We start from the raw sequence: 55,722 nt of genomic DNA, 5'->3' as shown, positions 1-55,722 counted from the left end.
GTCACAGGCTTTCCGATTCCCGATGAGCACCAGCAGCGCCTGGCCGACGTCGTGGAGACGGCCCACAAGAGCATCCCCGAGTGGGACGTGGCGCAGGTCGACCTGACCACCGTCCAGCCCTCGCCGGAAGGCACGGCGGATCCCTCGCGTCAGTTATACGCACTGGTGCCGGAGATCTTGGCGGCCCGGCTCGCGGCACGCCCGCTGCGCCTACCCGGCGTCGGGCGCGACCTGTGGTTCCGGGTGGTCGACCGGGAGCAGGGGGCCGAATTGGTGTCGTGGCCACCGCAGGAATTCGTGACGAACCGTCGCACCTGGTTTTACTCAGCCGTCCTGACCATCACGGTGCAGACCGTGCCGTTCGTGCCGACGTACCGGGTGCATGTGTCGTCCGGGATTCGCCGGTGGATGACCTCCGGGACGGATCTGTCGCACAACCAGACGGCTCGGGTCCTCCTCGATGTTCCCCTTCCCTGGTCCGACCTCACCGAGAAGGGAACGTCTCGGCTGATCGCCAACCGCGTGGGGTGGAGCCGGGACCGGCGGCGCATCGACTGGCGGGACCACAGTGTGGCAGGTCTTCTGCCCGACCTTGACATCGTCCGGACCTATCCGAGGGCGGACGAGGTCGTCGCGCAGGCCCCGACCTGGATAAAAGGCCGGGGCGGGATCTCGGCTGGGATCGTGCACCAGAACCGGTACGGGACCCACGGGGTTGAGACCGGGCTGCTCTCCGGCGAGCGGTCACTCATCGACGGGTGGGTCGAGGAAGGGCTTCGGCCACTGTTCCGCCGGGCACCCGAACTGCACAGGGTCCGCGAGGCCAACAAGCCCACCCTGATCTCCAAGCCTGCCGCGAAGACCAATCCGGCCGGTCACGCCGAGGCGGTGCGGAAAGCCGTCGCCGCCCGCCGTGAGGCACTGAAGACAAGCCTCGCCGGCGAGCCCCTAGGTGTGGATCTCCTCTGGCAGTTCCCGGAGACCCGGCACGCGCTCCTGTCCGAACTCGCCGAGTTGCTAGGCTTTCCGACCGACGTTGCCAGCACTCAGCCGGACCAGGAGTGGCGGTTTGAGGGCCTACGGGTGTGCGTGCGTACCGCTGAGCTCGGGGCGCTCGGGGCGCCACTCGACGTCTCCCGGCGGGCGGGAGTGACGCGGTCCGGCGCCTTCGACGAGGCACTTCGCGCGCGCCGGGTCGCTGTCGCGGCGCGGCTGCGCCAACGGTCCGGGCCACCTGGGCTCGCCATCGTCGAGATCGGTGGGGAGCAGCGGTTCACCGCTCAGGACTCTGACCCCAAGTTCGCGGTCCGCTTGGGCCTTGCCGACACCGGCCGACTCAGCCAGTTCATCACCGTGCCGACCGACGCCACGGCTGACGTCAGCATGCGGGCGCGTGCCGCATGGCTGGACGGCCTGCGGCAGCTCGGCGCGACGACCATCCCCAGCCCTCGAGTCAGCGACGGGGTGCCGCAGGCCGTCCAGTACCTGGCGCTGTGGGTAGTGCGCCGACGCGCCAACGGGCCGACCAGGCGGGCGGGGCAGAAGCTGGTAGCGCTGCTGATCCGGCCGCACGACGACCACCACCGTGTCTGCGGGTGGGACGACTTAAGCCGGGAGTGGGTGCCTTACCCCGTGCTGCTGCTGCGACTCGCTCAGCGGGTGGAGTCGGTCGAAGTTCGGGACACGGAGAGCGACGAACACGCCAAGCCGCAGGCCCTCTCCCCGGACGAACAACGCGAGGACATCGAGCGGCAGATCCGTTCCGTCCTCTACCAGGCTCGCCACCGACCGACGCTACTGCTGGCGAACGCGGGCAACCTCCGCAGCGCCTGGCGGTGGCTCCGCAACCCCTCACTCACCGTCGACAGGATCGGCTTCGCCGCCGACGAACCACAACGGCTGGCCGCCTATGGTCCCGATCTCCGCTTCGTCCTTACCCGCGACGGCGCGGGACGGGAGGAGACGCCCCAGTGGTACGCGCCGGCGGCGGACGACGCGGTGGCTGGCCTGGCCAGCGGACTCTGGGCTGCGGAGGACGCGGCGGCCGGGAACCGGGTCTTCGTCAGCATCACCGACAAGCCGGCGAGCGCGGGAAAGGTTCACAAGGGGCTGATGAAGCTCGGCCCGCACCCATCATGGCCAAAGGGTCCGTCTGTGGTCGGGCGGAACCCCCAGTACCTCGAACTCGTCGTCCTCGGCTGCCTCTCAGAGAAGGTGCTGGCCGACGCTGGCGTCGTGGACGGCAAGCCGGACTCGCCCGCGTCCTGGGCGGCCCTCACCCACCAACTCCGCTTCCACGACGACTACCCGCCGCTAGCGCGGCCCCTTCCACTGCACCTGGCGAAGCTTGCCGAGGAGTACGTCCTACCGGTCATGCCCGAGGCGCTAAAGGACTGAGACTCACCGATCGCGACGCGACGCGGCACCTCCCTATACGGGAAGGTGCCGCGCCGCACCGCGTTCGAAGCGGCGGCGTGCCTCGCGGGCGGTCGTGGTCTTCCCGCTGCCGGGGCTCCCGCGAATGATCACTGGATCCTTTGATCAACTACTCGATACCTGGGAGCAAGATTCTTAAGAACGCTGCCGATAGGCGCGGAGCATCGTCTCAACGTAGATGGGGGCTAGCCCACGCAGCAATTCCTCGGGAAGCGCTCCGGCCAGCGCCGTGACTGCGAGATCGACGCCAGGGCTGCTTGGCCCGCCGAACTGCGCGACTAGGCGGTCGACGCCGGCGGCGACGCTGGCGCCACATATGGGGTTCATGGCGAGTTCGGCCAGACGGATGCCGACGGCGTCCGGCGGTGTGGGAGCCCGCATCAGCCGGATGACATCGGCGCAGTCCTTGGGCTTGACGCGATGCGCGCGACCGCGGTCGCCGTCAGTCAGCCGGTCTGCGATCTTGTGGCTCTTGGCGACCAGAAGAGCTGCGGGGCCCGCCACTCTGATCGTGGCTTGCCGGGTGTCGAGGTCTGGTTCGAGGCTGCCGACCGCCATCTGAGTGTTGTCGACGATGGTCGCTTCGAGTCCTGGCGTCCAGCGGGTGGCGTTCTTTCCGTGGTCGGGCAGCCGGGCGTCGCGTTTGCCTCGTCCGGGTGCGAGCGCTTCGGGAACGAGGAGGTCGACGGGGACGAACACGGTCTCTTTTTCGATCTTTGCGGGTGCCAGCCACGTGCCCGGTTCGATGCCGCCGTTGTCGGTCTTCACCTTGAGGGTGAAGCCTGCTTCGGTCATCGCTTCGGCGATGCGCGGGTCGGGGCCGAGCCTGGCCGGATCGATGCTCAGGTCAGCGTCGGCGGTGAACGGGGCGACGCTGACCTCCAGGTCCGCCTCGCCCGCCTGCAGGTAGATCGCCTGCGCGCCCACCAGTACAACGGCGGCGCGGTGCTCGCCAAGAGCGTCCAGGGCGTTGAGGAGGACGCGGCGGGCAGCCACGTACACGAGGGGATCGGGCGCGGTCACCCACCGACGCTACACCGGCTTGGGCAGATGGTCTTGGCGCCAGGCCGCGGGATCGCCCGACATCCAGTCCAGTAGTGCCTCGCCCTCCTCTGGGAGACGGCCGTTGCCCGCCAGGCAATCCAAGACGAGCTGCGATAGTCCAACGTGGAATGCACCGTCTTCGGCCATGCGTGAACGGGCCAGTTGAGATGCGTCGGCTGCGGTGAGCAGGATGACGTTGGCGCCCTGCTGTGTGGGCATGAGCTCAAACCGGGAGGCGGTCGCGGCGATGTCGGGGACGTAGAGGGCGAGCTGCGTCGGGGCGGCAATCTGCACGTACTCGTTTGCGGCATAGCTGCCGGTGATGACGGCCTGGTCATCGTTGCTGAGCCTCCGCAGCAGCGATGGGACGCCGGTTCGTGCGATATAGGTCTGGCTACGGTTGCTCTTGAGCAGGTTGTAGTGCTGCGCTCGGGCGCGCAGCAGTTCTCGCCAGTCGACGCGGGTGACAGCCTTGCTGCCCGGGTCGCGCTCGACCAGGCGGTCGTCGACGAGTGCGGCCAGAGTGCGCGAGACGTACGCGTTGCTGAGGCCACTGGCCGCAGCGAGATCCACGAGCCGATACGGCGGTGCGAAGTCGGTGAGCACGCGCACCAGAGCGTTGCTGCCGGGACCTTTGAGCCGGACGGGCGGCTTCGCCGGCGGGTTCGGATCCTGCTGAGCGCCATCGAGCCTGATGTGAATCGCTGGCCGCGGGATCCGGACTAGCACATTGCCGGTGAGGTCGATGTAGTTGATGTCCCGCTCGCGGAGCACTTCCCTTGAACGCGGGCTGAGCCAGGGCGCGACGACGATGATCGGTTCTCGGACGACCCGGCGCATGAGCCGATGGTTCCCGCCTAGCACACGGTCAACGTCGCGCGGGATGAAGCGCCTGAACGCCTGGACGATGAGCGTGCAGTGGTAGTTCGCCGCCTGGATCTCCCACATGGCGTCGTGTCCTGCGTCGCCGTCCTCGAAGGCCCGGCGGTTAACCTTCATGTCGTCGTCCGTGATCAGCTCGGTGAACTGGTCGAACGCGGCGGTCAGCAATTCCTGCTCAGTGGGGCCGTTCATGTGTCAAAGTTTGCCACAAATCTGGAATTTAGCAGCCATGGGCAAACGCCGGACTCCAGTTAAATCTTGCGGCAGCGCAACTCGGGTGAAACGGACAACTAGCGTGGCAAGGTCCTGCACCGGTCGGCGTTCAGGGTGCGACGGCGTGGTCGGGAGGCGGCGGCCCGCCAAGAGCGACGGCGGTTCTCCTGCGTCCGCAGCAAGAACGCGCCGCCCCCACACATCGTCTTTACCAGGACCCTGACCATTCGGGCCGCGGCGCTCAGCGATCGACGTATCGGCATCTTGCGGAGAGGAACCTCATGTCCGGTCACCGTCGCCCATGAGTGTCCCGTGACACCAACTGGAGCGACCTGGCCAGACTGGCCCCTACCCACTGCCTGAGCCTCGGCCGCCGACGAGAGTTGCATGGTTCTCGTTGGGCAAGTGTGCGGATGTCCGGAAGTCACGGGTGGCGAGCGTCGAGAGAAGTTCCCGTACCCGTAGGTCGGGCAACGTCGATGCAACAGGTGACTCCTTCAGAAGGGGACGCTCATGACGGCCTCAGGTGTGATCTTCAAACGGTGCGGGTGCCGCGACGACCAGCGGCGGCGATTGGAGCAGTCCTGCCCCCGACTGGGCGAACGTGGCCACGGCACCTGGTACTTCCACTGCTCGGCGACCAACCTCATCGGCCGCAAAGAACGGGTCCGTCGCGGCGGCTACCCCTCGCAGGTCGCCGCCCGCCGTGCCCGCGACGGATGGCTGACCACGACCGCTGCGGACCGGACGGCACAGGGCTGGACGGTCGAGCGGTGGCTGCGACACTGGCTCGACAACCGCACGAAGATCCGACCCACCACCCGCTTCCACTACACCCGCGACGTTGACACCGTTCTCATCCCGCAGCTCGGCCGCTACCGCCTGGGCGACCTCGACGCCCCGCTCCTGCGCACCGTGTTCGCCAAGATCGCGGCGACGAGAAACAGCAAGGGCCGCCCGCAGTCCGCCTCCGCGATGCACCACCTGCGCACCACCCTGCGCGCCGCCCTCAACCTCGCCGTCAAGGAAGGAATCCTCGACTGCAACCCGGCCCGACACATCGAGATCACCGGCTACCAGCAACCCCACGCCACCGTGTGGACCGACGCCCGCGTCGAGTCCTGGGAACAGACTGGCGCCCGGCCGGCCGTGGCGGTCTGGACCGCCGACCACCTCGCCGAGTTCCTCAGCGCCGTCAACGACGACCCCCTGTTCGCCCTCTGGTGGCTCGCCGGGCTACGCGGCCTGCGCCGTGGCGAGCTGTGCGGGCTGCGGTGGTACGACATCGATCTCGACCGTGGCATCCTGACCATCGAACGCAATCGCACCACCGCCGGCTACCAGATCGTCGAAGGCCAACCGAAGACCCCGGCCGGGCGGCGGTCGGTCGCCCTCGACAAACGCAGCGTGCAGATCCTGCGCGTGCACCGCCGCCACGAGCAAGACCGCAAGGCGGAGGCGGCAGAGAACGGCACGCCGCGGACCGACAGCGGATACGTGTTCACCCGCTCAGACGGCAAGCCGATCAACCCGAACTACGCCACTACCCGGTTCCGGATCCTCGTCCGCCGGGCCGGGTTGCCCCCGGTACGGCTGCACGACCTGCGCCACGGCGCCGCCTCGCTGGCCCACGAAGCCGGCGCCGACCTCAGAACGCTGCAGGACCTCCTCGGGCACTCCAGCATCGTGGTCACCGCCGACACCTACACCAGCGTCCTACCGCAGATCCAGCGCCGTTGCGCCGACGCCACCGCCCAACTGGTCCTCAACGCCGCCCGCCGCACCCGGAAGAAGATCAAAGCCAGCGCCCGCAAGAACCGGCCCGACCGCGGCCCCAGAACCGGCACCCCGGCGCCGACGAAACCGAAAACAGGTGCTCCGACCCCGGCGAAGTACCAGCTGGCTGTGAAGCCGCAGTTCACGACCCGGTCGACCCGCGACGACGCCGTTTTCGGGCCCGCACCCACGTCGCACCCACGTGACACCCACCGTCCACGCAGGCCAGACAGCAGAAAGGGCCCGAACCGCGTCTCCGCAGCCCAGGCCCCTCATGATCTTGTGCGCCCGAAGGGACTCGAACCCCTAACCTTCTGATCCGTAGTCAGATGCTCTATCCATTGAGCTACGGGCGCTCGTGCTCAGCCAGCCTACACGACCGACTTTCGCGCGGAGACTCCGGGATTCGAACCCGGGAGGGGCTTTAAAACCCCAACCGCATTAGCAGTGCGGCGCCATAGACCAGACTAGGCGAAGTCTCCCTGGTGACCCTGGGGACCACCGCGGACGAGGATACAGGTCGGCCCCCACCGGGGGCAAAGCGACTACCACCGGCCGCTCGGGCGCCGCGTGTCGCCATCGTGTGCGGCGTCACGTTCGCGACTACGCTTCATCGACATGGAGGAGCAGCCGCCGAGCGATCCACCCCGTCGCGCCGCCCGCGAGCAGGCACGTGGCCGGTCCCCCAGGGCCTCCTTCACGCCGCCGCCGGCCCCGCGCAGGGCGGCACCACCCGCCGACGATCCCGCGACCGGCGGCCGGACCCGATCGGCGAAGACCGCCCCCGCGGTGCTGTTCCAGCCGCCCACCGCCGACGACGAGACCCCGCCCCGCCGCCCGACCGGGTCGGCCTCCAGCGGTACGCCGGACGCCGGCACCGTCCCCGCCGACCAGACGGACCCCGACAAGCCCGTCGAGACCGGTGCGGCCGTCGATTCCGGGCCCGGACGGGATACGCCGAGGGCGCGCCGTGCCGCACCGGCCCGGAAGGCCACGCCCGCGAAGAATGCGCCGCCGACCGCGGAGGGACCTGCCACGGCAGCGCCGACCAAGCGAGCGGCGCCGGTCAAGGCGGCGCGGACCAAGGCAGTGCCGGCCAAGAAGTCAGCGCCGACGAGGAAACCCGCTGGCGACCTTCCACCGCCGCCACCAGTAGCGGCGACGGCGGAGGTGACGCCACCGGCCTCCGACGACAGGGCCACCCCGCTGAAGGCCGCTCCGCGAAAGGCCGCCCCCCGAAAGGCCGCCGCCCGTAACACGCCCGCCGCGACGGCCACGCCGTCGGCCGAGGTCGTGGAGTCGGCCGTCGTACGCCGTCCGGAGCTCTCACCCGAGGAGCCTGGGCCGGCGGTCGGGGCCACGTCGGGGCGTACCCGGGAACCGGGGTTGGTGGAGCTGCGGACCCGGCTGCTGGCCCACCCGGGCCTCGCGCCGGAGCTGCTCGCCCTGGCCGCCGTCGCCGGGGTCGGGCCGCGGGCGGCCGAGTGGGCGCGCGGGCTGCGGACGGCGTACCCGGATGCCGGCGCCGACGGGGTGGCCCGGCTGGCCACCCGGCGGTACGTGCGGGCGGCCGGCGCGGGCGGCGCCGCCGCGGCGGTGGCCGGCCTCTTCGCGCCGGTGGCCGAGCTGGCGGCGGTGCTGTGGACGCAGGCGGCGCTGGTGCTGCACCTGGCCGCGGCGTACGACGTCGACCCGACGCATCCCGACCGGGCGGTGGAGCTGCTGGTGCTCACCCAGGTGCACCCGGACGCGGCGAGCGCCCGCACGGCACTTGACCTGGCCTGGGCGGCCGACGGCCCGGCGGACCGGCCCTGGCCGGAGGCGGCCCGCCGGCTCGCCGCGCCGCTGGCCGGGCAGGCCGGAGGGTGGGCGATCCTGCGGCTGGCGTCCCGGCTGTTGCCCGGGGCCGCGGTGCTGGCCACGGCGGCCGGCGACGCGGCGGCGGCGCAACGGCTGGCGGCCCGGGCGACCGCCGCCTACCGGCCGGTCCCGGCCCGCCGACCCGTCGTCAGAGCCAGCTGAACCAGGACTTCGGCAGCAGCGAGTAGCCGACGAAGGCGACCACGTCGAGCACTGTGTGCGCCACGATCAGCGGCATCACCCGCTTGGTGCGCAGGTAGAACAGGCTGAACACGACGCCCATCACGGCGTTGCCGACGAACGCGCCGAAGCCCTGGTAGAGGTGGTACGAGCCGCGCAGCAGCGCGCTGGCCGCGATGATCGCGACGAGCCGCCAGCGCAGCTGGCGCAGCCGGGTGACCAGGTAGCCGACCACGATCACCTCCTCCAGCACCGCGTTCTGCACGGCGGCGAGGATCAGCACCGGCACCGCCCACCACAGGTCGGGCAGGCCGGCCGGCACCAGGGTGGCGTTCACCCCGAGCTGGGCGGCGACCCAGAACAGGGCCAGGCCGGGCAGGCCGATCAGCGCCGCCAGGCCCGCGCCGCGGGCCAGGTCCGACCCGGGCCGGCGCAGGTCGACACCGAGGGTACGGGCCGGATCACCCGGGTCCCGCGCCAGCAGGTGTACGGCGAGCAGCACCGGCAGCAGTGCGAACACGATGCCGAGCAGCTGGTACGTCAGGTCCAGCCAGGGCCGGGCGGACTGCGAGGTGTTCAGCGAGGCGGTCTGCTTCGACAGCGGCCCCTCGGCGGTCAGCTTCGCGATGATCGAGACCACGGCGTACACGGCCGACCGGCCGAGCGACAGGCCGAGCACCAGCAGGGTCTCGGTGCCGAGGACCCGGCGGGACACCGGGCGGGTGAGCTCGTCGACGGTCACCGCACCACTCTGCCGCACCGGTCGGGTCGACGGGAACGGTCGCACAGTCTGTGCGACCGGTGGGCACGCTGCGTGGACATTCTATCGGGGCCCGATCCGTCGCCTGGAGAAGGAGCACCCCGTGGACGATCTCGCACGCCTGCTGAAGGAGAGCTGGGCCCTGGTCGAGGAGGACCGGGAGCGGCTCAGCGGCCACTTCTACGCCCGGCTGTTCCTCCTCGACCCGGCCCTGCGGCAGCTGTTCCCGGTGCAGATGACCGGGCAGGGTGACCGGATCCTGGACGCGATCGTCACCGCCACCCAGGTCGTCGACGACCCGGAGAGCTTCGGGGAGTACCTGCGCTCGCTGGGCCGGGACCACCGCAAGTACCACGTCGAGGGGGCGCACTACGCGACCATGGGGGTGGCGCTGCTGGACGCGCTGCGCAGCACCGCCGGGGACGGCTGGAACCTGGAGTACGACCAGGCCTGGCGGGACGCGTACGCGGCGATCACCGCCACCATGCTGGCCGGGGCGGAGGCGGACGAGAACCCACCGTACTGGCACGCGGAGGTGCTCACCCACGAGCGGCACGGGCCGCACACCGCCGTGCTGACCGTCCGCGCGCTGCAGCACCCGCTGCCCTGGAAGGCCGGCCAGTACGTCAGCCTGGAGGTGCCCCGACACCACCCGCGGGTGTGGCGGACGTACTCGGTGGCGAACGCCCCGAACGACGACAACGTGCTGGAGTTCCACGTCCGTACGCCCGCCGGAGCGGGTTGGGTGTCCGGCGCGCTGGTCCGGCGGACCAGGCCGGGCGACCTGATCCGGGTGGCCGCGCCGATGGGCTCGATGACGGTGGACCACGACTCGGAGCGGGACATCCTCTGCGTGGCCGGCGGGGTGGGCCTGGCGCCGATCAAGGCGCTGGTGGAGGAGCTGACCACCTGGAACCGGACCCGCTGGGTGCACGTCTTCTACGGCGCCCGGCACGCCGACGACCTGTACGGGCTCGCCGGCCTGACCGAGCTGGTGGCCGCGCACCCGTGGCTGTCGGTCACTCCGACGTGCAGCGACGACCCGGACTTCGACGGCGAGCAGGGGAACGTCTCCGAGGTGGTCACCCGGTATGGCCCGTGGACCACGCACGACTGCTTCGTCTCGGGCTCGGCGCCGATGGTCCGGGCCACCCTGCGGGCGCTGGCCGAGGACGAGGTCCCGCCGGCGCACATCCGCTACGACACGTTCGGCAACCTGTAGAGCGTTCCTCCCCCCGACCGGGTCGCGTGCCCCTGCCCCCTGGGGCACGCGACCCGGTTCCCCGCCGCGAGCGACCCTTCCGGTCAGCCGGTCGGGTACTCCTCGACCGGCACCAGGGGCACCCCGGGCGGCATCAGGTCGGTGAGTCGCCGGCCCGCCAGGTGGTCGATCTCGTGGGCGACCAGCCGGGCCATCCCGTACGCGAACGAGGTGATGACCCGGCTGCCGTCGGAGTGGGCGTGTTCCACGTCGATCCGCAGCGGCCGGGACACCAGCCCGCGCCGGCCGGCCAGCGACAGGCAGCCCTCGTACTGCTCGTCGACCTCCACGCTGGCGTCGACGATCCGCGGGTTGAGCAGCACCACCGGCGGGGCGGACCGGTCGGCCGGCCGGATCACGGCGGCGGCGACGTCGAGCCCGAGCTGTGGCGCGGCGAGGCCGAGGCCGGCGTGGAACGGGCGCAGCTCGTCGACCCGGTCGAGCACCGCGGTCAGCCGGTCGGCCGCCTCCCGGGCGGTGGGCGCCTCGCGCGGCAGGTCGAGCGGCCGGGCGGGGCGGCCGGGCCGGGCGGGGTCGTCGGGCAGCACCCCGAGGGCGCGCAGCGGGTCGGTGGCCGGCGGCCGGGGCTGTTCGACGGGCTCCCGGCGGAACCGCCACTGCAGGCGATAGCGGGTGTTCAGCGGCGGGGCCTCGGTCGACCAGTCGAAGACCGCCCGGTCGTCGCGGTCGTGCCGGCGGACCGGCGTACGCAGCGGGCCCTCGTCGGCCGACAGCGAGGTCTCCACCCCCCACACCCGGGGTTCGAGCGCGGCCGGCAGGTCGAGCCGCACCGCCAGCCGTCGGGTGGGCAGCCGGACGGCCCGCTGGAACCAGGGCCCCCACTTCTCCGGCCCGACCTGGTAGGCGTACTCGACCTCGGCCCGCTCGCCGGGGTGCAGCGGGAACGGGCCGCCGTCGTTGGCGAACAGCAGCCAGATCTCCTTGTACGCGTCCCGGTCGTGCCGGACCCGCCAGTGCATCGCCTCCCGGTCGCCGCCGTCCTCGCGGAACGCCTGGAACCGCAGCTCGGCGATGGTGAGCGGATGTTCCCGGTGGTGCCGGTTGGACCGGCCCGGGTCGTCCGGCCAGCGGTCGACGGCGACCCGGACGAGGTAGCGGGTGACCGGCTCGGTGCCGGCGTTCCACAGCTGCCGGCGCACCACGCAGCGGTAGACGTCGTCGACCAGGGTGAGCACGGCGGTCTCCCGCTCGACCAGCAGGCCGGTGCCGGGCGGCAGCCACTGCCCGGTGGGCGCCGGTACGCGGGGGCCGGGCGCGGCGCGGCCCTGGCGGATCTGGTCGTACTCCCGGAAGCGCTGCCAGATGGCCCCGGCGGCGTCCAGCACCGCCTCGGCCCGGCGGGCGAAGTCCTCGGTGGGTCGGTGCCGGCGGCCCTCGACGTGGCTGACGTACGACGGGTCGAAGCCCATCAGCGCGGCGAGCTGCTTCTTGGAGAGCCCCCGTCCCGTCCGGTGCCGGGCGAGCTCGGCGGCGAAGGACTCTGCGGCCCGCTCCAGCGGGGAGGTGGTCATCGGTTTCCTCAGGGGCCGGGGGGACAAGTCTTCACGTTCCGCCGGATCGCCCGAAGCCAACTGCCGCCTTGCCGACACCTGTCTTGACAGCGCGCGTTTCCCCGGTCACCCCCCGGGTAGTACGCGGAGCCCGGGCCGGTCCGCCGCCGACGACGCCGGTGGAGTGACCCGGGCCTCTCGATCCGCCCTCGGCGGGACTTCCCCTGGGACGGCAACTCTGGTTAGGCTAGCCTTAGCTTCAGGACAGGGCGCCGACGAAGGGGATGGCCAGGTGACAGCGGTGCTGCCGAGGGACGACCTCGCGACCGCGCTCGCCCCGGTGACCGCGACCCTGCGGGCCATGTTCGGCACCGACGAGCTGCCCGGGCTGGCACCCGGCCTGGTGGTGGCCGACGAGGCCGGCTGGAGCTCGGCGACCGCGCTGGTCGACGGCAGCCGGCTGCCCGACTTCCTCCGCGCGGCCACCCGCCGCTGGGGCGGCACCCCGCACGCCTGCGCCGCGCTGGCCTGGAAGTCCTACAGCTACTGGACGGCCCTGCCGGTGGTGCTCGGCTGGGCGTCCGCCCGGCGGGTGCCACTGCTCGACCCGGCGGACGTGCTGATCCACTTCGAGGACCACCGCCAGCTGCTCACCATGGGCCTGCGCCGCGACACCCGGGTGGCGGTGCTGCCCGGCGACCCGCTGGCGCTCACCGGCGCGCCCGGGATCGTCGTCGTCGCCGACGAGACGGAGCTGCTCCGGGCACTGCGCGCCTCGCTGCGCGACGCCCACCTCGACCCGGTGATCGCGGCGATCCAGGCCGAGGTCCGGGTCGGCGCCCGTACGCTGCTCGGCTCGGTGGCCTCCGGCATCGCGCACGGCATCCTGCGCGCGGCGGACGTGCTGCCCGGTTCCTCCACGGTCGCCATCACCACGCTGCTCGACGCGCTCGACCTGACCGACCTGGTGGAGCTGGTGCCGGGCTCGACGGGCGAGCCGACTGTGCAGCGGCGCACCTGCTGTCTGGCCTTCACCCTGCCCCGGCCGAAGGTCTGCCAGGGCTGCTGCGTCCGCTGACGTCCGGTCAGCCGGTCAGCGGCCGCACGTCCCAGATCCACACCCCGCCGGCCTGTGTCGGCGCGATTCCCGTCAGCTCGGTCGCCACCCGGCGCAGCGCGTCCGCGTTGCGCTGCGGCGCGAGCACCACCACCCCGGCCCGCCAGTAGCGCAGGTCGTCGACGGCCGCGGCCCGGTCCTGGGGGGTGATCGGCGGGACCTGCCCGGTGCGCGCGACGCCCTTGAGGAGGCTGCTGGTCGGCCGGGGCGGCGCGGTGAAGAGCGCCACCCGCGGCTCGGGCGCCCGGGGGCGGGTGTCCGGCGCGAGGAAGTAGCCCCGGGCGATCGGCATCTCGGTGCGGGTCCGGGCGGCCCAACGCAGCGGCTCGGCGTAGTCGGTGTCGGGCAGCGGCAGGGCCACCACGCTGCGGCCGCCCGAGACGTACGGCCGCCAGGCCCCCGAGGTGACGAAGGCGGGCGTGGGCTCCAGCCGGGTCGCCGGCAGCGGGGTGGGCAGGTCCGGCACCAGGGCCATGGCCAGCGCGGTGACGGCGGCGAACCGGATCGACGACCGGGCGGCCGGATAGCGGCGGGCGACGCGCCGGGCCCGTTCCGCGCCGAGCGCGAGGAGCACGCCGACGATCGGGGTGATCGCCAGCGACCACCGGGTGGGCACCACCGAGTGCAGCAACGGCAACTTCTCCAGCAGTGCCCAGGGCGCGGGCACACCGGTGTCCCGGCCGTCGAACCGGACCTCCCGGCCCAGCGAGAGCACCGCGAAGAGCAGGCCGAGCACGGCCAGGCCACGGACCAGCGCGTCCCGCCGCAGCCACCAGACCAGCGCGGCGACCAGGATCACCAGCGGCCAGCCGAAGAACGAGTTCTCCTCGGTGGCGTTCTTGGCCAGCGGCTTGGCCGCCCGGGCGTCGCCGGCCAGCGACTCGCGGGAGAACGCGACGAACGCCGCCAGGTCCGTCCGGTAGCCGCGGATCAGCTGGGACAGGCCCTGGTAGGAGCCGGGCCCGAACAGCTGCACGTAGATCGGGTACGCCAGCAGCACGGCGGCGAGCGCGGCGGCGACGCCCAGCCCGGCGAGGAACGGCCGGGCGCCCCGGCGCAGTGCGGGCCGGCCGAGGGCGAGCGCGCCGACGACCACGGCCAGCCCGATCGCGGTCATCAGCAGGATCTCGAGGTTGAGGAAGGCCTGCCAGACGACCAGCAGGCCGAGCAGCAGCCCGTTGCGCAGCCAGCGGCCGGGCTCGGTCAGCCGCAGCGTCCGCCAGACGATCAGCGGGACCACGAACTGGGACACGATGTTGGGGTGGGCGTTCGCGTGCGAGACCATCGCCGGGCCGTACGCGCAGAAGGCCGCGCCCAGCCAGGCCGGCCCCCGGGAGCCGGTGACCACCCGGGAGAGCAGGAAATACCAGGCGGTCGCGGTGGCCGCCATTCCACCGGTGAGAAAGATGAGGAACGACCAGTGCGGGCCGAAAAGCACCGTGACCGGTGCCAGCGGGATTGAAATGGATAATACGGACGTGTTCGCCATGAGATTTACGCCGTCCGGCACATTCATCTGACCGGTGGTGAACGGATAGCACCATTGCGTCACCACTCGGGCACCGTGCGCCATCATCCATTCGAACTGCGACTGGTCCGACGTGTTGTCCCGCACCCCGTCACCCGGATGCAGCCAGAACCGCGCGGTCACCCAAAACGCGAGCGCCACGAAGCTGAGCACCGCGGCCAGGTCCCACCGCCACCCCGCCCGCCCGAGCGCCCGGGAAGCGGCACCGGCCCCGGCGTCTCCGCGACCCGCAGCACCGGGGCGCTCGACGTCGGGACGCTCGGCTCCGGAGCCCGAATCGGGAGTAGTCATGGCAATTCAGAGAGTAGCCACCCTAAGTCGCCGAGGTGACATGTTTCGGTGCACTGCCGTAATATCTCCCGGGTTCGCCGACCGCCGATCACGTGCCACCCCCGACCGCAATTCGGCCCCCACGGTGCTCCCCCGTTTTCCTGCACCTGGCGCGGATGACGCCGAATTCGGTCCCGGCGCTGGTCCAGCCACACCCTGAGGAATCGACGCATGGCAGAAATCACTGGGGACCAGCGCGTCCAGGCAGAGGTCCTGGAGGGCCTGGCCACCGCGGTCAACCACCGCAGGTGGTTCGTCGAGCTGGCGCTGCCCCACCTCGGTGACGACCCCATCGAGATCGGCAGCGGGCTGGGCGACTACGCGCTGGCGTGGTCGCGACACGTCCCCCGGTTCACCGCCACCGAGGCCGACCCCGACCGACTCGTGCTGCTCAAGGAGCGACTGGCCGACGAGCCGACCGTCGAGGTGCGCCAGATGCTGCTGCCGCACCCGGGGGGCGGCAACCACAGCGCGGCCGTGTCGTACAACGTGCTGGAGCACATCGAGGACCACGTCGGCGCGCTGCGCAGCATGCGCGACCTGGTCCGGCCCGGTGGCAAGGTGATCATCATCGTCCCGGCGTTCCAGTTCGCGATGGGCCCGGCGGACATCGCCACCGGCCACGTCCGCCGGTACACCCGGGCGTCGCTGACCGCCGCGATGACCGACGCGGGCCTCGAGGTCGAGACCATGCACTACGCCAACGCGCTCGGCCTGATCGGCTACTTCATGGCCACCAAGGTCTTCCGGCTGATGCCGAAGGAGGGCCCGATGGTCAAGGTGTACGACACCCTCGTGCTGCCCACCACCAAGGCCGTCGAGCAGCGCGTCCGCCCGCCCTTCGGCCAGTCCGTCTTCGCCGTGGCCCGCGTCCCGTCCTGACTCCTCGCGCGGCCCGCGGGCCGCGCTGTTGCACGGAAATAGTGGCCTCCCCGGTCGGTGAGGCCACTATTTCCGTGAATCAGGGAGATCAGCGCGCGGGGGTCACTCCTTGATCTGGTACGTCGGGCGGATGACCGCCCGGGCCAGGGTGTGGAAAGCCAGGTTGAAGCCGACGTACGCGGGGGTGGCGTCCCTGCCCACGTCGAGCCGTTCCACGTCCAGCGCGTGCACCGCGAATACGTACCGGTGCGGGCGGTCACCGGGCGGCGGGGCGGCACCGCCGTAGCCGGTGTCGCCGTAGTCGTTGCGGATGCTGAACGGGCCGCCGAGGTCGGCCTCGCGGACCCCGGTCGGCAGCTCGGTCACCGAGGCGGGCACGTCGACCAGCACCCAGTGCCAGAAGCCGCTGCCGGTCGGGGCGTCCGGGTCGAAGCAGGTCACCACGAAGCTCTTCGTCTCCGCGGGGAAGTCCGACCAGGCCAGCTGGGGGGAGATGTTCTCGCCGCCGGCGCTGCCGTGCGCGTGGCGCGCGTCCATCGGCTCGCCGTTGCGCACGTCGTCGCTGGCCAGGTTGAACGCCGACACGGTCGGCAGCAGCTCGTACGGGTCCGGGGCGATCGGTCGTTCCAGGCTCATCGGGGGTCCTTCCGGTTACACGTGAGGTCCTGCCCTCGTTCTTACCCCGCGCAACGACCCGGCCGAACCCGAAAGCCGTCCGTGGCGCGCGCCCGCGGGCCACCAATCTCTCGCCACACCACGGCGGAGTGAACTAAGCTGTTAGCTAAGTGAGGAGGCGGTGCCGTGTCGGCGGAGGCAGCGCACTACAACATGCACGACGCCAAGACACACCTGTCGCGCATCATCGAGCGGGTCGAACGCGGCGAAGAGATCATCATCGACCGCGCGGGAACCCCGGTGGCCAAGGTGGTGCCGCTGGTGCGGCGGACCAACCGCACGGCGATCGGCTCTCTCGCCGGGCAGCTGGATCTGTCGGGTGACTGGGACTCGCCGCAGACCAACGCAGAGATCGCGGACGACTTCGGCATCGGCGCATGACCCTGCTGCTCGACACCCACGTCGTGCTGTGGGCCATCGCCGGCGACCCCACCCTCGACGCCGTCTTCCTCGACCGGCTACGCCACGAGCCGGACATCTTCCTCTCCCCGGTCAGCCTGTGGGAGATCACCATCAAACAGAGCACCGGGAAGCTCGGCGGACCGCCCGACCTCGCCGAGCGGGTGCGGGAACTGGGGTTCCGTGAGCTCCCGGTGACCCACGCCCATGCCATCGCCGCCGGTCGACTGCCACCGCACCACCGCGATCCCTTCGACCGCATGCTGGTGGCCCAGGCGATCACCGAAGGCCTGACGCTCGCCTCGCGTGACGCGTCGATCGCGCTCTACGACGTGGACGTCCTCCGGATCTGACGTGACTACACTGTAGTCATGAGTAGTCCGCGCTCGGTGCGCTTCGACGAAGCGGTCCTGGCCCGCCTCGACCGCTACGTCCGGGAACATCCCGGCTCCTCGTCCTCGTCGGTGGCCAACATGTTCGTCGACGAGTCGCTGCGGACGTACGAGCACCCCGGGGTGATCTTCCGCTCCGGGCCCGCCGGTCGCCGTGCGGCACTCAACGGTGGGCCCGACATCTGGGAGGTGATCGGCGCACTGCACGCGGTGCAGGCCGAGTCGCCGCACCTGGAGGGGGAGGAACTCGCATCCGAACTGACTGCCGTCACCGGTCTCGGTCGAGCACAGATCGCCGCCGCGCTACGGTACTACGCGACCTACGCCGCCGAGATCGACCAGCTGGTTCGCGCCAACCACGAGGCGGCCGAGCGGGAGGAGCGGCTCTGGCAGGCGGAGCAGGGCCTGCTGAAGCGGCGCAGCGAATGACCGGAGTCCTGCTCGACGAGATGTATCCGCCAAGTTTGGCCCGGCAACTGCGCGAACGGGGACACGACGTGCTGGCCGCCCTGGATGTCGAAGTCGGTCTGTCCTCCCGCTCCGACGAGGACGTGCCGGCCTGGGCAACCCGACACGAGCGCTGCGTCGTCACCGGGAACGTCCGCGACTTCGCGAGGCTCGCGGCCCTGAGCCCACACGCCGGCATGATCCTCGTCTCGGCTCGCCGCTTTCCTCGCACCCGGAGCGGGCTCGCGCGAATCGCGACCGCTCTGGATGCGGTGCTGGCCGGGAAGCGGTTACCGGCCCCCGACGCCGTGGCCTGGCTGGGCAGCGACGGCTGAGCGAGACGAACCGCGCATCCTGCTGCCAGGCGGCATCTGGTGTCCGGTGGGCGGAGGGTGTGGGATTCGAACCCACGAAGACATCGCTGCCTTACCGGTTTTCAAGACCAGCGCCATCGGCCACTAGGCGAACCCTCCCGAGCCGACACCCGAGGGTGACCGGCCGCTGCCTAGTCTGCCACGGCCGCCCCGTCGGCGAACCGGCCTCCCCACCCCTGTCTCGTGGGCGGAACCCCTGTGATCAGGCTCGCCACCGATTCGGGCGGTCCACTGTGGTCCATCCGGGTGATCCGCCGGCCCGGGCGTGAACCGGGGGACGGATCGGGTAAGACTGGTGGCATGCGCGCGATCACGATCCCGAAACCCGGTGGACCCGAGGCACTCGTCTGGGCCGAGGTGCCCGACCCCGAGCCCGGCCCCGGTGAGGTGGTGGTCGACGTCCGGGCGGCCGGGGTGAACCGGGCGGACCTGCTCCAGCGGCAGGGGCACTACCCGCCACCGCCGGGTGCGCCCGAGTACCTCGGGCTGGAGTGCTCCGGGGTGATCGGCGCGATCGGCCCCGAGGTGACCGGCTGGGCGGTCGGCCAGGAGGTCTGCGCGCTGCTGGCCGGCGGCGGGTACGCCGAGCGGGTGGTCGTACCGGCCGGTCAGCTGCTGCCGGTGCCGGCGGGCGTGGACCTGGTCGACGCGGCGGCGCTGCCCGAGGTGGCCTGCACGGTCTGGTCGAACGTGGTGCGGCTGGGTCGGCTGGCGGAGGGCGAGACGCTGCTGGTGCACGGCGGCGGCAGCGGGATCGGCACCTTCGCCGTCCAGCTCGGCACGGCGCTCGACGCGATGGTCGTGGTGACCGCCCGGGCGGCGAAGCACGAGCGGCTGCGCGAGCTGGGCGCGGCGCACACCATCGACTACCGGGAGCAGGATTTCGTCGAGGAGGTGCGCCGGGTCACCGACGGCCGGGGCGCCGACGTGGTGCTCGACATCATGGGCGCCTCCTACCTGGCCCGGAACGTGGCGGCGCTGGCCGACGGGGGGCGGCTGGTGGTGATCGGCATGCAGGGCGGCCGCAAGGCCGAGCTGGATCTCGGCGCGCTGCTGGCCAAGCGGGGCACGGTGGCGGCCACCGCGCTGCGGTCTCGCCCGCGGGCCGACAAGGCGGAGATCGTCCGGGGCGTACGCGAGCAGGTGTGGCCGCTGGTCGAGTCGGGCGCGGTGCGGCCGATCGTGGACCGGCGGGTGCCGATCGCCGACGCGGCCACCGCGCACCGGCTGGTCGAGTCGAGCGATCACCTGGGCAAGGTGCTGCTCACGATCGGCTGACCCCGCCGCCACCCGGCCCGTGCCCGCGCCGCCTCGTTGATCAAGAGGTTTGCGTCACAATTCGCGGGGATCCAGACGCAAACTTCTTGATCAACGAAGCGGGGTCGAAGCGGGGTCGAAGCGGGGTCGGGGCGAGGGCAGCGGAGGATCCGCCAGCCGGGGGCCGGTGGTCAGCCGGGGGCGCGGCAGCCGGGCAGCCGGGCGGTCACGGGCGGGGCAGCACCAGGCGGGCGCCGGGGCCCTCGGCGGCGAGCGAGTCGTCCGCGTTGTAGAGCGTGCAGCGTTGCAGCGACAGGCAGCCGCAGCCGATGCAGCTGTCCAGGTCGTCGCGGAGCTTGCCGAGCAGCCGGATCTTCTCGTCCAACCGTTCCCGCCAGGTGCGGGACAGCTCGGCCCAGTCCTGTGCGGTCGGGGTGCGGCCGGCGGGCAGCGAGTCCAGCGCGTCCCGGATCTCGTCCAGCGAGATGCCGACCTGCTGGGAGATCCGGATGAACGCCACCCGACGCAGCTCGGAGCGGGCGTACCGGCGCTGGTTGCCGCCGGTGCGCTCGGCCCGGACCAGGCCGAGCCGCTCGTAGTAGCGCAGCGCCGAGGGGGCCACCCCGCTGCGGGCGGCGAGCTCGCCGATGGTGAGCGACTCGGGCATCGACCCCACCTTCAAGTTGACGTCAACGTCAACTTGAAGGCTAGCCGGGTGGCCGGCGGCGCCGCCAACCGTGCGGTCAGGGGCGGGGCGGGCCGGCCGGCCGGCGACGGGTGCGCTCCCGCCCGAGGATCCAGATCGCCTCGACGCCGTCCTTCCAGGTGATCTTCTTGCCCTCCTCGCGACCGCGGGCCCGGTAGCTGATCGGCACCTCGTACGGGCGGATCCGGCGGCGCAGCAGCTTGCCGGTCACCTCCGCCTCCATGCCGAAGCCGCGGGAGCGGACCTCCAGCGAGCGGTAGAGCGCGACCGGCATCAGCTTGAAGCAGGTCTCCAGGTCACCGATGTACGAGTTGAACAGCACGTTGGCGGCCATCGTGACGCCCTTGTTGCCCATCACGTACCAGAAGCTGTAGGCGCTGTGGCTGCCGAAGGTCCGGTTGCCGTAGACCACGGTGGCCCGGCCGTCGAGGACCGGGGCGAGCAGCCGGGGAATGTCCTGCGGGTCGTACTCCAGGTCGGCGTCGAGGATGACCATGTACTCGCCCTCGGCGCTGTCCACCGCCGTCCTGATCGCCGCGCCCTTGCCCGCGTTGCGCTGGTGGGTGATCACCCGCAGCCGCGCGTCGTCAGCTCGCCCGAGGATCTCGCCGGTGCCGTCCCGGCTGCCGTCGTCGACCACGACCAGCTCGATCTCGCACGGGTAGTCCACCGCCAGTGCCTGCTTGAGGGCATCCGCGATGCGTTCTTCCTCGTTGTAGACCGGCATGAGGATCGAGAGCTTCACGGGGATCTCCACGGTGGCGAGAGCATGTCGGCCCTAGCGTAGCCTGGCAGGTCAGCCGCACCGAGGCCGCCACCACGGGCTTACGCCGGTCGGACGGCGTAACCCGCCCGACCGGCATCCGCGTCGGTCACTGCTGCTTGAGCGGCACCACGACCAGCCGGGCCGTGCCGCCGTCGCCCTCCTTGGCGCCCGCGACGCCGACCGTCGTGCCGACCTTGACGTCGTTGGCCTGGATGGTGTTCCGCCGCTCGACGACCTTCAGGTCCGGGCCGAACGTCCAGGTCATGGTGAAGCCGTCGGTGGACTTGACGGTCATCGACGTGCCGTTGATCGCGGTCACCTGGCCGCGCTGTACGGCGACGGTCTTTGTGCCGCCGTCCCTGGTCTGCACCACCGCCTCGCCGTGCAGGGTGTTCTTCCGCAGCAGCACCCGGGCCTGCCGGCGCTTGCGCCACTCCTCGGCGCGCTCCCCTTTCTTGCCCTTCTTCGCCCCGGCCTCCGGGCTCGCCGACCCCGTGGGGGACGGTGCGGGCGCGGCCACCGGCTCCAGCTCGGCCGGGTCGAACCCCATCGCGGCCAACGCCTGGCCGTCGGCGCCCATCGCCGCGGCGACGTCGACCGCGGCGGCCTTCGAAGCCTGTCCCACCTGGGCCGGGCCGCAGCCGGTGAGGCCGAGCACGATGCCGGCGGCCAGCGCGGTGGTGGCGGTGGCGAAACGCAGACGTGCCATGACACTTCCTCTCGTCGGTGGTGGCACCAGCGTTCCCGACGACGGTGGGTGGATCGTCAGGCCGATGTTCGGGTCAGGTAAGGATGTGCCGGCAGCGAGACGGCGAACGCCGCGCCGCCCTCCGGCGCGTGCCCGGCGGCGATGTCCCCGCCCAGCCGGCGGACCAGGCCGGCGGCGAGCGCCAGGCCCAGACCGCTGCCCACCTTCCGCACCCCCCGGTAGCGCTGGTGCAGCGCCCCGCGCTCGAACGCCACCGCCAGGTCGTCGTCGGTGAAGCCGGGCCCGCCGTCGCGGACCTCCACCACCCCACCGGCGGCCGGGCCCGGACCGGCCGGCCGGACCGCGAGCACCACCGGCGCCCCCGGGGGTACGACCCGCAGCGCGTTCTCCAGCAGCCCGTCCACCACCTGTCGGATCCGCCCCGGGTCGGTGTACGCGGGCACCGGCCCGCCCGGCGTCTCCAGCCGGAACGGCACCCCCAGCGCGGCGCACCGGTCGGACCAGGTGCGCTCGGCGTCGGCGGCCAGCCGGGCCAGGTCGACCGGTACCGGCTCCAGCGGGAAGTCCGCCGCCTCCAGCCGGGCCAGCGCGAGCAGGTCGCTGACCAGCCGGTCCAGGTGCTCGGCCTCGGCCAGCATGGTCCGGCCGGTGCCCGGCGCGTCGTCCGCGCCCACCACGCCGTCGGCGAGCGCCTCGGCGTACCCGCGGATCGCGGTCAGCGGGGTGCGCAGCTCGTGCGACACCGACAGCAGGAACTCCCGTTGCCGTCCCTCGCTGGTGGCCAGCGCGGCGGCCAGCCCGTTCAGCGCGTACGCCAGGTCGGCCACCTCGTCCGGCGGCTCCACCGGCACCCGGACGGCCCGGTCCCCGGCGCGCAGCCGGGCGGCGGCGGTGGCCGCCTGCCGGATCGGCCGGGCCAGCCGGCGGGCCAGGAACAGCCCGGCCGCCACCCCGGCGGCGAGGCCGGCCAGCAGCGGCAGCCACAGGCTGCGCAGCACCTGCCGCCACGGGCCGGCGGGGGTGGCCCGGGTGAGCACCACCCCGTCGCCGTCCGGCAGCGCCCGGCCCTCCACCAACGCCCGCTCGCCGGCCACCAGGCGCCGGCCGGAGACGTTGCCGCCGCCGGCCACCCTGGCCACCACCTGTCTGGGCAGGCCGGGGCGGTCGGCCTGGCCGGCGCGCACCACCCACACCTGGATCTCCTGCTGCTGCAGCTGGCGGATCAGCCGGTCACCGGCGGCGTCCCGCTGCCGCACCGGGCGGATCCGCAGCACGTCGGCCGCCAGCCGGGCCTGCGCGGCCAGCGCCTCCTGGTCCCGCCGCTCGGCGCCGCGCACCGCCAGCGGCACCGCCACCAGCGCGGTGACCAGCACCGACACCAGCGCCACCGCGCAGCTGACCAGCACCGCGCGGGCGGTCAGCGTACGGCCGAAGCGGGCCCGGGGCGGTGCGGGCGCCGGGTGGGCCCCGATCACCGGCAGCGCGACCGTCGGTTCGCGGTCGGGCGGGGGTGGGCCGGCGCGGTCAGCCATCGACCGCGTACCCGACGCCGCGGTGGGTGCGGATCACGCTGGCCGGGCCGAGCTTGGCGCGTACCTGCGCCACGTGCACGTCGACCGTGCGGGTGCCGGCGTGCGCCGCGTAACCCCAGACTCCGGCCAGCAGCTCCTCCCGGGTGAAGACCCGGCCGGGGCGGGCCATCAGGTGCGCCAGCAGGTCGAACTCGGTGGAGGTGAGCTGCACCGGCGCGCCCGCCGCGGTGACCGTACGCCGGGCGGGGTCGAGGGTGACCGGCCCGACGCTGCGCGGGCGTTCCGCCCCCTCCGGGGCGCCGGTGGTGCGGCGCAGCACCGCGCGGACCCGGGCCACCAGCTCCCGGGGGCTGAACGGCTTGGTGACGTAGTCGTCGGCGCCCAGCTCCAGGCCGACGATCCGGTCGACCTCGTCGTCCCGGGCGGTGAGGAAGATGACCGGCGTCCAGTCGCCGGCCTCGCGCAGCCGGCGGCAGACCTCCGTGCCGGCCAGGCCGGGCAGCGCGATGTCGAGCACGCAGGCCACCGGGCGCAGCCGCCGCGCGGCGGCCAGCCCGGCCGTGCCGTCCCGTTCCAGGTGTACGCCGAAACCGTCCCGGCTCAGATAGAGCCGGACCAGCTCGGCGATGGCCGGCTCGTCCTCCACCACGAGGACCAGCCCGCGCGGGGCGGCGTCGACGGTCACCGGCCCATGATGACCGACCGCCGGGCCCGGCGACCGTACGGGTTTGTTCGGGTCAGGTAAGGATGCGCGTCAGCGGGCCGGCACCGGGCGCAGGCCGGACGCGCCCGCGGGCGTCTCGCCGATGGTGGCGACCACCCGCTCGTCCGGCCGGCGCAGCCTGGTCCGGAACGCGTGGTGCAGCAGGGTGTCCAGCTGCCAGACCTGCTTCGGGTGCTGGGTGCGGATGACGAACCGCTCGCGGGCGCCGTCGATGGCGGTCGCGGACAGCTCGACCGACTGCGAGCGCGGGTCCGGGCTCCAGGTGACGTTGCTGAGCTCGCGCAGTTCGGTGTTGAGGTGCAGCCGGAGCCGGTGCAGCACCCGGGTCTGCTGGGTGACCACCATCCGGCGGTGGGTGAGCAGGAGGAGGTATTCGCCGCCGACCGGGCGGTCGGGTCGGCTGCACCGGGTGACCAGGACGGTGGCGTCACCCGAGCCGACGCACTGCCGGAAGACCGGCATGTGCCGGGTCACCGTCTGGACCGCAAGCCCGGTCTCGGCGGCGGCCGGAAGGAACGTTCGCGAAAACACGTCCATGCCCTGTCAAACGAGCCGTGACCAGGGGTGACGTGGGTCACGAGAAGATTTTGGAAGTTCCACGCGGGCAAGTCGCACGCCGGGTGCGACATCGCCGCACCCGGGTGCCCGACCCGCTCGTCGTCCGCGGCGGTGGCCGACTCCGTCAGCCGCGCGGCTTGGTCGTGCCGACCCCTGGCAGCCGACGCGGGGCCGGCGGCTGCACCAGATCCAGGTAGTTGCTGTCGATGTTGATCTGGACGCCGCCCCACGTCTCGTAGTGGTCGCCCTGGTACTGCTTCATGCGTCGATGCGGCTGCCAGTACGTCGCCGGGAGGACCGGGTCGGTGACCGTCCGCACACCGTCCCAGCGGGCGAAGTCGAGGACGTCCGGCGGGACGAAACCGGGCCGGGCGTACGCGGCCACCAGGTCGCTCGTGCTGCCGGAGCCGACGCCGGTGTAGTAGCCGGACCGGTAGCCCGACGAGCGCAGGCGGACCGTCCAGCAGTTCACGAACGCGTCCACCGCGGTCGCGCAGCCGGCGTCACCCGGCTCGTAGTGCTCCATGTCCAGGATCAGCGTGCTCCACGACGCGAGACCCAGGGCGCGGGCGTTGAGCACCGCGTCCTCGGCCGCCTCCCGGCCCTGCGCGGCGGCCCGGGTCGGGTCGATCCGGCGCGAGTACGTCGAGCAGGGCGCCTGCAAGCCGACGTAGAGCGGAAAGATCCGCCAGCCGGCCGCCTGCTGGTTGGTCACCCAGGCGGCGGTGAGGTTCGGCTGCTCGCAGCCCCGGTTCACCCCGCCGAGGTAGACCCCGACCGCCCGGTACGGCGACTGGAGCCACGCCGTCATCGCCGCGTCCGACGGGGCGGTGCAGGCGTCGAATCCCAGCCCGGTGAAGGTGCCGGGCTGGGGACCGGTGTAGCCGGCGGCCGTCGCCGGGCGGCCGGGGCCGGCCAGCGCGCCGGTCGCGGCCAGCACTCCGGTCAGGGCCGCGGCGAGCGCGCGGCGGGCGGCCCGGCGCAGCCGCGACGGCACGGGGGTGGTCGACACGGCTGCCCCGATCTGTTGGGTGACGAGGGGTCGGCGGAGCGGCTCGGGCGAAGCCCGCGATCGACGTCGACTGGCAGGATCCTGCCGGTCCACCACGGTTCTGTCCACCCCGTCCGGTCCACCATGGAGTGAACGAACCGGACCGTCGGCCGACCACGGCCGACCGGGCGATCACGGCGGTCGGAGCGGGTGGGTGGGTGGGTGGGTGGTCAGAGCGGGCCGGGGGCGAACAGCTCCTGGAGCCAGCCGGGCACCGCCTCGGCGTACCCGGCCCGCTCCGGGTCCGCGGTGTCCAGGGCGCGCCGCCAGGACAGCGCCCGGCTGAGCGCGGTCACCCGGGTCGCCAGCGCGGCGGCCTCCCGCAGGTCGGCGCGGTCGTACCGGTCGGTCCACGCCTCCAGGTACGCCTCGCGCAGCCGGCCCAACTCGGGCGCGTCCGGCGGCAGCCCGAAGCCGGCGGCGACCGCCCGGAGGGTCACCAGCAGCGTGCCGAACGGGTGGGCGATCGAGGCGTCGCCCCAGTCGAAGAAGCGGTAGCCGTCGCCGGTCACGAAGATGTTGCCGTCGTGCAGGTCGTCGTGCTGCACGGTGGCCGGCACGCCGTACCCGGCCAGTCGCCGGCAGTCGCGGGCGAACGCCGCCCGGTGGGCGCGCAGCCGGTCGTACGCCGCCATGGGCAGGCCGTCCGGCGCGCCGGGGCGCAGCGACTCCTCGTCGGCGAGCAGGGCGGTGAAGAGTTCCGGGAGCGCCTCGGGCCGGTGGTCGGGCACGCCCGCGGCCAGCAGCGCGTCGACCCGGCCGGCGGTGCGGCGTTGCAGCTGGGCGTACGCCGGCAGCACCCGTTCCCAGCGGGACACGTCCCGGTCACCGGCCAGCACGTCGCGCAGGCTCGGCCCGCCGTCGGGCAGCAGCGTCCAGCCCCGGTCGACGTCCACCGCCAACGGGGTGAGCACCGCGTCCGGGGCGAGCCGGGCCAGCTCGGCCAGCAGCGCCGCCTCGTGTCGGGTGCCCCGGTTGTTGGCCTTGAACCAGAACGGCCCGGCGTCGGTGGGCACCCGCCACACCAGCGACCAGGGGCGCTGTCGGGGTTCCACCGGGCCGGTCACCGTGCGGCCGTCCCGACCGAGCCGGGCGATGACCCAGTCCAGGGCGGACCGCCGGTACGCCGGGTCCAGCCAGTCGGTCGAGGGCGTGCCGGTCGCGGTCATCCCGGCATTGTCGACTCCGCCTCCCGCCGGGGCGAACGAATTCCCCGGCTCGGCGGCGGTCTCTCAGAGCAGTTCGAGGATGGTGGCGTTGGCCATGCCGCCGCCCTCGCACATGGTCTGCAGGCCGTACCGGATGCCGCCGTCGCGCATGTGCTGGAGCATCGTGGTCATGATCCGGGCGCCGGACGCGCCGAGCGGGTGACCCAGCGCGATCGCCCCGCCGCGCGGGTTGAGCCGCTCCGGGTCGGCCTCGGTCTCGGCCAGCCAGGCCAGCGGCACCGGGGCGAACGCCTCGTTCACCTCGTACACGCCGATCTCCTCGATGCCCAGGCCCGCGCGGCGCAGCGCCTTCGCGGTGGCCGGGATGGGCGCGGTGAGCATGGTGACCGGGTCGTCGCCGACGACCACGGCGGTGTGGATGCGGGCCAGCGGGCGCAGCCCGTGCCGGCTGGCCCACTCGCTGGTGGTGACCGCGAGCGCGGCGGCGCCGTCGGAGATCTGGGACGCGGACCCGGCGGTGACCACGCCGTCGGCGCGGAACGGGGTGGCCAGCTCGCCGAGCCTGGCCAGCGAGGTGTCCCGGCGGATGCCCTCGTCGGCGGCGAACTTGCCGCCGTCGGGCAGCGCCACCGGGGCGAGCTCCGGGTCGAATGCGCCGGCGTCCTGCGCGGCGGCCGCCTTCTCGTGGCTGGCCAGCGCGAACTCGTCGAGCTGGGCCCGGGAGAAGCGCCACCGCTCGGCGATCAGCTCGGCGCCCACGCCCTGGTTGAACGGCAGCGGCTGGTCGTCGGCGAAGCCCTCGACGCCCCGGTAGCGGTCCCGGAGCTGGTCGCTGAACGGCATCCCGCCGGCCACGCTGGACCCCATCGGCACCCGGGTCATCGACTCCACGCCGCCGGCGACCACCAGGTCGGCCTGACCGGACGCGACCGTGGCGGCGGCGAAGTGCAGCGCCTGCTGGCTGGAGCCGCACTGCCGGTCGAGGGTGGTGCCGGGCACCGTCTCGGGCCAGCCGGCGGCGAGCACGCCGTTGCGGGCGATGTTCCAGGACTGCTCGCCCACCTGGGAGACGCAGCCCCACACCACGTCATCGACCTGACCGGGCTCGATGCCGGTGCGCTCGGCGAGGGCCCGCAGCACGTGCGCCGAGAGGTCGACCGGGTGGACCGTGGCCAGGCTGCCCTTGCGCCGCCCGACCGGGGTGCGTACCGCGCCGACGATGACTGCGTCACTCATGACTACTCCCCGGTAACCAGGCTGGATCGATCCTACGTCGCCGCCCCGGCGCTCGTCCGCCCCCGGCTGGCATGCTGGACGGGTGCATCCCCCATCGTCCCCGGGCCGCCAGTGGCGGGTGCCGGCGGCCCTGCCGGTGGTGAAGCTGGCCGGCGCGCTGGTGCTGGCGCTGCTGGGCGCGCTGCTCTCCGACGGCGACCGGGTCCAGCTGGTGCTGGCCGTGGTCGCCGGGCTGGCGCTGGCCGGCTGGGCGCTGCGCGACCTGCTCGCCCCGGTACGCCTCGCCGTCGACCCGGACGGCATCACGGTCATCGACGGGTTCGCCGGTCGACGGCTGCTGCCCTGGCCGACGGTGGAGCGGATCCGGGTGGACCGGCGGTCCCGGCTGGGGCTCACCGGTGAGACGCTGGAGATCGACGCCGGGGAGTCGCTGCACCTGTTCGGCCGGTACGACCTGGACGCCCCGCCGGCCGAGGTGGCCGAGGCGCTGCTGGCCGCCCGCCCCTGAGCGGCCCCGTCCTCGCCGCGGTGCCGGCTGGGCGCTGATCGGCGGGTCAGCCGGTCAGCATGGCGGTGCGGACCAGCACCATGCCGAGCAGCGCGACCAGGATGATCGCCGTACCGGCGGCCTGGAAGATCGGCCGGCGGTTGCGCGGCGCGTACGCCAGCACCAGCGCCATCAGCGCGCCGACCACCAGACCGCCGAGGTGCCCGGCGATCGAGATGCTCGGCACGGTGAAGGTGAAGATCAGGTTGATCACCAGGACCGGCACGATCGCCGAGGTGTCCCGGCCGAGCTTGCGCATGATTACGAAGACCGCGGCGAACAGCCCGAAGATGGCGGTGGAGGCGCCGGCGGTGGTCCGGTTCGGCTCGGTGAAAAGGTACGCCGCCACGTTGCCGCCGAGCCCGGCCACCAGGTAGAGCGCGAGGAAGCGCAGTGACCCGAGCATCGCCTCGAGGTCGCGCCCGAGCACCCAGAGCGCCCACATGTTCAGCAGCAGGTGCAGCACACCGAAGTGCAGGAACATCGCGGTGACCAGGCGGTACCACTCGCCATCGGCCACCCCGCCGACGCTCCCGTCGGGAAAGCGCGCGAGGCCGAGCACCGCTCCCCAGTCGGTCAGCGGCGTCGTGCCACCCAGCAGACCGCCGAGGCCGCCACCGGCCACCGCGGTGCCGCTGCGCGCCGAGATGATGGAGATCAGCATCATCAGCACGTTCAGCGCGATCAGCGTCCGGGTGACCAGGCCGCGACGGCCGGCCGCACCGCCACCGAAGGCGGTACGCGCCGGCCGTACGGTCCGTCGTCCCTCGTTCACGCACTCCGGGCACTGGTGCCCGACCGCGGCGTCCCGCATGCACTCCGGGCAGATCGGCCGGTCGCACCGGCTGCACCGCAGGTACGTCTCCCGGTCGTGGTGCCGGTAGCAGACCGGAGTGGTCGGCACCGGCTGACCGGTGGCGTCGCCTACGGGCCCGGTGCGCTCAGTCATGCGTGCAAAGGTACCTCGCGGGCGCGATCAGGCCTGGGTGCGCTCGATCTCGACCCGCTCGATCACCACGTCCTGCAGCGGCCGGTCGCTCGGGCCGGTCGGGGTGTTGGCGATCGCGTCCACCACCTTCGCGGACTGCTCGTCGGCCACCTGGCCGAAGATGGTGTGCCGGTTGTTCAGGTGCGGGGTCGGCCCGACGGTGATGAAGAACTGCGAGCCGTTGGTGCCCGGCCCGGCGTTCGCCATCGCCAGCAGGTACGGCCGGTCGAAGCGCAGCTCGGGGTGGAACTCGTCGGCGAACGTGTAACCCGGGCCACCCCGGCCGGTGCCGGTCGGGTCACCCATCTGCACCATGAAGCCGCTGATCACGCGGTGCGAGATGGTGCCGTCGTAGTACGGCCCGGTGCCCGGCTGACCGGTGCGCGGGTCGGTGTATTCGCGGTTGCCCTCGGCCAGGTCGACGAAGTTGCGGACCGTCTTCGGGGCGTGGTTGGGGAAGAGCTCCAGCCGGATCGGGCCAGCGTTGGTGTGCAGGGTGGCGTAGAGAGCCTCGGCCACGGGTACTCCTCACTCGTTGGTCAGTTCCATGCGGATCCTCCCATGTGCCCGATCTGGCAGTGCGGAGGCATCCGAAGGTGGAGGATGACGAGGAACAACTCCCAGGAGGTGGGACCGTGTTTGGAATCGGGCGGCGCAAGACCCAGGGGCAGCTCGCGAGGGTCGAGTTCAACCAGGGCATCGGTCACCTGAGGCAGGCCGCGACGTACGCGGCCAAGGGAGCCGGCACCTCGGTCGGGCCTCGGGTCCAGGCGGCCCGGGGCGCGGTCGCGCCGACCGCCCTGGTGGTGCGGGACCGCGCATCGAGCGGGTTCGCGTCGACCGTCGCGGCCCTGGCGCCGCTGGCCGTGGCCGTGCGCAACGCGCAGACCGAGACCGCGGGCAAGGCGCTGGCCGGCCGCAAGGCCGTCGCCGCCAAGCAGGCCGCGGTGAGCAAGAAGGCCAAGGCCAGGAACGTGAAGGCGAAGAAGAAGCGGTCCGGCGGCATGATGACCGGCCTGCTGGCGGCCGGCGCCGTCGCCGGGGTGGCCGGGGCGATGGCCATGCGCCGCCGCCGCGAGCAGCAGGAGTGGGCCGAGTACGACCCGACCCGCGGCGTGGCCCCGGTGAGTGACGAGGTCGACACCCTGGTGGTGCGCACCTCCTCGGCCAACGGCTCCGCCGGCACCACGACGGGCGGCACCGTGACCGACGCCGCCACGATGTCCGGCGGCGCCGGCACCGCCGGTGGCCCGACCGGCGCGGGCAGCTCCGCGGTGGCCGGTGGGGACAGCTCCTCGACCACCCGGCCGGGCGGCCAGCCGGTGATCCACAAGAACGACCAGGTCCCGTCGGTCGCCGAGGGCGCCACCGACGTCACCGGCCGGCCGGCCGACGACCTGAGCAAGGCGCTCGGCAAGAACGCGGCGAAGTCGCGTAGCTGACCGGGAACGATCGCCGACGGCGCGGGAGGGCTCTCCCGCGCCGTCGGCGTGTCCCCGGTTCGGTGAGCCGCCGGGAACGGGATCGCCCGGCGTGCGCTCACCTCCTACAGTGCAAGGCATGCCGCCAGCCAGCGCTCCCCAGCCGCCCGGCCGCAGCCGGGTGTCGCGGCGGGCGGTGGTCACCGGCGCCCTCGCCGCGCTCGGCGGCGCGGGCGTCACGCTGACCGGCGAGGTCGGGTACGACGAGGCGACCGCCGGCGACCGGCTGCCGGTCTACGGGGGGTACGCGTCCTCGGTGCACTCCGACCGGCTCACCCCGCCCCGGTCGGCCAGCTTGCAGGTGGTGTGGGGGGTGGAGACCACCCGGAAGCTGATCGCGCTCACCTTCGACGACGGGCCCGCCCCGAACTGGACCCCGCAGGTGCTGTCGATCCTTCAGCGGGCGAACGCGCGGGCCACCTTCTTCATGGTCGGCCGCAACGCCCGCCGGTACGGCCACCTGGTCGCCGGTCGGCTCGCCGGGCACGAGGTCGGCAACCACACCTGGGCCCACCAGGACCTGGCCACCATGACGTACGAGCAGAGCCGAGACGCGATCGACCGGGCGCACGGCGAGCTGACCCGGCTCACCGGCCGGCCGCCCACCCTGCTCCGCCCGCCGTACGGGCACCTGGGCGGCAGCACCCTGCTGGCGGCGAACGACCTGAACTACCAGGTGGTGCTGTGGAACCGGCAGATGCTCGAGTCGCAGTACGTCCAGCACCCCGACGGGCTGGTCGACTACGTCGTCGGCGCGTGCACCCCGGGGACGATCCTGCTGGCCCACGACACCGGGCCCGCCGACCGGCTGGTGGCGATCAACGGCCTGGCCGCGATGATCGACGGGCTGCGGGCCCGCGGGTTCGACTTCGTCACCGTCTCCGAGCTGATCGCCGCCGGCACGCGCCCCGGCTGACCGGGCTCGCGGGCCGGGTGGGTGGGCCGGGTGGGTGGCGCTACAGCCAGCCGTTGCGGCGGAACCAGCGATACAGCAGGAACGAGCCGGTCACCATGATCGCGACCACCCCCGGGTAGCCGTACTTCCAGGTCAGCTCCGGCATGTTCTGGAAGTTCATGCCGTAGATGCCGGCGATCGCGGTCCACACAGCGGCGATCGCGGCCCAGGCGGCGATCTTGCGCATGTCGTTGTTCTGGTCGACGGTGACCTGCGCCAGCCGGGCCTGGAGGATCGAGTTGAGCAGGTCGTCGTAGGAGTTGACCTGCTCGACGGTGCGGCTGAGATGGTCCTGCACGTCCCGGAAGTAGCGCCGGATCTCCTTCGGCACGTCCCGGTTGACCTGTGAGGTGAGGCTCAGCAGCGGGCGTTGCAGCGGGATCACCGCCCGCTTGAACTCCACCAGCTCCCGCTTCATCTGGTAGATCCGCTGGATCCGGCCGCTGCCCTGCCGGTCGAAGACGTCCGCCTCCAGCACGTCCAGGTCGTCCTCCAGCTGGTCGGCCACCTCCAGGTAGAGGTCCACCACCCGGTCGGTGATCGCGTACGCGACCGCCCACGGCCCGTTCAGCAGCAGCTCGCGCCGGGCCTCCAGGTCGGCCCGCACCGGGGCGAGCCGGCAGGCGTCCCCGTGCCGGACGCTGATCAGGAAGTTCGGCCCGATGAAGAGCATCACCTGGCCGGTCTCCACCACCTCGGAGTTCTCGGTCAGCTCGGTGTGCTCGCAGTAGCGCGCGGTGCGCAGCACCAGGAACGCCACCTCGCCGAAGCGCTCCAGCTTGGGGCGCTGCTCGGCCTTGACGGCGTCCTCGACCGCCAGCTCGTGCAGGCCGTACGTGTCGGCGATGGCGGACATCTCGGCCTGCTCCGGCTCGTGCAGGCCGACCCAGACGAAGGCGTCGTCCTCGCGGCGGGCCGCCTCCAGCGCGTCGGCGTAGGTCCAGTCGCCGTGCCGGCGTTCACCCCGGACGTAGAGCGCGCAGTCGACCACACCGCTGCGCCCCGGGGCGGACGGCGTGGTGGTGACCGGCGAACCATCGACGCTGAGGATGCGGGACATCGCCCGCACGGGCGCCGCCCAGGCCCGGGGGCGCAGGGCGCCACCGGAGTTCGACGTCACAGACCGCCGCTGCACCCGATCCGACATGGCATCCCCCTCTCCACGAGCCGCGCGTTGCAGGGTACGCCGACCCGGGCCGCGCCGGCCCATCGGCGGCTTTCCACGAAGGCCGGCCGGTGCCGGGGCGCCCGCCGGTGCCGGCACGACCATCCGTTGCCGGGCCGAGCGGCGGGGGCAGCGCCGGGCGGGCCGTACCGCGTCAGGGGGGTGAGGGGGCGACACGGCCCACCCGGCGCCGTCGGGGGGCGGGGTGTGGTGCTGGGGCGTCGCCACCCGGGCGGGCCGGGAGCCGGCCGGTCGGTCGGCGGCCCGCGAAGGTGAGAGACGCTCGCAGCATTGTGGGCCGCCGGCCGCGCCCGGGGATGCCCCGAGCGGGCCGACGACCCACAACTGTCGGGAAGCCGACAGAAGGCTAGCCGCGCACCGCGTGCACCGCCTCGGCCAGCCGGCGGACGCCCTCGTCGATCCGGTCCGCGGTGACCGCGGAGAAGGCCAGCCGCAGCGCGTGCCGGCCACCGTCGAGCACGAAGTCACTGCCCTTGACCACCGCGACCCCTCGCTCGGCGGCCGCCGGGGCCAGCCGGTCGACCAGCACGTCGTCCGGGAACTCGACCCAGAGGAAGTAGCCGCCGTCCGGCTCCACGAACCGGGCCTCCGGCAGGTGCCGGCGCAGCGAATCGGCGAGCACCCGGGCCCGCTCGCCGAGGGCGGCGGACACCGTGGTGATGCTGCGGGAGATGTCCCCCGAGACGCAGAACTGGTGCACGATCGCCTCGGAGACCATGCCCGGGGAGATGTAGAGGCTGGTCGCCTTCTTGGCGATCGCCGCGATCAGCTCCGACGGGCCGATCAGGTAGCCGACCCGCACGCCCGGGCAGACCGTCTTGGTGAAGCTGGAGGCGTGCACCACCACGCCCCGGGTGTCCATCGACAGCATCGACGGCAGCGGCTCGCCGCGGAACCGGATGTCCGCGTACGGGTCGTCCTCGAAGATCGTGAAATCGTACTCGGTGGCCAGGTCGAGCAGCTCGCGCCGCTTCTCCAGGGAGAGCGTCACCCCGGCCGGGTTCTGGTAGTTCGGGATGACGTGCGCCAGCCGCGGGCGCACCCCCGACTCCAGCAGCTTGCGCAGCTCGGCGGTGTCCAGGCCGTCCGGCTGGATCGACACGCCGTGGATCTCGCCGCCCATGGTCTGCAGGTTGAGCAGCGTCCGGTCGTAGGTGGGGCGCTCCACCACCACCGCGTCGCCCCGGCGCACCAGGTGGTCGAAGAGGAAAGCGTCCGCCTGGAGCGAACCGTTCGTGATCAGCACCTGGTCGGCCTCGACGCCGTGCTTCTCGGCGATCCACCTCCGCAGGGGCGGGTAACCGACGGACGTGCCGTACGCGGTGATCCCGGCGGGATCGGTGTCGAAGGCACGGACGGCGGCGGCCTTGAGACCCTCGACATCCACGATGTCCAGCGAGGGCGCGCCACGGGCGAACGAGATCAGCTGCTCGGCGGTCATGCGCACGAGCCTAGGGCCTGCCCCGGCCGCTCCGAGCCGCATACACGCCAAGTTCAACATGCGGGCAGCGAATCCGCACGAGGGCGCTGACCGGCGGGTTCGGCCGCGCCTCGCTACTGTCGACCTCGTGCCCACCGAGCCCCTCCGCCGCGCCGGCGCGCCGACCGTGAACGGCCGCCTCCCCGCCCGGTCAGCGCGGCGGCGCCCGTCGCCCGACCCGCGCCGGTCGATCGGTTCGTGAGCGCCGGCGTCGAGCTGGCGCCGCACCGGGTCGCCGGGCTGGTCGCCCCGGCGGTCGACCGGGTCTTCGTCGCCGGCATGCTCGCCGGCCGCGACGGTGGCGGCGCCCAACTGAGCCAACGGTACGGCGGCCCGACGGCCACCGGCGTGCTCGTCGAGTTCCGTACCCGGCTGGCCGCGCCCGGCGGGACGGTCGACGGGGCGGGCTTCGCCGCGGCCACCCGGCACCGGGACCCGGCGACCAGCCGCCGGGCGCTGGACAAGCACGTGGCGCACGGCATGATCATCCGTCGCCCGGGGGGCGGGTTCGTCGCCACCGAGCGCGGCGCCGACTTCCTCGCCGAGACCTACCAGGTGCACGCCGAGGTGACCGAGGAGTTGTGGGCCGGGCACGACGAGCGGGTGGCCCGGCTGGTCGAGACGCTCGGCCGGCTGATCGCGTACGCCCTGCTGCTGGCCGACGAGCCGGGCGCCGACCCCTGGCCCGCGTTCGCCACCATGGCCCCGCCGTACGAGCCGGACGGCACCCCGTCGGGCGTGCTGCTGCTCAACCGGCTGGGCGCGCTGCGGTACCACCGGGCGGACGCGCACGCCGCCGCGTGGACCGCCGCCGGGCACACCCCGGCCAGCGTGGCCGCGCTGCCGCCGGGGGCGGAGCGCCGGGCGATCGAGCTGGAGACCGATCGGCGGGCCGGTGGCCCGTACGCCACCCTCACCCCCGACGAGCGGCTCGACATGATCGCGGACCTCGCGGCGTTGCCCGGTTGACCCGCAGCGCAACGACAGTTGTCCGGAAATGTGCAGGAAAGTGGCGTTATCCTCCACGGGACGTGATGACTCGCGGGGAGGACGTCGGATGATCGGGATGGTGCTGGCCGCCGGCGCGGGGCGCCGGCTGCGCCCGTACACCGACACCCTGCCCAAGGCGCTGGTGCCCGTCGACGGCGAGATCACCATCCTCGACATCGCGCTGCGCAACCTCGCCGCGGTCGGGCTCACCGAGGTGGTGATCGTCGTCGGGTACGCCGCCGAGGCGGTCGAGGCCCGCCGGTCCACCCTGGAGCGGCGGTACGACGTCCAGCTCACCCTGGTGCACAACGACCGGGCCGAGGAGTGGAACAACGCGTACTCGCTCTGGCTGGCCCGGGAGCACTTCGCCCGGGGCGTACTGCTGGTCAACGGCGACACGGTGCACCCGGTCAGCGTGGAGAAGACCCTGCTCGCGGAGCGCGGCCCGGGCCTGCTGCTGGCGATCGACGACCTGAAGCCGCTGGCGGAGGAGGAGATGAAGACGACCTTCGACGCCGCCGGCCAGCTCACCCGGATCACCAAGCTGATGGACCCGCTCGAGGCGGACGGCGAGTACATCGGCGCGACGCTGATCGAGCCGCAGGTGGCCGGCCCGCTGGCCGACGCGCTGGAGGCCACCTGGCGGCGCGATCCCGACCGGTACTACGAGGACGGTTTCCAGGCGTTCGCCGACGCCGGCGGCGAGGTGCGGGCGGCCCCGATCGGCGACGTCTCCTGGGTCGAGGTGGACAACCACGACGATCTGGCCCGGGCCCGGGAGATCGCGTGCCGCTACTAGCCCGGACGGTGCTCACCCCGCTGCACATCGACGTCAGGCGCAACGCGGTCGCCGACCTCGGCCCGATCCTGGCCGACGGCCGGATCTCGTCGCGGGGTGACGTGGCGGTGGTGGTCGGCCCCGGTCAGGGCGAACGGATCGCCGAGCTGATCCGGCCGTCGCTCGGCGCCGCCGACGTCTTCACCACCGGCGGCGGCACCCTGGACGCCGCCGACGAGCTGGGCGGCAAGCTGCGCACCCGCTCGTACGACGCGATCGTCGGCATCGGCGGCGGCAAGACGATCGACGCGGCCAAGTACGCCGCCACCCGCAAGGGCCTGCCGATGGTGTCGGTGGCCACCAGCCTCGCCAACGACGGCTTCGCGTCCCCGGTCGCGAGCCTGGTCACCGACGGCATCAAGGGCTCGTACGGGGTGCACATCCCGATCGCGGTCATCGTCGACCTGGACTTCGTGGAGAGCGGGCCCGAGCGGCACAACCGGGCCGGCATCGGCGACGTGGTGAGCAACATCAGCGCGCTGGCGGACTGGGAGCTGGCCCGACAGGTGCGCGGCGAGCCGGTCGACGGCCTGGCCGCCTCGCTCGCCCGGATGGGTGCCGAGGCGGTGCTGCACCACCCCGGCGACATGGGCGACGACGGCTTCGTCACGGTGCTCGCCGAGGCGTTGATCTCCAGCGGCCTGGCGATGGCGGTCTGCGGCAGCAGCCGGCCGGCCAGCGGGGGGTGTCACGAGATCATGCACGCCGTGGACGTGCTCTTTCCGGACACCTCCTCGCACGGCGAGCTGGCCGGCCTGGGCGCGCTGTTCTGCACCTTCCTGCGCGGCGACCGGGCCCGGTTCGCCGAGATGGCGGCCTGCCTGGCCCGGCACGACCTGCCCCGGCTCCCCGGCGACGTGGGGCTCACCGACGAGCAGTTCGTCGAGGCCGTGCAGTTCGCCCCGGACACCCGGCCGGACCGCTACACCGTCCTGGAACACCTCGCGCTGAGCACGGCGGAGACCCGGCAGCGGCTCGGAGAGTACGCCGATGAACTACCCGACCACCTTGGTTGAGCCGTCCCGGCCCGCGGTCACCGACTTCCACCGCACCCACCGGGGCGGCGGGCTCTTCAGCGAGTCGGTCAGCCAGTGGCTGGGCGCGATCCTCGCGCTGCTCGCCCAGCGGGCCGGCCTGCGTCCCACCGCGCTGACCATCGGCAACCTGCTGCTCGGCCTGACCACCTCGGTGACCGTGGTGGCGCTGGCCGACCCGGTGGCCGCCGGCCGCCTGCCGGCCTGGGCGGTCGGGCTGGGCGCACTGGTCGGCTGGCAGCTGGCGTACGCGCTGGACTGCGCCGACGGGCAGCTGGCCCGGGTGACCGGTCAGGGCAGCGCGGCCGGCGCCCGGGTGGATGTGCTGTGCGACGTAGCCGCGCAGATCGCTCTGGTCGCCGCCCTCGCGGCGACCGCCATGGCGCAGCACCCGGCCACCCCGATCTGGCTGGTGGTGTCGTTCGCCGGCACCTGGATGGTCAACCTGGTCACCTCGGTGATGCAGACCGGCCCGAACGCCGCCAGCATGGTCCGCTCGGCGGCCCTGCCGGTACGCCTGCTGAAGCTGGTCCGCGACTACGGCGCGGTGGTCCTCGTGGCCGGCCTGGTCCTGATGATCTCGCCCGCGTCGGTCCTCTGGGTGGTGGTCGCCTTCACGGTCGTGAACGGCGGCTTCCTGCTGGCCAGCATCGCCTTCGCCGCCCGCGCCTCACTCCGCTGAGCCCTCCCGGGTCGGCACGTCGGCCGGCCCACGCCGGTCGCGCACCGGCCCGGACGCCGTTTTCTGTGCTGACGAGCCGGTAACCCGCTCGGCCCGCTCGGTGCCGGCCCGATCACATCGCTTCGGCCTGGGCAGGTGGGGCTTGGTGCGGGCGCTTTGGACCTGATGTCGTAAACGAATCAGCCACCGGGCCAGGCACCGTCCGCGCCTGCTCAGCCACCTTCTCCTCGCCGGCCTCGTCGGCCCATCGATCGCTCGGCAGGCGGGATGCCACCGATCCCTCGGGCCGGGCTGCTGGGGCCATCGCGCAGAGCGGCAAAGTGCCCCCGGCTCCGCAGGTGGGAGAGGAGGGCAAGGCACTGCCTCCCGCGCTACGAGAGGTAGAGGCTAGTCGGCGCCCGGAGCCTCGACCGGCAAGCCCACCGAGGCGGCGATGTCCGACATGCGCTTGTCATAGGTGACCAGCACGTCGAGCGCATCACCGAGAACCTGGGCACTCGCCACATGCAGCGCAGCCAACGTCCGAATTCCGGCAGGGAGAGCAGCCGCGGAATCCCGCACCTCCTCCGTCAACAGAATCTCGGTGATGTTCCGAACCAACATCTGCATGGCATCCGGATAGTCTCCGATCCGGTCGAGGGTGCGAACCGTCTCGACGAACCCGACGGAGCTGGTCGCCATCGGCATGCCCTCCCGACTGGCCAGAAAGTCCTGTAGCTCCGTGGCGTAGGTGGGGCCGGCAAGCAGCGCCTTGTGCCAACAACCCTGGAATTGTACCTACAAACAGACCCCGCAGCCGGGTCGGCGCGTAGGCCGGGCCCCGCTCTGCCCGGCATCGAGCACCACCCGCAACGTCATCCACGCGAACCGCGCCGATTCGTTTACGTCATCAGGTCCATAGCGTCCGACGGCGACATCCCGTGTCCTCGACCTGACCGATCGCTAGCCGGCCGGTCAGGTTGTCAGCGAGGCGTAGACGTCGAGGTGCCGCTTGAGGACCACGTCCGGGTGGAAGGTCTGCTCGTACCGCAGCCGGGCCGGCGCCCAGAGCGCGGCGGCACCGGCCCGCGCCACCGGGAGCGCGGCGGCCAGCGCGGCCGGGTCCGGCGGCACCACCCAGCCGGCGGCGCCGGTGACCAGGCCGGCCGGCACCGCCGGCGGACCGGCCGGCGGCGGGAGGTGACCGGCGACGGCAGAGGTGACGGCGGCCGGGCCGGTGCCGGCGGGCTCGTGCGGGGCGTCCGCGCCGACCAGGTACGGAATGCCGCCGAGCGCGGTGCCGAGCACCGGCCGCCCGCTGGCCAGCGCCTCGATGATCACCGTGGGCAGCACGTCGTGCCACATCGACGCGGCGATCACCACGGCGCTCGCCTCGATCGCGGCGCGCACCCCGGCGCGGTCCAGCTGGCCCAGGTAGACCACGTCGGCGCGCTCGGCGGCGGCCGCCTCGACCAGCGGGCGCAGCTCGCCGTCGCCGGCGACCCGCAGCGTGCCCAGGGCGCCCACCGGGTGCCGGCGCCACGCCTCCAGCAGCAGGTCCAGGCCCTTCTCCGGGGTGAGCCGGGCCAGGTAGAGGAAGCCGTCACCCAGTGGCGCGGGGCGGCCCGGGTCCGGCACCGCGTTGGGCTTGATAACGATCCGGTCCGCCGGGATGCCGTAGTCGCGCAGGTGGTCGGCGATCGCAGAGGTCAGCGCGATGAACCGGTCCACCGAGCGCCAGGTGCCGCGGTGCACGGCCAGGGTGGTCGCCATCAGCGCGCTCTGCGCCGCCGAGTCGCGGTAGCAGCGGTGCACGATCGCCGGCACGCCCAGCGCCCGGCCCTTGCAGTCCTGGCAGATGATCCCGTCCCGGAAGTAGATCCCCGAGGAGCAGACCTGCCGGTAGTTGTGCACCGTCTGCACCACCGGCACGCCGTGCTTGTGCGCGGTCCGCACCACCCAGGGCGAGAGCAACGGGTACGGGTTGTGCAGGTGCAGCACGTCCGGCCGGTGCTCGGTGAGCAGCCGGGCGAGGTCCTGCTGGGCGCGCGGGGCGTAGATCGGCGAGAGCGGCAGCAGCGCCTTGGCCGCCTTCGACATCGATGGGATCTCGTCCGAGCTGCGCAGGAACGGCAGCACCTCGACCCCGGCGGCGGTCAGCTGGGCGATCTCCGAGTCGACCATCGTGTTCTCGCCGGAGGGCTGAGCCTCCCGGTACCGGTTGTGCGCCACCACGATTCTCACGGAAAAGAAGGCTACCGTTGTACCGTGCCCGAACTACCGGAGGTGGAGGCGCTCGCGGGTTACCTGCGTGAGCGCGCGGTGGGGCGGCGCGTCGACCGGTTCGAGGTCGCCGCGATCAACGCCCTGAAGACGTACGACCCGGCCCCGTCGGCGGTGCTCGGGCGGCCGGTGGTGGACGCCCGGCGGCACGGCAAGTTCCTCGACGTGGTCTTCGACGGCGGCCTGCACCTGGTGGTGCACCTGGCCCGCGCCGGCTGGCTGCACTACCGGGAGGCCTTCGGATCGACCGTCCCGCTGCGCCCCGGCAAGGGCCCGATCGCCCTGCGGATACGCCTGGACGACGGCTCCGGCTTCGACCTGACCGAGGCGGGCACCCAGAAGAAGCTGGCCGCGTACCTGGTGACCGACCCGGCGCAGGTGCCCGGGGTGGCGAAGCTGGGCCCGGACGCGCTCGCCGCCGACCTGCCCACCTTCGCCGAGCGGATGCGCAGCCGGCGGGGGCAGGTCAAGGGGGTGCTGACCGACCAGGCGGTGCTGGCCGGCGTCGGCAACGCGTACTCGGACGAGATCCTGCACGCGGCAAAGCTGTCGCCGTTCGCGATCAGCGACCGGCTCACCGACGACCAGCTGGCCACCCTGCACGCGGCGACCCGGGCGGTGCTCGGCGACGCGGTGACCCGCTCGCTCGGCCAGCGGGCGGCGGAGCTCAAGGGCGAGAAGCGCTCGGGGCTGAAGGTGCACGCCCGGAAGGGGTTGCCCTGTCCGGTCTGTGGCGACACGGTGCGGGAGGTGTCGTTCGCCGACTCCAGCCTGCAGTACTGCCCCACCTGTCAGACCGGCGGCAAGCCGCTGGCTGACCGTCGGTTGTCCCGCCTCGTACGATGAGTCACCCCGCCCGTCGACTACGCAGAGGTATCGCCCGGAGCGCGTCGAAGCTCCCGGTCCACGCCTCTACCCGACCCGCCTTCCATCGGTATAGTGGCTCGGTCCCCGGCTTCCAAAACTGATGCGGAGCCGGCCGGATCCCTCGCCGGCAGCACCGGCCGCCAGCTGCCTCGCAGTCAGCGTCCGACCCGGTGCCGGCGTGGGAGACTGGAACGGTGGGCGACCCGGGCCCCTCACGGCGAGTGAGCGGCACGTGTCATGCGGGAGGACATGGGTGAGGTGACGACAAGCCTCCAGCGCCCGGTAACCAACACAGGCCGGAGCAAACTCGTGCGGCACGTCGACAGCTTCGAGATCCAGCCGCCGACACCGCCGTCGCACAACGGCGTTCCCCGGTCGGCGTGGGCCCGCGCGCGTCGTCGGGTGTCCCGCTGGCACCGCCCGTACACGATCGCCCTGCTGCTGCTCGACTTCGCCGCCGTGGTGCTCGCCGACTGGGCCGCCCAGGAGGCGTTCGGTCAGGCCCGGGCCGGCTTCTACGACGCCGGTGAGGACCCGACCTGGTTCTACACCGTGGCGTACCTGCTGCTGCCGCTCGGCTGGCTGGTCATCCTGTGGGGCAACCGGGCGTACGACCGCCGCTACCTGGGCCTCGGCCCGGACGAGTTCAAGCGGGTGATCCGCGCCGGCGTGGCGGTCGCCGCGACGGTCTCCTTCCTCGCCTTCGCCACCAAGACCGACCTGTCCCGTTGGTCGGTCGGTTTCGCCCTGCTCGGGGCGTTGCTGCTGATCCTCACCGGGCGGATGACCGCCCGGGCGGTGCTGCACGGCGTCCGCCGCCGGGCCGGTCACGCCGGGCACCGGATGGTGCTGGTCGGCACCCTGCCGGAGGCGCTGGAGGTCTACGCCGCGGTCACCCGCAACCCGAGCGCCGGCCTGGTGCCGGTGGCCATCCACATCACCGACGGGTACGCCGCCGCCCGGGGCATCCAGACCCCGGTGCCGGTCTACGCCGGCCGGGACGTGCTGGCCCTGGTCCGCGAGGTCGGCGGGGACACCATCGCGGTCTGCGGCTCGGCCAGCGCCGAGCCGGGGGAGCTGCGCCGGCTGGCCTGGCAGCTGGAGGGCTCCGGCGTCGACCTGGTGGTCGCCCCGCAGCTGACCGACATCGCCGGCCCCCGGGTGCACATCCGGCCGATCGAGGGCCTGCCGCTGCTGCACGTCGAGGAGCCCACGCTCTCCGGGCCGGCGCTGCTGGCCAAGAACCTGATGGACCGGATCGCCGCCGGCCTGGGCCTGCTGGTGCTGCTGCCGGTCTTCGTGGCGATCGCGATCTCGATCCGGATGTCCGACCCGGGCCCGGTCTTCTTCCGGCAGCCCCGGGTCGGCCACGAGGGCCGTACCTTCCGGGTCTGGAAGTTCCGCACCATGTACGTCGACGCCGAGGAGCGGTTGGCCAGCCTGACCGACCAGAACGAGACCGACGGCATGCTGTTCAAGATCAAACAGGATCCGCGGGTCTTTCCGGTGGGGCGCTTCCTGCGCGCCTCCTCGCTGGACGAGCTGCCCCAGCTGATCAACGTGCTGTGGGGCGAGATGTCGCTGGTCGGGCCGCGCCCGCTGCCCGCCGACGACGGCGACTTCCTCGGCGACGTGCGGCGCCGGCTGCTGGTGCGGCCCGGCATCACCGGGCTGTGGCAGGTCTCCGGCCGCTCCGACCTGTCCTGGGACGAGGCGGTCCGGCTGGACCTCTACTACGTCGACAACTGGTCGCTGGCGTACGACCTGAGCATCCTGTGGCGCACCGTCGGCGTGGTGCTGGCCCGCAAGGGCGCGTACTAGCGGATCGACGGCCCACCGGTAGAGGATTCGCCGCATGGGTGGCAGCCTCTCCGCCGTGGTGGGCGTGGTCTCGCTGGTGACCGCGCTCGCCGCGGCGCTCTGGGCGGTGCTGCGGCTGCGCGGCCGCCGGGGCATCGCCACCGCCACCCAGCGGGCCACCTACGAGGTCCTGCACACCGCCGGGCTGGCCGCCGAGCCGCTGCGGGCCGGGCTCAGCGAGGCCGGCGCGGCCAAGGCCGTACGCCACCTGCGCGGGCTGGTGGGCGCGGCCGGGCTGGCGCTGACCGACACCGAGCGGCTGCTCGCCCTGGACGGGCGCGGCGGTCACCACGGCGACCAGCTGCTCGCGGCGGCCCGGCGGGCGGCGGCGGCCGGGCGCTCGACCGTGCTGGGCGAGGCGGAGCTGCACTGTGACCGGGTGGACTGCCCGGTCCGGGGCGCGGTGGTGGCGCCGCTGTCCGCCGAGGGCCGGGTGGTCGGCGCGCTGGTCTCGGTCGCCGACGCGCCGCCCGCGCCCGGGCTGGTGCAGGCCACCCTGGAGACCGCGCACTGGGCCGGCGACCAGCTCGCCCTGGCCGAGCTGGACTCGTCCCGGGAGCGGCTGGCCCGGGCCGAGATCCGCGCGCTGCGTGCCCAGATCAGCCCGCACTTCATCTACAACGCGCTGACCGCGATCGGCTCGTTCGTCCGCACCGACCCGGACCGGGCCCGGGAGTTGATCCTGGAATTCGCCGAGTTCACCCGGTACTCCTTCCGCTCGCACGGGGAGTTCACCACGCTGGCCGAGGAGCTGCGCTCGATCGACCGCTACCTGACCATCGAGCGGGCCCGGTTCGGCGACCGGCTCCAGGTGCGGTTGCAGATCGCCCCGGAGGTGCTGCCGGTGACCCTGCCGTTCCTCTGCCTCCAGCCGCTGGTGGAGAACGCCGTCCGGCACGGGTTGTCCCGCAAGCCCGGCACCGGCATGGTGAGCATCGAGGCCCGGGACGCGGGCGCCGAGTGCCACATCACCGTGGAGGACGACGGAGTGGGGATGGATCCGGCCACGCTGACCGCGGGGATCGCCGAGCTGAGCCGGGCGGGCGCCGACCCGGGCGACGACCCGGGCCAGCACGTCGGCCTGTCCAACGTGGACGAACGGCTGCGGTCGGTGTTCGGGGACCGGTTCGGCCTGGTCGTGGAGACCGGCCCCGGCTCGGGCACGAAGGTGAGCCTGCGGGTGCCGAAGTTCCACCCCGGCGTACGGGCGGGCTCGTGAGCGAGCGCGGCGGGCGAACCGGGTCGGCGCGGTGAGCGGGTCGGGATTCCTGCGGGTGCTGGCCGTCGACGACGAGCCGCCCGCGCTGGACGAGCTGGCGTACCATCTGCGGGCCGATCCCCGGGTGGCCCGGCTGCACACCGCGGGCGACGCCACCGAGGCGCTGCGGGTGCTCCGGGACGCCGACGTGGACGTGGTCTTCCTGGACATCCGGATGCCCGGGCTGGACGGGATGGAGCTGGCCCGGGTGCTGCGCCGGTTCGCCCGGCCCCCGGCGATCGTCTTCGTCACCGCGTACGACGACGGCGCGGTGGACGCGTTCGACCTGGGCGCCACCGACTACGTCCGCAAGCCGGTACGCGCCGAGCGGCTGGCCGAGTCGCTGCGCCGGGTGATCGGCTCCCGGGTGGTGCCGTCGCATCCCGCCGCCCTGGCAAGGGCGGAGGAGGATCCGACCATCCCGATCGAGCTGGCCGGCACCACCCGGATGCTGCCCCGCTCGGCGGTGCGCTGGGTCGAGGCGCAGGGCGACTACGCCCGGCTGCACACCGCCGACGGGTCGCACCTGGTCCGGGTGTCGCTGGCGACGCTGGCCGAGCGCTGGGCGGACGCCGGTTTCGTCCGGATTCACCGGTCGTATCTGGTGCAGTTGAAGCTGATCGCCGAGCTGCGGCTGGCGAACTCCGGCTACGTGGTGGTGGTCGACGCCGCCGAGCTGCCGGTCAGCCGCCGGCACACCCGGGAGCTGAAGGACAAGCTGGTCCGGGCGGCAAAGCAGGACTGGCGCTGACCGGCCGATCAGTCCCGGTTCACCCGGGCGTCGGCCGCGTGCAGCGGCAGGTAGTGCTCGAAGAACAGGGTCTTGGTCAGGTCGGGCCGCCCGGTGACGCCGAACGCGGTGAACAGCGCCATCATCCCCTCCTGCACCGCGTACGCGGTCATGTCGAGCTCGGCGGCGATCGCGGTGGTGCTGCCGCCGCGCACCACGGCGCCGAGCAGCCGCCACTGCGACGGTCGCAGGCCCAGCGCCCGGCAGACGAACTCGCTGGCCTGGTGCGGCCGGATCCGCTGCACGGTGACCGCCACCGAGTCGTCCCGGTGGGCGGCGTGGAACGCCAGGAAGCGGCCGTCGTGGCGCCGGCCGCCGGCCGGGTCGATCACCCCGGACGTCCGGCCCCGGGTGACCGCCACCCCGACCCGGTCCAGCTCGGCGGTGTCGAGCAGCGCGCGGGCGTCCTCGCTGAGGTCGAACAGCCGCCCGTCGGGCGAGATGGTCAGCGTGCCGGTGACCGGCCGACGGGGCCTCGGCGGTACGGCCGGGGCGGGGGTCGGTTCCCGCCCGGTCCGCCGGCCCAGCCGCGGCAGGCGCCGGGAGCGGCCCGGCGCCGGCGCCGCCGGGGCGTCGTGGGCGGGGTGCGGCGCCGGTTGGTCCTCCCGGACGAGGGTGTGCCGCAGTGCCCCCGCCAGCAGCGGGCCGGCCGGCCCGAGGTGGGCCCGCTCGCTCTCGCTGAACGTGCCGCCGGCGCGGTAGAGCAGCACCGCCCCGCAGGTGCCGGCCACGTCGGTGAAGGTCATCCGCAGCTCGTCGGTGAAGCCGGCCGGGCGGAGCAGGTTACGGAAGCGCCGGCTGGCGACCGGGTCGCCGTGGGTGCGGTCGACCAGCGAGGCGATCTGCGGCCCGTCCGCCAGCTCGGCGAGCTTCAGCACGTCGTCCTGGCCGTACTCGTTGGCGAACAGCTCCTGCTCGAACCGGGCGTCGTGCGGCCCGCCGTCGACCACACAGGACGCCCACATCAGGGTCACCGGGTCGAGCACCGCCCAGATCGCCAGGTCGAAGCCGACCGCGCCGCGCAGCAGCAGGCTGGCCTGCCGGCGCAGCGCCACGTGGTCGAGCGAGGTGTCGAGGTGCTCGTGCAACCGGGCGACGTACGGCGTGTGGGCGGCGACCGTGCCGGCCGGCCAGCCGGCCAGCGAATCCCCGGAACCGGAGCCGGATCGCCGGCCGGACCCCGACCCGGACCGCCGGCCTGAGCCGGAGCTCGAGCTGTCCCCGTCCCGCCCGTCGTCGGCCTCCTGCTCGTCCTCGTCGTAGCGCAGTCCGTCCACCGGCAGCCGGACGCCGGCCGCCTGGGCCAGCGTCACGGCCAGCTCACCGCTGGCCGGGCGGCCCGCCGGGTCCTTGGTCAGGCAGCGGTGCACCAGGTCGGTCACCACCGGCGGCACGCCGGGCAGCCGGGGCAGCGGCGCGGGTTCGAGGTACGCGTGCGCGCTGAGCATCTGGGTGGCCGACTCGGTCGTCCAGGGCGCCCGGCCGGCGAGCATCCGGTAGAGGATCAGGCCGAGGGCGTACACGTCGCTGGCCGCGACCACCGGGTGGCCGGCCAGCCGCTCCGGGGCGAGGTAGGCGGCGGTGCCGAGCAGCTCCCCGGTGCCGTCCACGTCGTCCGGCTGCCCGACCACGGCGGCGAGGCCGAAGTCGACCACCTTGGCGCCGCCGGGGGTGAGCATCACGTTGGCCGGCTTGACGTCCCGGTGCACCACCCCGTGGGCGTGCGCGGCGGCGAGCGCCGAGGCGATCTCCGCGCAGATCCGCAGGGTCAGCTCGACCGAGAGCTGGCCGCGCTTGAGCCGGGCCGCCAGCGACCGGCCGGGCAGCAGCTCCATCACGACGAACGGCACCCGCTCGCCGGCGTCGGTGGTGGACTCGCCGTAGTCGTACACGTTGGCGACGTGCGGGTGGGTCAGCCGGGCCGCGGCCCGGGCCTCGGCGAGCACCCGCCGGCGGGAGACGGCGTCCCTGGCGTACGCCGGGGTGAGCACCTTCACCGCGACCTGGCGGTCGAGCACCCGGTCGAACGCGCTCCAGACCACCCCCATGCCGCCCGCTCCGAGCTGGCTGACCAGCCGGTAACGGTCACCCAGGATCTGTTCGCCCCCCACGGTGTCAGTCTGCCCTTGCCGGGTGACAACCGCTCTGTCCGAACATCGTCTCTCGCCGTTTCGGGCGGGCCGACGCGAGAGGATTGACGTCCGGCTGCGCGGGCACGGAGGCACACCGGGGGGCCGATCCGACCGGCGGCGGGAAGGTGACGATGTCCAGGGTCTTCGCGGTGCACGCCCGGCCGGCCACCCACCGTGCGGTGGACCGGGCGGTGGCCGCCCTGCCCGGGGTCGGCCTGGCCGGGCACAGCTCGTCCGCCGCCGAGGCGATCCGGGTGTTCCAGGCCCTCGCGCCGGACGCGCTGACGGTGGATGTCCGGCTCGCCGACGGGGACGGCATCGAGCTGGCGGCCGAGCTGATCGCCGCCCGGCCCGGGCTGCGGGTGGTGCTGCTCGGGCCGGCCACCGACGGCCCGCTGCGGCGGGCGGTGCTGGCCGGCATCGCGGGCCACGTGCCGGATCCGACCGGCACGGCCGGCCACCTGCCGTCGCCGACCGCCGGCCCCGGCCACCCACCGGCGCCGGCCGGGGTGGACCGGGTGGCCGCCGCGCTGCGGGAGGTGCTGGCCGGTCGGATCGCCTTCGACTCCCGCGTCCTCGCCGGCGCGCTGCGCGCCGGCCCACCGGCCCAGCTCAGTCGCCGTGAGCGCGAGGTCGTCGAGCTGCTCGGCGACGGCCTGCCCGCGGCCGAGGTGGCCCGCCGGCTGCGGTTGACCGAGTCCACCGTCCGGACGTACGCGGCCCGCGCCCGGGCCAAGCGGCAGCAGCCCGACACCTAGTTGCCGAACACGTCGAGGATGCGGATCACACCCGGCCCGATGATCACCACGAAGAGCGCCGGGAAGATGCAGAGGATCATCGGGAAGAGCACCTTCACCGGCACCTTCTGGGCCAGCTCCTCGGCCCGCTGCCGGCGGCGCAGCCGCATCTCGGCGGCCTGCTGGCGCAGCACGTTCGCCACCGGCACGCCCAGCGTGGTGGCCTGCACCATGGCCGACGCGAACGCCTTCAGCTCGGTGACGCTGGTGCGGGCGGCCATCTCCCGCAGCGCCTCCACCCGGGGCCGGCCGATCTGCATCTCGTGCAGCACCCGGGCGAACTCGCCGACCATCGGGCCGCGGCCGTTGCGCACCACCTGGGCCAGCGCCGCCTCGAAGCCGAGGCCCGCCTCGACGGTCACCACCAGGGTGTCCATGATGTCCGGCAGGGTGCGGCGGATCTCCTGCTGCCGCTCCTGGGCCAGGTGCAGGGCCAGCAGGTCCGGGCCGAAGAAGCCGACCAGCGCGCCGGCCAGGGTCAGGAAGACCGGGCCGCCGGGCAGCCCGATCAGGCCGAGCAGCAGCCCGGCCGCCGCGCCGACGAACAGGAACAGCCCCTTGAACCCGAGCAGCGCGTCCAGTCCCAGCCAGGCCGGGTTGCCCGCCTGGTCGAGGCGGCAGGCGAGCCCGGCGAACATCGCCGGCGGGGTCAGCCGGCGACCCACCGCCCGGGTCTGCTCGGTCAGCCCGCCGGCGCCCGGGCCGGGGCCGGTCGCGGTGGGCGCCCCGGCGATCCGGTAGTCCCGGTCGACGGTGGCCAGCGTCCGGCGGACCGCGGAGCGGTCCCGGTCCGGCACCAGCGCGACGACGACCACGACCAGGGCCAGGAAGAGCGCGCCGAGGCCCGCCACCAGCAGTACGGAGTCCACCGTCACACCTCGACCTTCACGACCCGGGACATCCACAGGATGCCCACCACCATCAGCACGGCCGCGCCGACGATCATCACCAGGCCGACCGGGGTGGTCCAGAGCGGCGTGAGGTAGTCCCGCCGGACCAGCAGCATCCAGCCGGCCATCACGAACGGCAGCGCGATCAGGATGTACGCCGACAGCCGCCCCTCGGCGGACAGCGCGCGGACGTGCCGGCGCAGCCGATCCCGGTCGCGCAGCGTCTCCACGGTGGTGGTCAGCACCTCGGCCAGGTTGCCGCCGGTGTCCCGCTGGATCCGGACGGCCATCACCACCCAGGCCAGGTCGTCGTTGCCGACCCGCTGGGCGGCGCGCTCCAGCGCGTCGTCCAGGTCGGAGCCGAGCCGCACCTCGGCGGTGGCCCGGCCGAACTCGACGGTGAGCGGCCCGGGCGGGAAGTCCTGGATCACCGCGTCGATCGCCTGCGCCAGCGAGAAGCCGGACTTCAGCGAGCCGACGATCAGCTGCAGCGCGTCGGGCAGCTGATCGGCGAAGGTCCGCCGGCGGCGCGCCACCCGCATCCGCCGGTAGAGCGCGGTGCCGACGAAGCCGAGCAGCGCGCCCAGCAGCACACCGACCAGGCCGCCGAGCAGCCCGAGCAGGAACGCGCCGGCCACGGTCGCGCCGGCCCGCCAGGCGATCCACTCGCGGGGGGTCTGCGTCATGCCGGCCTGTTCCAGGTCGCGGGTGATTCGCTCCTGGCGCGCCCCGGTGCCGACCACCCGGTCGGAGAGGCCGAGCACCGCCTGGCCGAAGCCGCCCGCGGCCGGCACGGCCCGGTCGTCCGGCGACGCCCCGCCGCCGGGCAGCCGGAACCGCTCCACCTGCTCGAGGCGGCGCTGCGGCACCGCGCCGCGCCCGCTGAGGAACACCAGCAGGAACGCGCCGAGCAGCACGCCGAACACCAGCAGGCCGAGCAGGCCCGGGTGGATCTCCGGCAGCCGCCAACGGCCCCCGGAGTCGGCCGGCGCGGCCGCGGCCGCCGTGCCGGCCGGGGCCGCCGCGAACCGGACCGGCAGGTTCGCGCTGACCCGCCGCGCCCCGGTGGCCGCGGTGACGGTCAGGGTGGTGGACGTGCCGGCCAACTCCGGGGGTACGGCCACCGTCACGGTGAACCGGGGCGGCAGGGTGGCGGCGGCGCGCAGCGCCCCGGGCAGGGCCGTCTCGCCGGCCACCGCGCGGGTGGTGCCACCGGACGCGGTGACCAGCCGGCGCAGCTGCCCCAGCCCGTCCCCGGCGGCGCCCAGCCGGACCAGGTCGACCCGGTGACCGGCGGCGGTGACCGCCTCGGCGGCCACCCTCGCGGCGGCCTGGTCGTCGTCCCGGCCGCCGGCCACGACCAGCAGTCGGCGGTCGGCCTCCCGGTCGCCGAGCGCGGTCGCCGCCCGTACCGCCTGGTAGAGCGCGGTCCCGCCGCCGGTCACGGCCAGCCGGGCCGCGGCGGCCCGCAGCGCCGCCCGGTCCGTGGTCGGCGACAGCGGGACGGTGGGCTGGTCGGACGCGGCCACCAGGCCGATCGAGACGTCGGCGGGCAGCGCGTCGGCCAGGGCGGTGAGGCCGGTCTGCGCGGCGCGCAGCCGGGCGCCGGCCATCGCCGGCCCGGTGTCCACGACCACCACGACGGTACGGGGGCCGCCCGCCGTCCCGCCCGCCTCGACGGTGGACGACAACCGTCGGCCGTCCCAGGTCACGGTCACCGCCGGCAACTGACCGGCGGGCGCGTCCGGCACGTCGGCGACGATCCGCACCTGCTCCGGCGTCACCTCGGCGACCCGCGCGGTCAGCGCCGCGCCGGCACCGGCCGGGGCGGGGCTGGCCGGCGCGGCCACCGGTACGGCCGGGGCGGCCTCCACCGGAGCCGCGACGGCGGCCGTCGCCGGGGCGGCGAGGGCGGTCAACGCGGTGCCCAGGGTCAGCGCGGCGAGCGCCGCGCGGATCACCACGGGGAGCCCTCGAACAGGCCGGCCGGCACCGGCACGCCCGCGTCGGCGAGGGTGTCCAGCAGGCGCGGGCGCAGACCCGTCCAGCGCAGCGTGCCCTGGTGCCGGCCGTCGGCGTCGTACCCGGCCCGGTGGTCGAAGACGAAGAGATCCTGCATGGTGACCACCTCGCCCTCGATGCCGAGCACCTCGGTCACGTGGGTCACCCGGCGGGTGCCGTCGCGCAGCCGGCTCTGGTGCACGACCAGGTCCACCGCCGAGGCGATCTGCTCCCGGATCGCGCGCACCGGCAGCTCCAGGCCGGCCATCAGGCACATCGTCTCCAGCCGGGCCACCGAGTCGCGCGGCGCGTTCGCGTGCACCGTCGTCAGCGAGCCGTTGTGGCCGGTGTTCATGGCCTGCAGCAGGTCCAGCGCGGCGCCGTCGCGGACCTCGCCGATGACGATCCGGTCGGGCCGCATCCGCAGCGCGTTGCGGACCAGGTCCCGGATGGTGATCTCGCCGCGTCCCTCGATGTTCGCCGGCCGGGACTCCAGCCGCAGCACGTGGTTCTGCCGCAGCTGCAGCTCCGCCGCGTCCTCGATGGTGACGATGCGCTCGTCCGGCGGGAGGAAGCTGGACAGCACGTTGAGCGTGGTGGTCTTGCCGGAGCCGGTGCCGCCGCTGATCACGATGTCCAGCCGACCGCGCACGCAGGCGTACAGGAACTGCGCCACCTCGGGAGTGAAGGTGCCGTAACCGACCAGGTCGTTGGCGGTGAGCGCCTCGTGCGCGAACTTCCGGACGGTCAGCATCGAGCCGTCCAGGGCCACCGGCGGCAGCACCACGTTGACCCGGCTGCCGTCGGGCAGCCGGGCGTCCACCATCGGGCTGGACTCGTCCACCCGGCGGCCGACCCGGGAGACGATCCGGTCGATGACCCGGCGCAGGTGCTGCTCGTCGACGAAGGTCGCCTCGACCCGGTGGATCCGGCCGAAGCGCTCCACGAAGATCTGGTCCGGGCCGTTCACCATGATCTCGGTGACGTCGGGGTCGCGCAGCAGCGGCTCGATCGGGCCGTGCCCGAGGATCTCGTCGAGCAGCTCGGCGGCGATCCGGGCCGAGTCGGCCACCGCCAGCGGGGAGCCGTCCCGGGCCAGCACGTCGTTGACGGTGTCCCGGACCTTCTGCTCCAGCACCGCGTCGGCGGTGCGGTTGTCGTACAGCTGGGGGCCGAGGATGTCGAGCAGCTCGCGGTGCACCCGCAGCCGCAGCGCGGCGGCGGAGCTGCCGTTGGAGACGGTGACCGTGCCGGAGTTCCGGCTCCGGCCGCCGCTGTCGTGGTCCGGGTAGCGCTGGGCCAGCCGGTCGGTGAGGCTCATCGGTTGCCCGCCCGACCGAGCCGGTCGCGCAGCCCGCGCGGGCCGCGCGGGGCGGGCTGCTCGGCGATCCGGGTCCGGGCGAGCTCCCGGATGGCGGTGCTCACCGGGTGTTGCGGCTTGTCCACCACGATCGGCACTCCTCGGTTGATCGACACCGGCACGTCCCGGCTGGACGGGACCAGCGCGGTGATCTGGGTCTTGAGCACCCGTTCCACGTCCGCCGTGGTGAGCCCCACCTTGGCGTCACCGCGGTTGAGCACCACCAGCCGGTGCTCGCCGTGCAGGCCGAGCAGGTCGAGGGTGTCCATGGCGACCCGCAGGTTCTTCAGCACCGGCACGTCCGGGGTGGCCACCAACACGTGCACCGCGGAGACGTCGAAGGCGGCCAGCACGGCGTCGGTGAACGCCGCCGGGGTGTCCACCACCACGTAGTCGACCATCGTGCGCAGCGCGGCGAACACCTTCGCGACCAGGTCCCGGCCGATCCGCTCGGCGTCGCTGGGCCCGACCGGCGCGAGCAGCACGTCGACCCCCGGGGCGTACGGGGTGAGCAACGCGCCGACGAAGGTCGGGTCGATCTTGTCCCGGGCGCCCACCGCGTCGGCGATGCCCCGCTCGGGCGCGAGCTGGAGCATGATGCCGACGTCGCCGAAGGCCAGGTCGAGGTCGACCAGGCAGACTCGGCGTTGGCCACCCTCGGCCAGGGTGACCGCGAGGTTGGTGGCCAGGGTGGACTTGCCCACGCCGCCCTTGGCCGAGAAGACGGTGACCACCCGTGCCCCGCTGCCGCCCTGCACGGCCGGTGGGGCGGTGCCGAGCAGGTGCCGGGACACTTCCAGCGAGCGCGCGCAGGCGGTCCGGATGGCGACGATGTCCCGCACGTTGACCACGTCGCGGACGCCGGCCCGCAGCGCGTGGCCCATGGTCTCCACGTCCAGGTGCTCGCGCAGCAGCAGCACCCCGACGGCGGGCCGGGCGACCCGCTGCCGGGCGGCGAACTCGAGCGCCAGCGCGGCGTCGGTGCCGGGGCCGAAGAGCACCAGCGGCTCGGCGTGCTGGTCGGCGAGGAGGCGTTCGACGTCCTCCAGCCGGCTGGTGGTGAGCACCCCGGTGCCCAGCTGCGGAGTCAGGTGGGAGCTCCACTGCCGGTTGGGCTCGAACAGGATGGTCATGGCGTACGCCTACTCGAACAGGGAGCGGTTGTCCACTCCGGCGTCGGGCTTGACCGCGGAGGAGTCCCCGAGCAGGCCGATGTTCAGCTCGCCGCCGAGCGCGACGGCGTGTGCGAGCCGCTCCGCGTCGGCCTGGTTGAGCCCGAAGGTGACCGACAGCTCGCCCTGCTGGCTCCCGCCGGTGGTGCCGGCCCCGGCGACGCCGCCCGCGGTGTCACCCTGCGTCGCCGCCGGGCCCACCGAGATCACCTGGACGTCGGTCATCAGCAGCCGGGTCACGCTGTTGACGTTGCGCCCCTTCTCCAGGCCCGAGCCGGAGACGACGTTCCGCCGCCCGTCGTTCACCGGGGTGTACGTGTAGAAGATCGCCACCTTGGTGCCGGCCTGCACGGAGGCCGGGCCGAACACGTTCGACTTCACCCGGGCGGTGACCGCCAGCTGCCCGTCCGGGATGGCCAGCCCGGCGCCGCCCGGCACGGTGGTGCCGAACATCGGGCGCAGCAGCAGCTGGCCGCGCTGCACGGCGGCGGTGATGACCAGGGCGTCCAGCTCGGCGCCGACCTTGCCGAGTGCGTCGGCGGGCAGCGTCTCGGCCGGCATCCGGACCTCACGCAGGAACCCCTTGTCCCGCAGCGTCTTGCCGGAGGTGCCCGCCGGGATCACCTTGTCGGCGACCAGCACGGTGCGGGCCTGCTTGCCCTCGATCGCGCGATCGTCGGCCGACCGCAGGTAGAGCAGCACGGCGCCGGTGCCGACGGCGGCCAGCACGAGGGCGATCAGCATCGGGATGATGCGACGGGTCATGGTTGGGCGTCCTCTACCTGTACGAGTTGTTCGGGTTCGGCCGGATCTTGGGGGTCAGCCGGCCAGCGCGACGACGCGGGCGCCGTAGTCCGGGCCGCCGGTCGCACCCCCGCCGGGCAGGAGCTGGGTGGTGAAGCGCCCGCTGACGCACGGGGTGGCGCCGGTGTCGCAGGGGGTGCCACCCGCGTTGCCGGGCACCTTCCACCCGCTCACCACAAAGGCCGCGAAGCCGCGCACCGTCCAGCCGCCGGCGCTCGGACCCGGCGCCACGACGGGCAACAGCACGGGCTGGCCGGACACCCGGGCCAGGGCATCACCGCAGCCGTGGTCGTCGGCCGGGTCGGCGGGCGCGGCGCTGGGCTGGTCGTCGACCGTGAACACCCCCCGGCAGTCGTCGTTGTCATCGGCGAGCCAGCGCAGGCCGTCGCCGCCGGCCCCGCAGGCGGCGGGCGCGTCGCGTACGGCGAGGTCACCGGGGCTCGCCGGGTAGCTGGTGCCGCCGGTGGTCAGTCGTCCCCACTCACACTCCGGGACGGCGAGGGCCAGCGCCTCGGCCCGGGACGGCCCGCCCCAGACGGCCCGGGCGCAGGCCCGCACCTGGGCACCGTCGTAGTCGGGCAGCACGGCGCGGGCGAAGACCGGCGGCAGCAGGGTCTGGTTACCGTCGCGCCGGGTGCCGGTGTGCACCTCGACGTATGGGCCGGCGGCGGGCGCGGCGGTCACGCAGTCGGCCAGGTTGCGGGCCGGGGCGGCGCAGTCGGTCAGGCCGCCGCCGCGCCCGCACACCTCGGCGGCGGCCTGGCCGTCGTTGGCGTTCTCGTCGGCGAACCGGCCGGCGACGGCGTCCACCGCCCGGCCGTCCGGGGAGCAGCCGGTGGGATCGGTGGCGCAGGCCTGCGCCACGGCCACCGCCGCCGCGTCCGCGCCCGCCTGGAGCTGACCGCGCTCGGCGTAGATCAGGCCCACATCTACCACCAGCGCGGCCATGCCGAGCAGCACGCCCGAGCCGAGCAGCAGGCCGACCGTGGCCGCGACGGCGCCCCGGTCGTCGCCGTCCCGGCCGACCCGGGCGCGCAGCCGGCGGGCCAGGCGGGTGAGGCTCACGGGCACGGCATGACTCCCCGGCCGGTCAGCTCGACCTCGCCGTCGAATCCGCCGCCGATCAGGCCGACCGGGGTGATGAAGGTGAAGTCGTGGGTCACCGTCAGCGCGCGGGCACCGTCCACGCAGTCGCCGGGGCTCACCGTGATGTCCAGACCGTCGGCGACCTGCCGCGCGCGCACGGCGGGATCGGCGCCAACGGACGCGGCACGGGCGCCGTCGTGGGCGGCCTCGGTGAGGGTGAGCTGAGCGTTCAACATCCGTCCGAAGTCGATGATTCCGAAGAGCAGGAGGAGCAGCAGGGGAAGCACGAGCGCCATCTCAACGGCTGCGGCACCCCGGTCTCCCACCGAGCTATGAACCCCTTGCGCGTCGATGGGGTTGGGGGCGCGCCCCCGCCCCCCCCCCCCCCCCAAAAGGGGGTTTATAACCACGGGGGCGGGGGGCCGGGGGGAGAAAAAACCCCCCTTTGGGGGGGTTTAAACCACCCCCGGGGAGCGCCCCCGGTCAA

Annotated in this window: 52 protein-coding genes and 3 tRNA genes (1 of these 55 only partly in view); 23 read left to right on the top strand and 32 right to left on the bottom strand. The window is 73.4% G+C overall.

The genetic code is table 11. The features are described from left to right. Window positions 1–2,397, top strand: the 3' portion of a protein-coding gene (locus ACFY3U_RS23665; protein ID WP_387205441.1) for a pPIWI_RE module domain-containing protein. The gene continues 309 nt to the left of window position 1, outside the view; only the last 2,397 of its 2,706 coding nucleotides appear in the window; the start codon falls outside the window, past its left edge; its stop codon occupies window positions 2,395–2,397. Between the two features lie 174 nt (window positions 2,398–2,571). On the opposite strand, the gene ACFY3U_RS23660 is transcribed toward ACFY3U_RS23665, so the two are convergent. Both ACFY3U_RS23660 and ACFY3U_RS23655 read right to left on the bottom strand, forming a co-directional pair. Beyond that, entirely contained in the window at window positions 2,572–3,459 is an 888-nt protein-coding gene (locus ACFY3U_RS23660) for a hypothetical protein (RefSeq protein ID WP_387205439.1), read from the bottom strand. Between the two features lie 9 nt (window positions 3,460–3,468). After that, window positions 3,469–4,554 carry a helix-turn-helix domain-containing protein gene (locus tag ACFY3U_RS23655; RefSeq protein ID WP_387205437.1) on the bottom strand — a complete coding sequence of 362 codons (1,086 nt, stop codon included), beginning with the start codon at window positions 4,552–4,554 and terminating at the stop codon, window positions 3,469–3,471. Between the two features lie 936 nt (window positions 4,555–5,490). Here ACFY3U_RS23655 and ACFY3U_RS23650 point away from each other — a divergent pair. Beyond that, window positions 5,491–6,669, top strand: coding sequence for a tyrosine-type recombinase/integrase (locus tag ACFY3U_RS23650; RefSeq protein WP_387205435.1), 1,179 nt, complete (start codon window positions 5,491–5,493; stop codon window positions 6,667–6,669). Here ACFY3U_RS23650 and ACFY3U_RS23645 read toward each other — a convergent pair. Together ACFY3U_RS23645 and ACFY3U_RS23640 are read right to left on the bottom strand one after the other, a co-directional pair. Next, a tRNA-Arg gene (locus tag ACFY3U_RS23645) sits at window positions 6,635–6,707 on the bottom strand. The two genes, ACFY3U_RS23650 and ACFY3U_RS23645, sit on opposite strands and share 35 nt — an antisense overlap. A 35-nt stretch (window positions 6,708–6,742) precedes the next feature. Beyond that, window positions 6,743–6,833 (bottom strand) — tRNA-Ser (locus ACFY3U_RS23640). Between the two features lie 907 nt (window positions 6,834–7,740). On the opposite strand from ACFY3U_RS23640, the gene ACFY3U_RS23635 reads away from it, so the two are divergent. After that, window positions 7,741–8,373, top strand: coding sequence for a hypothetical protein (locus ACFY3U_RS23635; protein ID WP_387205433.1), 633 nt, complete (start codon window positions 7,741–7,743; stop codon window positions 8,371–8,373). Here ACFY3U_RS23635 and ACFY3U_RS23630 read toward each other — a convergent pair. Continuing rightward, window positions 8,360–9,133 (bottom strand): CPBP family intramembrane glutamic endopeptidase, encoded by a 774-nt coding sequence (locus tag ACFY3U_RS23630; protein ID WP_387205431.1) that lies wholly within the window; start codon window positions 9,131–9,133, stop codon window positions 8,360–8,362. The two genes, ACFY3U_RS23635 and ACFY3U_RS23630, sit on opposite strands and share 14 nt — an antisense overlap. 121 nt (window positions 9,134–9,254) lie before the next feature. Between ACFY3U_RS23630 and ACFY3U_RS23625 the strand changes: the two genes are divergently transcribed. Then, window positions 9,255–10,373 (top strand): globin domain-containing protein, encoded by a 1,119-nt coding sequence (locus ACFY3U_RS23625; RefSeq protein WP_387205429.1) that lies wholly within the window; start codon window positions 9,255–9,257, stop codon window positions 10,371–10,373. An 83-nt stretch (window positions 10,374–10,456) separates the two neighbouring features. Here ACFY3U_RS23625 and ACFY3U_RS23620 read toward each other — a convergent pair whose 3' ends face one another. After that, entirely contained in the window at window positions 10,457–11,944 is a 1,488-nt protein-coding gene (locus ACFY3U_RS23620; RefSeq protein WP_387205428.1) for a peptide deformylase, read from the bottom strand. 340 nt (window positions 11,945–12,284) lie between these two features. Here ACFY3U_RS23620 and ACFY3U_RS23615 point away from each other — a divergent pair, with 340 nt between their 5' ends. Beyond that, window positions 12,285–13,001, top strand: a complete 717-nt coding sequence (locus ACFY3U_RS23615) for a hypothetical protein (protein WP_387205567.1) — start codon at window positions 12,285–12,287, stop codon at window positions 12,999–13,001. Window positions 13,002–13,008: 7 nt separating this feature from the next. On the opposite strand, the gene ACFY3U_RS23610 is transcribed toward ACFY3U_RS23615, so the two are convergent. After that, on the bottom strand, window positions 13,009–14,859 hold the full coding sequence (locus ACFY3U_RS23610) for a hypothetical protein (protein WP_387205426.1): 1,851 nt from the start codon (window positions 14,857–14,859) through the stop codon (window positions 13,009–13,011). Window positions 14,860–15,069: 210 nt separating this feature from the next. Here ACFY3U_RS23610 and ACFY3U_RS23605 point away from each other — a divergent pair, with 210 nt between their 5' ends. Further along, entirely contained in the window at window positions 15,070–15,780 is a 711-nt protein-coding gene (locus ACFY3U_RS23605) for a class I SAM-dependent methyltransferase (protein WP_387205424.1), read from the top strand. Between the two features lie 102 nt (window positions 15,781–15,882). On the opposite strand, the gene ACFY3U_RS23600 is transcribed toward ACFY3U_RS23605, so the two are convergent. After that, on the bottom strand, window positions 15,883–16,416 hold the full coding sequence (locus ACFY3U_RS23600) for a YbhB/YbcL family Raf kinase inhibitor-like protein (RefSeq protein WP_387205422.1): 534 nt from the start codon (window positions 16,414–16,416) through the stop codon (window positions 15,883–15,885). Between the two features lie 165 nt (window positions 16,417–16,581). Between ACFY3U_RS23600 and ACFY3U_RS23595 the strand changes: the two genes are divergently transcribed. The 4 genes from ACFY3U_RS23595 to ACFY3U_RS23580 are packed head-to-tail and all read left to right on the top strand — an operon-like array spanning window position 16,582 to window position 18,028. Further along, window positions 16,582–16,836, top strand: a complete 255-nt coding sequence (locus tag ACFY3U_RS23595) for a type II toxin-antitoxin system Phd/YefM family antitoxin (protein ID WP_387205420.1) — start codon at window positions 16,582–16,584, stop codon at window positions 16,834–16,836. After that, a complete protein-coding gene (locus tag ACFY3U_RS23590; RefSeq protein WP_387205418.1) occupies window positions 16,833–17,207 on the top strand; it encodes a type II toxin-antitoxin system VapC family toxin in 375 nt (124 codons plus the stop codon). The genes ACFY3U_RS23595 and ACFY3U_RS23590 overlap by 4 nt, the downstream gene beginning before the upstream one ends. Window positions 17,208–17,225: 18 nt before the next feature. Further along, on the top strand, window positions 17,226–17,675 hold the full coding sequence (locus tag ACFY3U_RS23585) for a hypothetical protein (protein ID WP_387205416.1): 450 nt from the start codon (window positions 17,226–17,228) through the stop codon (window positions 17,673–17,675). Continuing rightward, window positions 17,672–18,028 (top strand): DUF5615 family PIN-like protein, encoded by a 357-nt coding sequence (locus tag ACFY3U_RS23580; RefSeq protein WP_387205415.1) that lies wholly within the window; start codon window positions 17,672–17,674, stop codon window positions 18,026–18,028. Before ACFY3U_RS23585 ends, ACFY3U_RS23580 begins: the two co-directional genes overlap by 4 nt. A 51-nt stretch (window positions 18,029–18,079) precedes the next feature. On the opposite strand, the gene ACFY3U_RS23575 is transcribed toward ACFY3U_RS23580, so the two are convergent. Beyond that, window positions 18,080–18,166, bottom strand: a tRNA-Ser gene (locus ACFY3U_RS23575). A gap of 201 nt (window positions 18,167–18,367) precedes the next feature. Here ACFY3U_RS23575 and ACFY3U_RS23570 point away from each other — a divergent pair. Then, window positions 18,368–19,345 (top strand): NAD(P)H-quinone oxidoreductase, encoded by a 978-nt coding sequence (locus tag ACFY3U_RS23570; protein WP_387205413.1) that lies wholly within the window; start codon window positions 18,368–18,370, stop codon window positions 19,343–19,345. 205 nt (window positions 19,346–19,550) lie between these two features. Here the strand turns inward: ACFY3U_RS23570 and soxR are convergent, their stop codons facing one another. The 9 genes from soxR to ACFY3U_RS23525 form a co-directional block, all read right to left on the bottom strand. After that, a complete protein-coding gene (soxR, locus tag ACFY3U_RS23565) occupies window positions 19,551–19,991 on the bottom strand; it encodes a redox-sensitive transcriptional activator SoxR (protein WP_387205411.1) in 441 nt (146 codons plus the stop codon). A 76-nt stretch (window positions 19,992–20,067) separates the two neighbouring features. Continuing rightward, window positions 20,068–20,775 carry a glycosyltransferase family 2 protein gene (locus ACFY3U_RS23560; RefSeq protein WP_387205565.1) on the bottom strand — a complete coding sequence of 236 codons (708 nt, stop codon included), beginning with the start codon at window positions 20,773–20,775 and terminating at the stop codon, window positions 20,068–20,070. Between the two features lie 127 nt (window positions 20,776–20,902). Next, the gene (locus tag ACFY3U_RS23555) at window positions 20,903–21,505 is read right to left on the bottom strand and encodes a hypothetical protein (protein WP_387205409.1); all 603 of its coding nucleotides are present in this window, start codon (window positions 21,503–21,505) and stop codon (window positions 20,903–20,905) included. Between the two features lie 56 nt (window positions 21,506–21,561). Continuing rightward, window positions 21,562–23,037: a sensor histidine kinase gene (locus ACFY3U_RS23550; RefSeq protein WP_387205407.1), complete on the bottom strand. Its 1,476-nt coding sequence runs from the start codon at window positions 23,035–23,037 to the stop codon at window positions 21,562–21,564. Next, the gene (locus ACFY3U_RS23545; RefSeq protein ID WP_387205405.1) at window positions 23,030–23,722 is read right to left on the bottom strand and encodes a response regulator transcription factor; all 693 of its coding nucleotides are present in this window, start codon (window positions 23,720–23,722) and stop codon (window positions 23,030–23,032) included. Before ACFY3U_RS23545 ends, ACFY3U_RS23550 begins: the two co-directional genes overlap by 8 nt. 69 nt (window positions 23,723–23,791) lie before the next feature. Then, a complete protein-coding gene (locus ACFY3U_RS23540) occupies window positions 23,792–24,298 on the bottom strand; it encodes a hypothetical protein (RefSeq protein WP_387205403.1) in 507 nt (168 codons plus the stop codon). A 145-nt stretch (window positions 24,299–24,443) separates the two neighbouring features. Then, window positions 24,444–25,331, bottom strand: coding sequence for a DUF1906 domain-containing protein (locus ACFY3U_RS23535; RefSeq protein WP_387205401.1), 888 nt, complete (start codon window positions 25,329–25,331; stop codon window positions 24,444–24,446). A 209-nt stretch (window positions 25,332–25,540) separates the two neighbouring features. Then, on the bottom strand, window positions 25,541–26,539 hold the full coding sequence (locus tag ACFY3U_RS23530) for a phosphotransferase (RefSeq protein WP_387205399.1): 999 nt from the start codon (window positions 26,537–26,539) through the stop codon (window positions 25,541–25,543). 63 nt (window positions 26,540–26,602) lie between these two features. Beyond that, window positions 26,603–27,775: a thiolase family protein gene (locus ACFY3U_RS23525; protein ID WP_387205397.1), complete on the bottom strand. Its 1,173-nt coding sequence runs from the start codon at window positions 27,773–27,775 to the stop codon at window positions 26,603–26,605. 82 nt (window positions 27,776–27,857) lie between these two features. Here ACFY3U_RS23525 and ACFY3U_RS23520 point away from each other — a divergent pair, with 82 nt between their 5' ends. Then, window positions 27,858–28,283 carry a PH domain-containing protein gene (locus ACFY3U_RS23520; RefSeq protein ID WP_387205395.1) on the top strand — a complete coding sequence of 142 codons (426 nt, stop codon included), beginning with the start codon at window positions 27,858–27,860 and terminating at the stop codon, window positions 28,281–28,283. A 46-nt stretch (window positions 28,284–28,329) separates the two neighbouring features. Here the strand turns inward: ACFY3U_RS23520 and ACFY3U_RS23515 are convergent, their stop codons facing one another. Both ACFY3U_RS23515 and ACFY3U_RS23510 read right to left on the bottom strand, forming a co-directional pair. After that, window positions 28,330–29,271, bottom strand: coding sequence for a rhomboid family intramembrane serine protease (locus ACFY3U_RS23515; RefSeq protein WP_387205393.1), 942 nt, complete (start codon window positions 29,269–29,271; stop codon window positions 28,330–28,332). A 27-nt stretch (window positions 29,272–29,298) separates the two neighbouring features. Continuing rightward, window positions 29,299–29,829: a peptidylprolyl isomerase gene (locus ACFY3U_RS23510; RefSeq protein WP_387205392.1), complete on the bottom strand. Its 531-nt coding sequence runs from the start codon at window positions 29,827–29,829 to the stop codon at window positions 29,299–29,301. Window positions 29,830–29,945: 116 nt separating this feature from the next. Here ACFY3U_RS23510 and ACFY3U_RS23505 point away from each other — a divergent pair, with 116 nt between their 5' ends. Both ACFY3U_RS23505 and ACFY3U_RS23500 read left to right on the top strand, forming a co-directional pair. Next, window positions 29,946–30,752 (top strand): hypothetical protein, encoded by an 807-nt coding sequence (locus ACFY3U_RS23505; protein ID WP_387205390.1) that lies wholly within the window; start codon window positions 29,946–29,948, stop codon window positions 30,750–30,752. 118 nt (window positions 30,753–30,870) lie between these two features. Further along, window positions 30,871–31,707, top strand: coding sequence for a polysaccharide deacetylase family protein (locus tag ACFY3U_RS23500; protein WP_387205388.1), 837 nt, complete (start codon window positions 30,871–30,873; stop codon window positions 31,705–31,707). Between the two features lie 40 nt (window positions 31,708–31,747). On the opposite strand, the gene corA is transcribed toward ACFY3U_RS23500, so the two are convergent. Both corA and ACFY3U_RS23490 read right to left on the bottom strand, forming a co-directional pair. Continuing rightward, window positions 31,748–32,893: a magnesium/cobalt transporter CorA gene (corA, locus tag ACFY3U_RS23495; protein WP_387205386.1), complete on the bottom strand. Its 1,146-nt coding sequence runs from the start codon at window positions 32,891–32,893 to the stop codon at window positions 31,748–31,750. Window positions 32,894–33,278: 385 nt separating this feature from the next. Further along, on the bottom strand, window positions 33,279–34,373 hold the full coding sequence (locus ACFY3U_RS23490) for a PLP-dependent aminotransferase family protein (RefSeq protein ID WP_387205384.1): 1,095 nt from the start codon (window positions 34,371–34,373) through the stop codon (window positions 33,279–33,281). A 237-nt stretch (window positions 34,374–34,610) separates the two neighbouring features. Between ACFY3U_RS23490 and ACFY3U_RS23485 the strand changes: the two genes are divergently transcribed. The 4 genes from ACFY3U_RS23485 to ACFY3U_RS23470 all read left to right on the top strand — a co-directional run bounded on the left by ACFY3U_RS23485 (window position 34,611) and on the right by ACFY3U_RS23470 (window position 37,956). Beyond that, on the top strand, window positions 34,611–35,381 hold the full coding sequence (locus tag ACFY3U_RS23485) for a hypothetical protein (protein ID WP_387205382.1): 771 nt from the start codon (window positions 34,611–34,613) through the stop codon (window positions 35,379–35,381). Window positions 35,382–35,469: 88 nt separating this feature from the next. After that, window positions 35,470–36,201, top strand: a complete 732-nt coding sequence (locus tag ACFY3U_RS23480) for a sugar phosphate nucleotidyltransferase (protein WP_387205380.1) — start codon at window positions 35,470–35,472, stop codon at window positions 36,199–36,201. Continuing rightward, window positions 36,189–37,256 (top strand): iron-containing alcohol dehydrogenase family protein, encoded by a 1,068-nt coding sequence (locus ACFY3U_RS23475; protein ID WP_387205378.1) that lies wholly within the window; start codon window positions 36,189–36,191, stop codon window positions 37,254–37,256. The genes ACFY3U_RS23480 and ACFY3U_RS23475 overlap by 13 nt, the downstream gene beginning before the upstream one ends. Further along, entirely contained in the window at window positions 37,231–37,956 is a 726-nt protein-coding gene (locus ACFY3U_RS23470) for a CDP-alcohol phosphatidyltransferase family protein (protein WP_387205376.1), read from the top strand. Before ACFY3U_RS23475 ends, ACFY3U_RS23470 begins: the two co-directional genes overlap by 26 nt. Window positions 37,957–38,343: 387 nt before the next feature. Here ACFY3U_RS23470 and ACFY3U_RS23465 read toward each other — a convergent pair whose 3' ends face one another. Both ACFY3U_RS23465 and ACFY3U_RS23460 read right to left on the bottom strand, forming a co-directional pair. Next, a complete protein-coding gene (locus ACFY3U_RS23465) occupies window positions 38,344–38,703 on the bottom strand; it encodes a PIN domain-containing protein (protein WP_387205563.1) in 360 nt (119 codons plus the stop codon). Between the two features lie 207 nt (window positions 38,704–38,910). After that, window positions 38,911–40,179, bottom strand: a complete 1,269-nt coding sequence (locus tag ACFY3U_RS23460) for a glycosyltransferase (RefSeq protein ID WP_387205374.1) — start codon at window positions 40,177–40,179, stop codon at window positions 38,911–38,913. Between the two features lie 24 nt (window positions 40,180–40,203). Between ACFY3U_RS23460 and ACFY3U_RS23455 the strand changes: the two genes are divergently transcribed. The 4 genes from ACFY3U_RS23455 to ACFY3U_RS23440 all read left to right on the top strand — a co-directional run bounded on the left by ACFY3U_RS23455 (window position 40,204) and on the right by ACFY3U_RS23440 (window position 44,954). Next, a complete protein-coding gene (locus ACFY3U_RS23455; protein ID WP_387205372.1) occupies window positions 40,204–41,064 on the top strand; it encodes an Fpg/Nei family DNA glycosylase in 861 nt (286 codons plus the stop codon). A gap of 270 nt (window positions 41,065–41,334) precedes the next feature. Next, the gene (locus ACFY3U_RS23450) at window positions 41,335–42,906 is read left to right on the top strand and encodes a sugar transferase (protein WP_387205561.1); all 1,572 of its coding nucleotides are present in this window, start codon (window positions 41,335–41,337) and stop codon (window positions 42,904–42,906) included. Window positions 42,907–42,940: 34 nt separating this feature from the next. Next, on the top strand, window positions 42,941–44,164 hold the full coding sequence (locus ACFY3U_RS23445) for a sensor histidine kinase (protein ID WP_387205370.1): 1,224 nt from the start codon (window positions 42,941–42,943) through the stop codon (window positions 44,162–44,164). Between the two features lie 31 nt (window positions 44,165–44,195). Further along, a complete protein-coding gene (locus ACFY3U_RS23440) occupies window positions 44,196–44,954 on the top strand; it encodes a LytR/AlgR family response regulator transcription factor (protein WP_387205369.1) in 759 nt (252 codons plus the stop codon). 8 nt (window positions 44,955–44,962) lie between these two features. Here ACFY3U_RS23440 and ACFY3U_RS23435 read toward each other — a convergent pair whose 3' ends face one another. Then, window positions 44,963–47,104 (bottom strand): protein kinase, encoded by a 2,142-nt coding sequence (locus tag ACFY3U_RS23435; RefSeq protein ID WP_387205367.1) that lies wholly within the window; start codon window positions 47,102–47,104, stop codon window positions 44,963–44,965. Between the two features lie 152 nt (window positions 47,105–47,256). Here ACFY3U_RS23435 and ACFY3U_RS23430 point away from each other — a divergent pair, with 152 nt between their 5' ends. Next, window positions 47,257–47,883, top strand: coding sequence for a sigma factor-like helix-turn-helix DNA-binding protein (locus tag ACFY3U_RS23430; RefSeq protein ID WP_387205365.1), 627 nt, complete (start codon window positions 47,257–47,259; stop codon window positions 47,881–47,883). Here ACFY3U_RS23430 and ACFY3U_RS23425 read toward each other — a convergent pair. From ACFY3U_RS23425 to ACFY3U_RS23395, 7 genes are read right to left on the bottom strand one after another with little or no spacing between them, the layout of a single operon-like run. After that, window positions 47,880–48,791 (bottom strand): type II secretion system F family protein, encoded by a 912-nt coding sequence (locus tag ACFY3U_RS23425; protein WP_387205363.1) that lies wholly within the window; start codon window positions 48,789–48,791, stop codon window positions 47,880–47,882. The two genes, ACFY3U_RS23430 and ACFY3U_RS23425, sit on opposite strands and share 4 nt — an antisense overlap. Before the next feature lie 2 nt (window positions 48,792–48,793). Next, a complete protein-coding gene (locus ACFY3U_RS23420) occupies window positions 48,794–50,776 on the bottom strand; it encodes a type II secretion system F family protein (RefSeq protein WP_387205361.1) in 1,983 nt (660 codons plus the stop codon). Beyond that, complete coding sequence (locus ACFY3U_RS23415) at window positions 50,770–52,134, bottom strand: CpaF family protein (protein WP_387205359.1); 1,365 nt, start codon at window positions 52,132–52,134, stop codon at window positions 50,770–50,772. Before ACFY3U_RS23415 ends, ACFY3U_RS23420 begins: the two co-directional genes overlap by 7 nt. Then, window positions 52,131–53,306 (bottom strand): CpaE family protein, encoded by a 1,176-nt coding sequence (locus tag ACFY3U_RS23410; protein WP_387205357.1) that lies wholly within the window; start codon window positions 53,304–53,306, stop codon window positions 52,131–52,133. The genes ACFY3U_RS23415 and ACFY3U_RS23410 overlap by 4 nt, the downstream gene beginning before the upstream one ends. A gap of 9 nt (window positions 53,307–53,315) precedes the next feature. Then, window positions 53,316–54,110 carry an RcpC/CpaB family pilus assembly protein gene (locus ACFY3U_RS23405; RefSeq protein ID WP_387205355.1) on the bottom strand — a complete coding sequence of 265 codons (795 nt, stop codon included), beginning with the start codon at window positions 54,108–54,110 and terminating at the stop codon, window positions 53,316–53,318. A 54-nt stretch (window positions 54,111–54,164) separates the two neighbouring features. Next, a complete protein-coding gene (locus ACFY3U_RS23400; protein ID WP_387205354.1) occupies window positions 54,165–55,220 on the bottom strand; it encodes a pilus assembly protein TadG-related protein in 1,056 nt (351 codons plus the stop codon). Further along, the gene (locus tag ACFY3U_RS23395) at window positions 55,211–55,561 is read right to left on the bottom strand and encodes a TadE/TadG family type IV pilus assembly protein (protein ID WP_387205352.1); all 351 of its coding nucleotides are present in this window, start codon (window positions 55,559–55,561) and stop codon (window positions 55,211–55,213) included. Before ACFY3U_RS23395 ends, ACFY3U_RS23400 begins: the two co-directional genes overlap by 10 nt. Window positions 55,562–55,722: the final 161 nt, after the last annotated feature.

Source organism: Micromonospora sp. NPDC000089 (assembly GCF_042899365.1).
In the GTDB taxonomy this organism is placed as follows: Bacteria; Actinomycetota; Actinomycetes; order Mycobacteriales; family Micromonosporaceae; genus Micromonospora.
The sequence above is the reverse complement of the archived record's forward strand: the minus strand, read 5'-3'. Positions and strand labels throughout refer to the sequence as shown.

Bases quoted from the DNA above. Each gene is read 5' to 3' on its own strand.
- ACFY3U_RS23655 (WP_387205437.1), bottom strand. From the start codon at position 4,554: ATGAACGGCCCCACTGAGCAGGAATTGCTGACCGCCGCGTTCGACCAG.
- ACFY3U_RS23620 (WP_387205428.1), bottom strand. From the start codon at position 11,944: ATGACCACCTCCCCGCTGGAGCGGGCCGCAGAGTCCTTCGCCGCCGAG.
- ACFY3U_RS23615 (WP_387205567.1), top strand. From the start codon at position 12,285: ATGTTCGGCACCGACGAGCTGCCCGGGCTGGCACCCGGCCTGGTGGTG.
- ACFY3U_RS23610 (WP_387205426.1), bottom strand. From the start codon at position 14,859: ATGACTACTCCCGATTCGGGCTCCGGAGCCGAGCGTCCCGACGTCGAG.
- ACFY3U_RS23605 (WP_387205424.1), top strand. From the start codon at position 15,070: ATGGCAGAAATCACTGGGGACCAGCGCGTCCAGGCAGAGGTCCTGGAG.
- ACFY3U_RS23600 (WP_387205422.1), bottom strand. From the start codon at position 16,416: ATGAGCCTGGAACGACCGATCGCCCCGGACCCGTACGAGCTGCTGCCG.
- ACFY3U_RS23590 (WP_387205418.1), top strand. From the start codon at position 16,833: ATGACCCTGCTGCTCGACACCCACGTCGTGCTGTGGGCCATCGCCGGC.
- ACFY3U_RS23585 (WP_387205416.1), top strand. From the start codon at position 17,226: ATGAGTAGTCCGCGCTCGGTGCGCTTCGACGAAGCGGTCCTGGCCCGC.
- ACFY3U_RS23580 (WP_387205415.1), top strand. From the start codon at position 17,672: ATGACCGGAGTCCTGCTCGACGAGATGTATCCGCCAAGTTTGGCCCGG.
- ACFY3U_RS23570 (WP_387205413.1), top strand. From the start codon at position 18,368: ATGCGCGCGATCACGATCCCGAAACCCGGTGGACCCGAGGCACTCGTC.
- soxR (WP_387205411.1), bottom strand. From the start codon at position 19,991: ATGCCCGAGTCGCTCACCATCGGCGAGCTCGCCGCCCGCAGCGGGGTG.
- ACFY3U_RS23555 (WP_387205409.1), bottom strand. From the start codon at position 21,505: ATGGCACGTCTGCGTTTCGCCACCGCCACCACCGCGCTGGCCGCCGGC.
- ACFY3U_RS23550 (WP_387205407.1), bottom strand. From the start codon at position 23,037: ATGGCTGACCGCGCCGGCCCACCCCCGCCCGACCGCGAACCGACGGTC.
- ACFY3U_RS23540 (WP_387205403.1), bottom strand. From the start codon at position 24,298: ATGGACGTGTTTTCGCGAACGTTCCTTCCGGCCGCCGCCGAGACCGGG.
- ACFY3U_RS23530 (WP_387205399.1), bottom strand. From the start codon at position 26,539: ATGACCGCGACCGGCACGCCCTCGACCGACTGGCTGGACCCGGCGTAC.
- ACFY3U_RS23525 (WP_387205397.1), bottom strand. From the start codon at position 27,775: ATGAGTGACGCAGTCATCGTCGGCGCGGTACGCACCCCGGTCGGGCGG.
- ACFY3U_RS23515 (WP_387205393.1), bottom strand. From the start codon at position 29,271: ATGACTGAGCGCACCGGGCCCGTAGGCGACGCCACCGGTCAGCCGGTG.
- ACFY3U_RS23500 (WP_387205388.1), top strand. From the start codon at position 30,871: ATGCCGCCAGCCAGCGCTCCCCAGCCGCCCGGCCGCAGCCGGGTGTCG.
- corA (WP_387205386.1), bottom strand. From the start codon at position 32,893: ATGTCGGATCGGGTGCAGCGGCGGTCTGTGACGTCGAACTCCGGTGGC.
- ACFY3U_RS23490 (WP_387205384.1), bottom strand. From the start codon at position 34,373: ATGACCGCCGAGCAGCTGATCTCGTTCGCCCGTGGCGCGCCCTCGCTG.
- ACFY3U_RS23480 (WP_387205380.1), top strand. From the start codon at position 35,470: ATGATCGGGATGGTGCTGGCCGCCGGCGCGGGGCGCCGGCTGCGCCCG.
- ACFY3U_RS23470 (WP_387205376.1), top strand. From the start codon at position 37,231: ATGAACTACCCGACCACCTTGGTTGAGCCGTCCCGGCCCGCGGTCACC.
- ACFY3U_RS23450 (WP_387205561.1), top strand. From the start codon at position 41,335: ATGGGTGAGGTGACGACAAGCCTCCAGCGCCCGGTAACCAACACAGGC.
- ACFY3U_RS23445 (WP_387205370.1), top strand. From the start codon at position 42,941: ATGGGTGGCAGCCTCTCCGCCGTGGTGGGCGTGGTCTCGCTGGTGACC.
- ACFY3U_RS23430 (WP_387205365.1), top strand. From the start codon at position 47,257: ATGTCCAGGGTCTTCGCGGTGCACGCCCGGCCGGCCACCCACCGTGCG.
- ACFY3U_RS23415 (WP_387205359.1), bottom strand. From the start codon at position 52,134: ATGAGCCTCACCGACCGGCTGGCCCAGCGCTACCCGGACCACGACAGC.
- ACFY3U_RS23410 (WP_387205357.1), bottom strand. From the start codon at position 53,306: ATGACCATCCTGTTCGAGCCCAACCGGCAGTGGAGCTCCCACCTGACT.
- ACFY3U_RS23405 (WP_387205355.1), bottom strand. From the start codon at position 54,110: ATGACCCGTCGCATCATCCCGATGCTGATCGCCCTCGTGCTGGCCGCC.